Annotated in this window: 63 protein-coding genes and 1 pseudogene (2 of these 64 cut by a window edge); 37 read left to right on the top strand and 27 right to left on the bottom strand. The window is 40.8% G+C overall.

The window, feature by feature from the left end; genetic code table 11:
• Positions 1-216 carry the start of a tetratricopeptide repeat protein gene (locus ICN21_RS07580; RefSeq protein WP_216177970.1) on the bottom strand. It extends 1,386 nt beyond the left edge of the window, so the window shows 216 of its 1,602 coding nt (coding positions 1-216); it begins with the start codon at positions 214-216; its stop codon lies off the left edge, out of view.
• 354 nt (positions 217-570) lie between these two features.
• On the opposite strand from ICN21_RS07580, the gene ICN21_RS07575 reads away from it, so the two are divergent.
• From ICN21_RS07575 to ICN21_RS07555, 5 genes are read left to right on the top strand one after another with little or no spacing between them, the layout of a single operon-like run.
• Positions 571-795 carry an acyl carrier protein gene (locus ICN21_RS07575; RefSeq protein ID WP_216177969.1) on the top strand — a complete coding sequence of 75 codons (225 nt, stop codon included), beginning with the start codon at positions 571-573 and terminating at the stop codon, positions 793-795.
• A 4-nt stretch (positions 796-799) separates the two neighbouring features.
• Positions 800-1,837: a ketoacyl-ACP synthase III gene (locus ICN21_RS07570; RefSeq protein WP_216177968.1), complete on the top strand. Its 1,038-nt coding sequence runs from the start codon at positions 800-802 to the stop codon at positions 1,835-1,837.
• Positions 1,827-2,621 (top strand): SDR family NAD(P)-dependent oxidoreductase, encoded by a 795-nt coding sequence (locus tag ICN21_RS07565; protein WP_255534248.1) that lies wholly within the window; start codon positions 1,827-1,829, stop codon positions 2,619-2,621. Before ICN21_RS07570 ends, ICN21_RS07565 begins: the two co-directional genes overlap by 11 nt.
• Before the next feature lie 2 nt (positions 2,622-2,623).
• Positions 2,624-3,268 carry an acetyltransferase gene (locus ICN21_RS07560; protein WP_370624075.1) on the top strand — a complete coding sequence of 215 codons (645 nt, stop codon included), beginning with the start codon at positions 2,624-2,626 and terminating at the stop codon, positions 3,266-3,268.
• An 11-nt stretch (positions 3,269-3,279) separates the two neighbouring features.
• Positions 3,280-4,377, top strand: a complete 1,098-nt coding sequence (locus ICN21_RS07555; protein WP_216177967.1) for an aromatic ring-hydroxylating dioxygenase subunit alpha — start codon at positions 3,280-3,282, stop codon at positions 4,375-4,377.
• On the opposite strand, the gene ICN21_RS07550 is transcribed toward ICN21_RS07555, so the two are convergent.
• From ICN21_RS07550 to ICN21_RS07530, 5 genes are all read right to left on the bottom strand, one after another.
• The gene (locus ICN21_RS07550) at positions 4,366-5,067 is read right to left on the bottom strand and encodes a hypothetical protein (RefSeq protein ID WP_216177966.1); all 702 of its coding nucleotides are present in this window, start codon (positions 5,065-5,067) and stop codon (positions 4,366-4,368) included. The genes ICN21_RS07555 and ICN21_RS07550 overlap by 12 nt on opposite strands.
• 114 nt (positions 5,068-5,181) lie before the next feature.
• Positions 5,182-6,192 (bottom strand): 3-oxoacyl-[acyl-carrier-protein] synthase III C-terminal domain-containing protein, encoded by a 1,011-nt coding sequence (locus ICN21_RS07545; RefSeq protein ID WP_216177965.1) that lies wholly within the window; start codon positions 6,190-6,192, stop codon positions 5,182-5,184.
• 49 nt (positions 6,193-6,241) lie between these two features.
• Positions 6,242-6,472: a hypothetical protein gene (locus tag ICN21_RS07540; protein ID WP_216177964.1), complete on the bottom strand. Its 231-nt coding sequence runs from the start codon at positions 6,470-6,472 to the stop codon at positions 6,242-6,244.
• Complete coding sequence (locus ICN21_RS07535) at positions 6,472-7,998, bottom strand: amino acid adenylation domain-containing protein (protein ID WP_216177963.1); 1,527 nt, start codon at positions 7,996-7,998, stop codon at positions 6,472-6,474. Before ICN21_RS07535 ends, ICN21_RS07540 begins: the two co-directional genes overlap by 1 nt.
• A 167-nt stretch (positions 7,999-8,165) precedes the next feature.
• Positions 8,166-8,756, bottom strand: coding sequence for a hypothetical protein (locus ICN21_RS07530; RefSeq protein WP_216177962.1), 591 nt, complete (start codon positions 8,754-8,756; stop codon positions 8,166-8,168).
• Between the two features lie 261 nt (positions 8,757-9,017).
• Between ICN21_RS07530 and ICN21_RS07525 the strand changes: the two genes are divergently transcribed.
• The 5 genes from ICN21_RS07525 (at position 9,018) to ICN21_RS07505 (ending at position 14,881) form a co-directional block, all read left to right on the top strand.
• Positions 9,018-10,289: an FkbM family methyltransferase gene (locus tag ICN21_RS07525; RefSeq protein ID WP_216177961.1), complete on the top strand. Its 1,272-nt coding sequence runs from the start codon at positions 9,018-9,020 to the stop codon at positions 10,287-10,289.
• Between the two features lie 142 nt (positions 10,290-10,431).
• Entirely contained in the window at positions 10,432-11,607 is a 1,176-nt protein-coding gene (locus ICN21_RS07520) for an FkbM family methyltransferase (RefSeq protein ID WP_216177960.1), read from the top strand.
• A gap of 37 nt (positions 11,608-11,644) precedes the next feature.
• On the top strand, positions 11,645-12,703 hold the full coding sequence (locus ICN21_RS07515; RefSeq protein ID WP_216177959.1) for an SRPBCC family protein: 1,059 nt from the start codon (positions 11,645-11,647) through the stop codon (positions 12,701-12,703).
• A gap of 6 nt (positions 12,704-12,709) precedes the next feature.
• Positions 12,710-13,336 (top strand): hypothetical protein, encoded by a 627-nt coding sequence (locus tag ICN21_RS07510; RefSeq protein WP_216177958.1) that lies wholly within the window; start codon positions 12,710-12,712, stop codon positions 13,334-13,336.
• A 588-nt stretch (positions 13,337-13,924) separates the two neighbouring features.
• Positions 13,925-14,881, top strand: coding sequence for a hypothetical protein (locus tag ICN21_RS07505; protein ID WP_216177957.1), 957 nt, complete (start codon positions 13,925-13,927; stop codon positions 14,879-14,881).
• 57 nt (positions 14,882-14,938) lie between these two features.
• On the opposite strand, the gene fliE is transcribed toward ICN21_RS07505, so the two are convergent.
• Positions 14,939-15,316, bottom strand: a complete 378-nt coding sequence (gene fliE, locus ICN21_RS07500; RefSeq protein WP_216177956.1) for a flagellar hook-basal body complex protein FliE — start codon at positions 15,314-15,316, stop codon at positions 14,939-14,941.
• Positions 15,317-15,570: 254 nt separating this feature from the next.
• On the opposite strand from fliE, the gene fliF reads away from it, so the two are divergent.
• The 17 genes from fliF (at position 15,571) to ICN21_RS07415 (ending at position 30,064) form a co-directional block, all read left to right on the top strand.
• The gene (gene fliF / locus ICN21_RS07495) at positions 15,571-17,181 is read left to right on the top strand and encodes a flagellar basal-body MS-ring/collar protein FliF (RefSeq protein WP_216177955.1); all 1,611 of its coding nucleotides are present in this window, start codon (positions 15,571-15,573) and stop codon (positions 17,179-17,181) included.
• Positions 17,181-18,182: a flagellar motor switch protein FliG gene (gene fliG, locus ICN21_RS07490; RefSeq protein WP_216177954.1), complete on the top strand. Its 1,002-nt coding sequence runs from the start codon at positions 17,181-17,183 to the stop codon at positions 18,180-18,182. Before fliF ends, fliG begins: the two co-directional genes overlap by 1 nt.
• A complete protein-coding gene (locus ICN21_RS07485; protein WP_216177953.1) occupies positions 18,175-18,831 on the top strand; it encodes a FliH/SctL family protein in 657 nt (218 codons plus the stop codon). The genes fliG and ICN21_RS07485 overlap by 8 nt, the downstream gene beginning before the upstream one ends.
• On the top strand, positions 18,828-20,291 hold the full coding sequence (fliI, locus tag ICN21_RS07480; RefSeq protein ID WP_216177952.1) for a flagellar protein export ATPase FliI: 1,464 nt from the start codon (positions 18,828-18,830) through the stop codon (positions 20,289-20,291). The genes ICN21_RS07485 and fliI overlap by 4 nt, the downstream gene beginning before the upstream one ends.
• Positions 20,291-20,743 (top strand): flagellar export protein FliJ, encoded by a 453-nt coding sequence (gene fliJ, locus ICN21_RS07475; RefSeq protein ID WP_216177950.1) that lies wholly within the window; start codon positions 20,291-20,293, stop codon positions 20,741-20,743. Before fliI ends, fliJ begins: the two co-directional genes overlap by 1 nt.
• 14 nt (positions 20,744-20,757) lie before the next feature.
• Positions 20,758-21,897: a flagellar hook-length control protein FliK gene (locus ICN21_RS07470; RefSeq protein ID WP_216177948.1), complete on the top strand. Its 1,140-nt coding sequence runs from the start codon at positions 20,758-20,760 to the stop codon at positions 21,895-21,897.
• An 18-nt stretch (positions 21,898-21,915) separates the two neighbouring features.
• Positions 21,916-22,260, top strand: coding sequence for a BLUF domain-containing protein (locus tag ICN21_RS07465; protein ID WP_216177946.1), 345 nt, complete (start codon positions 21,916-21,918; stop codon positions 22,258-22,260).
• 78 nt (positions 22,261-22,338) lie between these two features.
• A complete protein-coding gene (locus tag ICN21_RS07460; protein ID WP_216177945.1) occupies positions 22,339-22,761 on the top strand; it encodes a hypothetical protein in 423 nt (140 codons plus the stop codon).
• A gap of 168 nt (positions 22,762-22,929) precedes the next feature.
• Complete coding sequence (gene fliL, locus ICN21_RS07455; RefSeq protein WP_216177943.1) at positions 22,930-23,424, top strand: flagellar basal body-associated protein FliL; 495 nt, start codon at positions 22,930-22,932, stop codon at positions 23,422-23,424.
• Between the two features lie 14 nt (positions 23,425-23,438).
• Positions 23,439-24,455: a flagellar motor switch protein FliM gene (fliM, locus tag ICN21_RS07450; RefSeq protein ID WP_216177941.1), complete on the top strand. Its 1,017-nt coding sequence runs from the start codon at positions 23,439-23,441 to the stop codon at positions 24,453-24,455.
• Positions 24,445-24,813 (top strand): flagellar motor switch protein FliN, encoded by a 369-nt coding sequence (fliN, locus tag ICN21_RS07445; protein ID WP_255534247.1) that lies wholly within the window; start codon positions 24,445-24,447, stop codon positions 24,811-24,813. Before fliM ends, fliN begins: the two co-directional genes overlap by 11 nt.
• Positions 24,814-24,894: 81 nt before the next feature.
• Positions 24,895-25,407, top strand: coding sequence for a flagellar biosynthetic protein FliO (fliO, locus tag ICN21_RS07440; protein WP_255534246.1), 513 nt, complete (start codon positions 24,895-24,897; stop codon positions 25,405-25,407).
• A 13-nt stretch (positions 25,408-25,420) separates the two neighbouring features.
• The gene (gene fliP, locus ICN21_RS07435) at positions 25,421-26,212 is read left to right on the top strand and encodes a flagellar type III secretion system pore protein FliP (protein WP_216177935.1); all 792 of its coding nucleotides are present in this window, start codon (positions 25,421-25,423) and stop codon (positions 26,210-26,212) included.
• A 9-nt stretch (positions 26,213-26,221) separates the two neighbouring features.
• Complete coding sequence (fliQ, locus tag ICN21_RS07430; RefSeq protein WP_216177934.1) at positions 26,222-26,491, top strand: flagellar biosynthesis protein FliQ; 270 nt, start codon at positions 26,222-26,224, stop codon at positions 26,489-26,491.
• A 58-nt stretch (positions 26,492-26,549) separates the two neighbouring features.
• Positions 26,550-27,326, top strand: coding sequence for a flagellar biosynthetic protein FliR (fliR, locus tag ICN21_RS07425; protein ID WP_216177932.1), 777 nt, complete (start codon positions 26,550-26,552; stop codon positions 27,324-27,326).
• A gap of 27 nt (positions 27,327-27,353) precedes the next feature.
• Positions 27,354-28,931, top strand: a complete 1,578-nt coding sequence (locus ICN21_RS07420) for a tetratricopeptide repeat protein (protein ID WP_216177930.1) — start codon at positions 27,354-27,356, stop codon at positions 28,929-28,931.
• Between the two features lie 332 nt (positions 28,932-29,263).
• Complete coding sequence (locus ICN21_RS07415) at positions 29,264-30,064, top strand: hypothetical protein (protein ID WP_216177927.1); 801 nt, start codon at positions 29,264-29,266, stop codon at positions 30,062-30,064.
• Between the two features lie 64 nt (positions 30,065-30,128).
• Here ICN21_RS07415 and ICN21_RS07410 read toward each other — a convergent pair whose 3' ends face one another.
• From ICN21_RS07410 to flgA, 6 genes are all read right to left on the bottom strand, one after another.
• The gene (locus ICN21_RS07410; protein ID WP_216177925.1) at positions 30,129-30,569 is read right to left on the bottom strand and encodes a hypothetical protein; all 441 of its coding nucleotides are present in this window, start codon (positions 30,567-30,569) and stop codon (positions 30,129-30,131) included.
• Positions 30,570-30,653: 84 nt separating this feature from the next.
• Positions 30,654-31,847 carry a flagellin gene (locus ICN21_RS07405; RefSeq protein ID WP_216177923.1) on the bottom strand — a complete coding sequence of 398 codons (1,194 nt, stop codon included), beginning with the start codon at positions 31,845-31,847 and terminating at the stop codon, positions 30,654-30,656.
• A gap of 184 nt (positions 31,848-32,031) precedes the next feature.
• Entirely contained in the window at positions 32,032-32,841 is an 810-nt protein-coding gene (locus ICN21_RS07400) for a flagellin (protein WP_216177922.1), read from the bottom strand.
• A 283-nt stretch (positions 32,842-33,124) separates the two neighbouring features.
• Positions 33,125-33,952, bottom strand: coding sequence for a hypothetical protein (locus ICN21_RS07395; protein ID WP_216177919.1), 828 nt, complete (start codon positions 33,950-33,952; stop codon positions 33,125-33,127).
• A 74-nt stretch (positions 33,953-34,026) separates the two neighbouring features.
• Positions 34,027-34,335, bottom strand: a complete 309-nt coding sequence (gene flgM, locus ICN21_RS07390; RefSeq protein WP_216177917.1) for a flagellar biosynthesis anti-sigma factor FlgM — start codon at positions 34,333-34,335, stop codon at positions 34,027-34,029.
• A 127-nt stretch (positions 34,336-34,462) separates the two neighbouring features.
• Positions 34,463-35,251 (bottom strand): flagellar basal body P-ring formation chaperone FlgA, encoded by a 789-nt coding sequence (flgA, locus tag ICN21_RS07385; protein ID WP_216177915.1) that lies wholly within the window; start codon positions 35,249-35,251, stop codon positions 34,463-34,465.
• 206 nt (positions 35,252-35,457) lie between these two features.
• Between flgA and flgB the strand changes: the two genes are divergently transcribed.
• The 9 genes from flgB to flgJ all read left to right on the top strand — a co-directional run bounded on the left by flgB (position 35,458) and on the right by flgJ (position 44,003).
• Positions 35,458-35,904: a flagellar basal body rod protein FlgB gene (flgB, locus tag ICN21_RS07380; protein WP_216177913.1), complete on the top strand. Its 447-nt coding sequence runs from the start codon at positions 35,458-35,460 to the stop codon at positions 35,902-35,904.
• Positions 35,905-35,947: 43 nt separating this feature from the next.
• Complete coding sequence (gene flgC / locus ICN21_RS07375) at positions 35,948-36,358, top strand: flagellar basal body rod protein FlgC (protein WP_216177911.1); 411 nt, start codon at positions 35,948-35,950, stop codon at positions 36,356-36,358.
• Positions 36,359-36,371: 13 nt separating this feature from the next.
• Entirely contained in the window at positions 36,372-37,073 is a 702-nt protein-coding gene (locus tag ICN21_RS07370; RefSeq protein ID WP_216177910.1) for a flagellar hook assembly protein FlgD, read from the top strand.
• 28 nt (positions 37,074-37,101) lie between these two features.
• On the top strand, positions 37,102-39,453 hold the full coding sequence (locus tag ICN21_RS07365; protein WP_216177909.1) for a flagellar hook-basal body complex protein: 2,352 nt from the start codon (positions 37,102-37,104) through the stop codon (positions 39,451-39,453).
• 65 nt (positions 39,454-39,518) lie between these two features.
• Positions 39,519-40,259 (top strand): flagellar basal-body rod protein FlgF, encoded by a 741-nt coding sequence (flgF, locus tag ICN21_RS07360; RefSeq protein WP_216177908.1) that lies wholly within the window; start codon positions 39,519-39,521, stop codon positions 40,257-40,259.
• Positions 40,260-40,300: 41 nt separating this feature from the next.
• On the top strand, positions 40,301-41,086 hold the full coding sequence (gene flgG / locus ICN21_RS07355; RefSeq protein ID WP_216177907.1) for a flagellar basal-body rod protein FlgG: 786 nt from the start codon (positions 40,301-40,303) through the stop codon (positions 41,084-41,086).
• A gap of 5 nt (positions 41,087-41,091) precedes the next feature.
• Positions 41,092-41,772, top strand: a complete 681-nt coding sequence (locus ICN21_RS07350; protein ID WP_255534245.1) for a flagellar basal body L-ring protein FlgH — start codon at positions 41,092-41,094, stop codon at positions 41,770-41,772.
• Between the two features lie 83 nt (positions 41,773-41,855).
• Positions 41,856-42,971: a flagellar basal body P-ring protein FlgI gene (locus ICN21_RS07345; RefSeq protein WP_370624078.1), complete on the top strand. Its 1,116-nt coding sequence runs from the start codon at positions 41,856-41,858 to the stop codon at positions 42,969-42,971.
• Between the two features lie 9 nt (positions 42,972-42,980).
• On the top strand, positions 42,981-44,003 hold the full coding sequence (gene flgJ / locus ICN21_RS07340) for a flagellar assembly peptidoglycan hydrolase FlgJ (RefSeq protein ID WP_370624073.1): 1,023 nt from the start codon (positions 42,981-42,983) through the stop codon (positions 44,001-44,003).
• 39 nt (positions 44,004-44,042) lie between these two features.
• Here flgJ and ICN21_RS07335 read toward each other — a convergent pair whose 3' ends face one another.
• Positions 44,043-44,402, bottom strand: coding sequence for a hypothetical protein (locus ICN21_RS07335; RefSeq protein WP_216177906.1), 360 nt, complete (start codon positions 44,400-44,402; stop codon positions 44,043-44,045).
• 108 nt (positions 44,403-44,510) lie between these two features.
• On the opposite strand from ICN21_RS07335, the gene ICN21_RS07330 reads away from it, so the two are divergent.
• The gene (locus tag ICN21_RS07330; RefSeq protein ID WP_216177904.1) at positions 44,511-44,837 is read left to right on the top strand and encodes a hypothetical protein; all 327 of its coding nucleotides are present in this window, start codon (positions 44,511-44,513) and stop codon (positions 44,835-44,837) included.
• Positions 44,838-44,843: 6 nt separating this feature from the next.
• Here ICN21_RS07330 and ICN21_RS07325 read toward each other — a convergent pair whose 3' ends face one another.
• The 13 genes and pseudogenes from ICN21_RS07325 to ICN21_RS07265 all read right to left on the bottom strand — a co-directional run.
• A complete protein-coding gene (locus tag ICN21_RS07325; RefSeq protein ID WP_216177903.1) occupies positions 44,844-45,134 on the bottom strand; it encodes a hypothetical protein in 291 nt (96 codons plus the stop codon).
• 99 nt (positions 45,135-45,233) lie between these two features.
• Positions 45,234-45,896: an OmpA family protein gene (locus tag ICN21_RS07320; RefSeq protein WP_216177901.1), complete on the bottom strand. Its 663-nt coding sequence runs from the start codon at positions 45,894-45,896 to the stop codon at positions 45,234-45,236.
• Positions 45,897-46,052: pseudogene (locus tag ICN21_RS11165) on the bottom strand (flagellar motor protein MotB); the annotation flags it as partial.
• A gap of 10 nt (positions 46,053-46,062) precedes the next feature.
• The gene (locus ICN21_RS07310; protein WP_216177899.1) at positions 46,063-46,803 is read right to left on the bottom strand and encodes a flagellar motor protein; all 741 of its coding nucleotides are present in this window, start codon (positions 46,801-46,803) and stop codon (positions 46,063-46,065) included.
• Positions 46,785-47,519, bottom strand: a complete 735-nt coding sequence (locus ICN21_RS07305) for an RNA polymerase sigma factor FliA (protein WP_216177897.1) — start codon at positions 47,517-47,519, stop codon at positions 46,785-46,787. The genes ICN21_RS07310 and ICN21_RS07305 overlap by 19 nt, the downstream gene beginning before the upstream one ends.
• Before the next feature lie 7 nt (positions 47,520-47,526).
• Positions 47,527-47,916: a hypothetical protein gene (locus ICN21_RS07300; protein WP_216177896.1), complete on the bottom strand. Its 390-nt coding sequence runs from the start codon at positions 47,914-47,916 to the stop codon at positions 47,527-47,529.
• Between the two features lie 124 nt (positions 47,917-48,040).
• A complete protein-coding gene (flhF, locus tag ICN21_RS07295; protein ID WP_216177894.1) occupies positions 48,041-49,330 on the bottom strand; it encodes a flagellar biosynthesis protein FlhF in 1,290 nt (429 codons plus the stop codon).
• Entirely contained in the window at positions 49,327-51,405 is a 2,079-nt protein-coding gene (gene flhA / locus ICN21_RS07290) for a flagellar biosynthesis protein FlhA (RefSeq protein WP_216177892.1), read from the bottom strand. Before flhA ends, flhF begins: the two co-directional genes overlap by 4 nt.
• Complete coding sequence (gene flhB / locus ICN21_RS07285; protein ID WP_216177890.1) at positions 51,402-52,562, bottom strand: flagellar biosynthesis protein FlhB; 1,161 nt, start codon at positions 52,560-52,562, stop codon at positions 51,402-51,404. The genes flhA and flhB overlap by 4 nt, the downstream gene beginning before the upstream one ends.
• A gap of 188 nt (positions 52,563-52,750) precedes the next feature.
• Complete coding sequence (locus tag ICN21_RS07280; RefSeq protein WP_216177888.1) at positions 52,751-54,673, bottom strand: Tar ligand binding domain-containing protein; 1,923 nt, start codon at positions 54,671-54,673, stop codon at positions 52,751-52,753.
• 90 nt (positions 54,674-54,763) lie between these two features.
• Positions 54,764-55,729 carry a flagellar motor protein MotB gene (gene motB, locus ICN21_RS07275; RefSeq protein WP_216127516.1) on the bottom strand — a complete coding sequence of 322 codons (966 nt, stop codon included), beginning with the start codon at positions 55,727-55,729 and terminating at the stop codon, positions 54,764-54,766.
• Between the two features lie 3 nt (positions 55,730-55,732).
• Entirely contained in the window at positions 55,733-56,596 is an 864-nt protein-coding gene (gene motA / locus ICN21_RS07270) for a flagellar motor stator protein MotA (RefSeq protein WP_216177886.1), read from the bottom strand.
• Positions 56,597-56,690: 94 nt separating this feature from the next.
• Positions 56,691-57,022, bottom strand: partial view of a bifunctional 2-polyprenyl-6-hydroxyphenol methylase/3-demethylubiquinol 3-O-methyltransferase UbiG gene (locus tag ICN21_RS07265; protein WP_216177884.1) — the 3' end only. It continues 481 nt past the right edge of the window; only the last 332 of its 813 coding nucleotides appear in the window; its start codon lies off the right edge, out of view — the gene reads right to left on this strand; it ends in the stop codon at positions 56,691-56,693.

Below are 57,022 nucleotides of genomic sequence, written 5' to 3'. Positions count from 1 at the left end.
TTTTGGATTCTTAGGGTCTTTTAAAAGCAGTTCTTGTAAAATCATAAAAGCTTCTAAATTTCGCCGTTTTTGTTCAAGGCAATATAGAAGCACCGTAACAGCATTGGTATCGACTTTTTGTGCTGAAGACTTAACTAGTGGGTAGACCTTCTCAATAGCCTGATCGATCTGTTTTGCCTTCACCAGCTCTAGTGCTTTTAAGAGATCTTTATTCATATTTTTTTGATTGTTAGGTAGAGTAAATCAAGTCAGCCTAGTTATCTGAGTTGTTAGCGTTCAGTTGCAACTAAGGCTAGCTTCCAACGTCAGTTATTTTGCTATATTCTTCATTTTTTTGATCACAAACTCTCCTGAAATCTTTTCCTAGCAAAATAACTACATTTGTGGAGGTAGTTAAATTTTAGGTAAATAAGGGTTGAGCCATTTCTTGGATTTGAGTGGCAATAAGGGCCTTATTTGGTCATTAAGCTTAGCTTGAGATGTTATATTCTAGGGGGGGAGTATGACATTAAGATCCCTTATTTTGGGAGTGATCAGTCTTTAATGCCTTAAAAATTGGAGTTTAGCCAAATGAGTCAAGAAGCAATTTTTTTAGAACACTTTATTAATGCCGTAGATTTTCAGGATCCTGTGCCAATTACCCTGGAGGCGGAGTTGAAAAGCCTGCCTGAATGGGATTCATTAGCCGCCCTTGGAGTTATAGTTATGTTTGATATGGAGTACTCCAAGGTAATTACTGGCGATGATTTAAGTAAATGTTTAAAAATCATAGATATCTTTAATTACACTAAGTAAACCCATGGCAATTTTTGCACTGCAAAATGTGCGCATATCTGGGATCGCATCAGTCGTCCCAAAAAGAGTGATTTCTAATATAGAAGATTGTCATCCTGCTTTGCAACCAGAGCGAGAGAGGTTGGTAAGAAATATTGGCATTCTTAATCGAAGAATCATGAGAGATTGGGAATGTTTCTCTGATTACGCGTTAGTTGCTGCTGAGGCAATGATCAAGCAGCTAGGCTGGGCAAAGGAAGATGTTGACGCATTAATTGTCGTCACCCAATCCCCTGATTATTTATTGCCTTCTACGGCCATCATTCTTCAAGACCGCTTAGGTCTCTCTAGCAAGACAATTGCTTTTGATATAAATCTCGGATGCTCAGGTTTTCCTTTTGGTATTCATGTTATTGGCAGCATGATTGCATCTGGTAGCATAAGAAAGGCCTTGCTAGTAATAGGCGACAAATCAGCCAGCATGAAGAGTCCTTTGTTTTCGGATGCTGCTTCAGTCACAGCCCTAGAGTTTGATCAAAGAGCTAAACCTATGTATTTTGATCTTAATTCAGATGGCTCGGGTTTTAAAGCTATTTATAAGCCTGTAGGCGGCCATCGCGAACCATATGCCACTCAGCATTCAATTCCTGTTGCAAATAATAATGGCCTGCTAACCTGGCCAGATGAAGTTATTTTAGATGGTCCCGAAATTATGAATTTTTCAATTTCGACCGTTCCAAAAGTTGTGATGGGTTTGTTGGAGTTTGCTAATGTTAAAAAAGAAGAGATTGATTATTTTATTTTCCATCAGGCTAATAAAATGATCAATGAAACCATACGTAAAAAATTAGATATACCAATAGAAAAAGTGCCATCTACACTTTTAAATTTTGGTAATACCAGTAGCGCCTCATTACCTCTTACTATTACAGTAGAAATGGCTAAAGAGCTCAATAATCAATCTAAGAAGGTTTTAGGGTGTGGTTTTGGCGTAGGTTTATCTTGGGGAACTTTTATTGCTGATATTGATAATGCAATATGCCCCCCTTTGATTGAGTTTTGATAAATCTAGTCAATATTATTTATTAATGAACAATCCTTTTACACTTGATGGAAAAAGAGTTCTTGTTACAGGAGCATCCTCCGGCCTTGGTTTCGCGATAGCCATAAGTGCTGCAAAAATGGGGGCTGAAATTATCGGGGTTGGCAGAAATGCTGAAAGACTTGATAAAGTACTTAAAGAACTCAATACAATTTCAAATAAAAATCATAAAACTGTTTTGGTGGACCTGTTATCACCTGATGCTATGGATTTAATTATTTTAGAGATGGCATTACCAGTTGATGGCGTTGTTCATTCTGCCGGAATTTCTAGTTTAGTCCCAATTCGGCAGGCGAATCTCAAGCACATTCGAGAGGTTAATAGTATTAATATAGAGGCGCCAATTTTGCTCATGCAAAAATTACTCTCTAAGAACTTAGTTAATTTTGGTGGCTCAGTTTTATTTATATCCTCGATTGCAGCGCATATTGGTGTTGCTGGAGTGGGAGTTTATTCTGGAAGCAAGGCATACCTTATCGCAGCAATGAGATGTTTAGCTCTTGAGGTTGTTAAGCGAAAAATCAGAGTGAATGCCCTGTCCCCAGCTATTGTAGATACTCCGCTGCTTTCTGCTACGCTTGCTGTTAAAGGCGCAGATTCAATGAGTGATCTTGAGTCTAGCTATCCTTTAGGATTTGGTACGCCTGAAGATATCTCTAATGCCTGTATTTATTTCTTATCTGATGCAAGCCGGTGGGTTACTGGAACAACCTTGGTTATGGATGGCGGTCTTTCTATTAGCTGAATGTGAAAACTTTAAAAAGAAATTGTCTGATCGTTGGTGCGCGGGGTTTCGGTAGGGAGATGCTCACATACATTGAAGACGATAATCCTATTTTTGAGATTAAAGGCTTTTTGGATGACGACCCTTCGATATTGAATAGTTACAAAGGGCGCCCTAGAGTTATCGCAAGCCCTTTTGATTATGTCCCATTGGAGGGGGAAATTTTTATTGCGGCAATCGGGAATCCGAGAGCGCGATTGGAATATACAAAGAAATTACGGGAAGAATATCACGTTGATTTCGGAACTATTGTTCATCCACGCGCTAAGGTTTCTAAGTACGCCAATCTTAGGGACGGCTCAATCATAGGCCCTAATGTTGGCATTTCAGTTGACGTATCGATCGGTGATTTTACGCATATCCAGGAATATACTGTAATCGGTCATGATGCGAAGATTGGTGAATGGTGTCAAATTAATAGTCATTGCACAATATCCGGGGGGGCAACTATTGGAAATTTTGTAACCATCCATCCGAATTGTGTAATTACTTCAAATGCAGTTATTGGTGATGGGGTGATCGTAGCCCCAGGTAGTGTTGTGATTGGTAAAATACCACCAAATATTACAGTGCTTGGAAACCCTGCAAGACGATTTAATTATAAATAATGAGTAAAGTAATGCAAGCCTTTATTAAACCAGAACAATATACTTCACAAAATTTTTTTGATGAAGAAAATGTGAAAATTTTCGAAAATCTTTGGATATTTGCTTGTATGAGGAGTGATATTGATCATGATTCTCACTACGGCATTCGAATAGGTTCATCAGATCTCGTAATTCAGCTAAATGAAGGTGGTCAACCAAGGGCGTTTTTTAATAGTTGTTCGCATCGTGGAAGTTTATTGTGCGAAGAGGGTAAGCACGGCGGGAGGGTGCGATGTCCTTATCATGGCTGGGTTTATGATAAGAGCGGGGTTCCTGTTGGAATCCCAAATAAAGAATGCTTCCCAGAGGTAGTCAATAGTCCATCTACTTTTAAGTTAAAGGAAGTAAGTTGCTCAGCAGTCGGAAAATTTATTTTTATTAGTTTGGCGCAAAGTCCATCTCCTTTGAGAGAATTTTTAGGTGAAGAGTATGAATTTCTAGAAAGTATTTCACCGGCATTAAGTAATATAACTTTAGATTTTATTGCACCTGTTCGAGCAAATTGGAAGGCTGTTATTGAGAATTCTCTTGAAGGATACCATGTGCCTATGGTGCATCAAAAAACATTCTTAGCTGCAGATGGTATGAGTAAATCAACGAGTGATATTACCAATAATTTCAATAGTAATTTTCATTCATCCATGAATAATCAGGCGAATGATGCTTGGCTGAAAAGTTTTGAGAATAAATTTTCCAAAAAAATAGGTCAGTGGCCTTACAGAATAGATTGTTATACTCACCACCACATTTTCCCCAATCTCACCATAACTTCTTTCTTGGGCTATAGTTTCCATCTGCAAAACTTTAAACCTCAAAATCATGACTTAACGACTGTGCACTCGAGAACCTTTGGTACAAATTTTCAAAACCAAAGCGATGTAGGGAGAAAGCTTTTAGAAAAAATTTATGTAGATTCAAATCAATTCACATTAAAAGTGTTTGAAGAAGATACATATATCTGCGAAAAAGTTCAAAAAGGCCTGAAGAATTCTAGGCGTAATCTAGTTCTTGGTATTGAAATTGAGGACAGAGTGCGTCATTTTCAAAAGGCTTATGCTTCATTTATTTGATTTCAGATGGTCAATAGATGATTTTAATTTTGGAAAAAATGAACCATAAGTTCCTAAATTACACGCTTTAGACAAATTGACAGAGTTTGAGCTTTTGATTAATTGGGGAAGATCTTTGTAGGTGTATGAGGTCTCCGAGATATCAACTCTTTGTAAATGGTACGAATCTGCTAGTATATCGAGCAAATTTTCTTTGAAAATTTTGCGGCATGCACGGATTGATGTATTAAGCACCGAAAAAAAATTATCCTGATTCGAGAGATCAAAAGTAATTTGTGCTAGAACTGGACCAGAATCAACTTTTTGTCTGGGTAATATTTTATGTAACGTAACACCATAATGTTTTTCGTTGCGACATAGGGCTGCAAAGATACAGACCTCACTAATGCCGCGATAGTGTTGAACAAGTCCATTGTGAATATTAAAAAAATCTATTTCAGAATCAATTAAAGAATCATCTAAAATGAACTTATTATTAATGGAAAATGCAATTTTCGATTTCAATGTTTTCAACAAAGGCACTAGGTCAATATTTGGATGCTGAGTCTCCAGAATCGAAATTTTTAAATTTCTTAATTTTGGTATCGCAGAGTCCTTCATTGGGCAGCAAACTAGTTCAATGGTTAACCCAACCTCTAGGGCATAAGAAATCGCATCTGCAAGTAAGGCGCCGCTGCCTATGAAAATCATTATGTAACCTAGATAATTTTATGAGGCTATGAATATGCCATAGTTGATGATTAAATTTTTAATAACTATTACCAAATTTTATATTTAAATTAAAAACTGAAATTTATGTAGTATCTATAGCTCATGAATGCCTGCACTAGAGTTTGTATCAATAGTCAAATCAACTATACCCCAGGCTAATCCAACTCCAAATCCGGCTAAAAGACATTTCATCTTAACTTTTTCTTGCTCTGAGGCGATCAACATTGGAATTGTTGCGGACGAAGAGTTGCCATATTCGCGAATAACTCTATCTGGCATTTGGGTGATATTTAGATCAAACTTTTGACGTAGTTTATCCAAGATGAAAATATTAGCCTGGTGAAAGTAAAAGCGAGAATAATTTTTAGGAGTTCTTTCCAATTTTTTCAAGTTATCTAAAATAAATTCTGGAACTACTGATTGAGTGAATGCAAATACATCTCCACCATGCATGTGTAATTGTTCCAGGGTACGTTTATTACCATCTACTTGAACCTGTAATTTTCTACTCTCATCTGAAGACGGATTACGTAACCCCCCAGCGGGAATAATTAATTTCTCATGGTCTGATCCGCGAATCATTAGATTTACTAAAATTTTTTCAGTGCAAGCTGTTTTTTTTAATATCGATATTGTTACAGCATCCCCTATTAGTGGGTAAGAGTTTCTGTCATATTTTGAAACTTTAGGACTCAATATATCTCCAGCAATAATCATCGCACATTGCGCCGATGAGCTTTGCAAAAACATGCAGGCTTCATTAATGGCTTTAATATAGCCCGCGCAACCATCATTAATATCAATACAGTAAGTTGATTCGTTAAGCTTTAATCGCCCATGAATCACGCAGCTTGTAGGTGGAATCTGATAATCAGGTGTTTGCGTAACTAAAAATACGCCTTCTATTTTTTCTGCTGAAACCAGACCTTGTTTTTCAAGGTGTTGAAATAGGAAAACGGTATAATCAGATATGGTGCGATTTTGATTTTCGATTCGACGTTGATCAAACCCCATTACCTTTTTAAGTTTTAAATTATTTGAATGGCTATGGTTATAGCTGTAGTTGTCAATTTCGTCATCAAAGTAGCCAATATTTTTTGGCACTACACCCGCAACCAATGTTATCTCGATGCCGCTATAGTTAAACTGCACCCTAAGAATCCTTAAAAAAAACAGAAATCATAGTTGGCAAATTGATAAAATTTTCTGCGCGTATTTTTTCACCAGGGATTTTTAAAGAAAACTTATTTTCTAGCTGAGAAACCAACATCACAATGTCCAGTGAGTCTAAAAGACCCTCTTTTATCCAGTTGCTCGATTGAGCATAGTTAAATTCTGGATGAAGATCCATTAGTATTTTGAGTATTTCATCAGAATTAATCATTAAATTTTATTTTTGATAATGTGATTAAGGGTATTGCGGTCCACCTTTCCATTTGCATTGAGAGGTAAATTGGAAATAACTTGAATAGATTTTGGGATCATATAGGTAGGAAGTCTAGAGCTTAAATACTTACGAATTGACAGCATTTCTATTTTTTCATTGGTTTTTAGCACTATTGCACATGCAATTATTTTATCCTGGGGCAGGTAGACTACTCCGGCGGATGCAATTTGAGGGTGTTGAGTGACAACGGCTTCAATTTCGCCCAATTCAATACGATACCCCATATGCTTGATTTGACTATCTTTCCTACCTATGAAGGTTATCAAACCATCTGCATCCCTTTTTACTAGATCACCTGTTCGGTATATCAAGTCACGATACATATTGTGACTTGGGTTTTGCGTAAAAAGCTGATTGGTTTTATCAGGGTCATTCCAGTATCCAAGGGCTAGAGAAGATCCAGAAACGCATAATTCTCCGATTTGATCTGGTTCGCATATCTCATCATCCTCGGAAAGCACGTAAATCTTGGTATTTTTACATGCGTAGCCAATAGGTAATGAAGTGCCTCTATATGGGCCATTCATTATGTAAGCAGTGCAGTCAACGGTGATTTCTGTTGGGCCATATAAATTAGCGAATAAGCAGTTGGGATAGCACTTAATCCATTTGTTTATTTGTTTAACAGGGGCAGTCTCTCCTGCAAATAGGATATTACGAAGGGAGTCTACTTTTATTGAATCAAGCAGATCTGAGTTTGCTAAATGAGTAAGTACAGAAGGAACCCAAAAAATAGTAGTGACATTTCGAGCTTTCATTTCCTCTAAAACCTCAACTGGAAAAGAGTAAATGTGATCAGATGGAATAAATAAGGATGATCCGGTTGCCCATGTGAGATAAAGATCAAGTGTAGAGTTGTCGAAATACAATGGGGCTTGGCTCATTGTGATATCCGATGATGAAACAGGAAAAGTTTCCAGTGCCCATTCGATATAGTCAATAACGCTACGATTGCTTATTGTTACCCCCTTAGGCGCCCCTGTAGACCCAGAGGTAAACATGATGTAAAGGGGGTCTATGTCAACAGTAGAAGGCCTGAAATTCAGGGGTGGTATGAATGAATTTTCAGGCTTTAGGTCAATATTAACAACGTGAAAGTTACTTTTTAAAAAATAAAATTTATCAGAAATATCGTTTGAAGTAATGATTGTATGGTTACCAATTATATTTAGTATGGTTTCAATGCGAGCTGGCGGCGAATTGATATCAACTGGAACATAAATATGCCCAACTAATTGCGTTGCAATGATGCTTGCAATTGCATCAAAGCATTTCGGAAGAGCAATAACAATGGGATGAAGGGGTTGCAGATGAAGACTTAGAAGCAAGGCAGCAATTTCTTGAGCACGTTTATGTAACTCTATATAAGTATATGATCGATCGTGTTCATGAATTACATACTCCTGTGGAAATTTGGCTACTGATTTTAAGAAAAAATCTATGGCATGAATTTGATAGGCCATGTTTCAGTCGAGATCAGTGAGTAGTTTAAATTTGAAAAGATGAAATATTTATTGCTTTGCTAATTCAAAATCAAGCAAGCAAAAATAATTAAATAAAATGTTTTTAGATAGCATAAAAAATATGAGCCCCTGTGCACCCATTTGTTATAGGCTACCTTCAGTAACAATCAGTAAATAATTTTACTGATTTGATTAAGGGCGGATTCAATTTCAAAATGATCACCGTTATAATTTTTTGAATTTTTCAAAGGTTTGTAAACAAAGAACAAATCACAATCCGGAATAAAAGTGGTTCGCTGTATGAAGTCTTGATCTTTACGAAAATTTTTGATAATAGTATCATTGGCATTATGAAGTATTTTTTTACATCCGTCCGAAGATAATCCAATTATTTTTGACAATATAACATCAACGAATTTATTTTCATTTATTAGGGTTGCCGAATACATGGGGCAAATTTCAAACGAATAAGAGTAGCAATTTTTTGGCAGTTTTGCTGCTATTAAAGTACCCAGGGAGTGCGAAATAACTATATCTAATACACCAATAGACTCACCATGAATTATTTTAGTAATTTCATGCACGTATTCATCAATATCAATCAAGCCGGAATAATCAACTTCTATTAAAATCAATTTGAATTCGCTAAAAAAATTAAGATATGGAATCCAGTAGCCAGAAGTTGTAAATAAGCCATGAATTAGTAAGGCAGTTTTTTTTCTGGTCTTGTAGAGAGTTTTATATTTGACCGCATTCATTTTTTTCTTTCAATAGCTTAGAATCTAGATAAAAAAATTCAATTCTAATAACTGTGCCTTCAAGAGTTTTGATGCTTTAATGATATGATTCATTGTCTCAGATGAGGCTTTTTCACCAACGCTAGTTATAAGATTAGATTGCTTCCGAAACGCGAGAGGCGAATTATCATCTTAGACGGTTGATGACTCTGAGCTTTATTTCGTATTTTTAAGAGTTTTTTAAGTTTTTTATTCAACATAAATTTAACGAGGGTCTTTTAGATGCTTGAGCTTAACTTTTTTAAATCACCTGAGATGTTAAAAAAAGAGATTACCAGCATAGCTTATAAAATTAGTTCAGACAGTAGCGCTATATTTCCGAATTGGTTTAATGACACCGATGGCGTTGTCTTTGAGAAACATCAATTGATTGTATGTGGCTCAGTTTCGCGGGAGGAAATCAGGGCGCTGGCAAGAACGGGAAATATCGTTGCAATAGTAGATGATGAGTTATCTAAGAAACTGGAGTGGATCTTTGGGATCAAGCTAATTACTACGAGTGAGTGGATTGATCTGGTATCTAAAAGACGTGAAATTATTAGTCTGATCCTTGTCTCTACCTTAAATTCTACGAGACACTTTATCAGACAATGTGTTCAGCATGATTTTAAATTTTTAACGCCAATTCAAATACTATTGGCTTTTCAAAAGTATGAAATTAAAACTTCTTCCTATGGGGTTCTATCACATTTCGGCGTCAATTTTTTTGAGTATGCCCTTAAAAATGTAGATGCACTAATTTCGCAGTGTGATATTTTCGTAGATGAGTATTCAAAAATTAGTTACTTAAATATGATTTTGTATAAGTTAACCCTTAACCCAATTTATCTTGAAACTATAGCTGTTGGGAGGGGAGCTTTACGGCTGGACTATAACAATTATTGCTTTGATAAATCCTATCTTAATTTTTCGGATGATGAAGTATATGTTGATTGTGGAGCGTTTACAGGAGATACGTTACAAGCTTTTTTAGTTGCTGTGAAGGGTGAATTTAGGCATATTTACACTTTTGAGCCTGATCTTAAAAATAATCTTGAAATAGAAAAGCGCATCGCTACATTGCAACAGTATTATTTAAAGCCTCTGAAAGGGGCTATATCAATAATTAAAAAAGGCGTTTGGTCTGACGAGCGAACTTTAGAATTTTTAACGTCGGCAGATCACGATTTAGGGGCCCATATCAGTCAGTCAGGTTTTCACGTAAACCAAGAATTCTCAAAAAGTGAGGTTCCGGTTACATCGATTGATTTAGCGACAAATCAGGATGCAACATTTATTAAATATGAGGTTGAGGGAAGCGAGCTCGAAGCCTTGATGGGATCAATCAAGACTTTAGAACGAAAAAAGCCGAAGCTGATGATAGCCGTGTACCATAAACCCGAGGATATTCTGACCCTACCTAAGTATATTAATGGCTTGGATTTGGGGTACAAAATTGGGTTTAGGCAACATGATATATTTAAACCTGATGCAACAAATATTTATTGCTATTAATTAAATTATTACAATTTTTAAGTCATCGATAAATACTGTTTGGAGCAGTAAACAGTCTTAATAATAATGAAGTGTTAGCAAAATTTGAGGTGCTAATCCTGATGAAGCTAGAATGTTTTCTTGATATATAAAGGGTAGAGAAATGAGTTTTTTGCAAAAAGAAATTAGTGCACTAGTAACAACTTGTAATGAAGGTTTTCGACCCTTAGAAAGCTATGAGAGTATTTTTTTTCTTGGAGATCATTCTGCTAGTTTTTCACTTAGAGCGAGAGCTGTATCAGATAAGCTCAGTAACTTTAAAGGTGTTATTGTGGCCAGTCTTAACACTAAAAAAAGAATAAGAATCTCTGATGCTCTGAAAAATGATTCACTATGGAGCTTTACACTATTGCACGATTTTATTAATATTGAAAATAAAAAAAATGTATTGGTAGTAGACTTTAATGATTCATTAGCAGGGCTTCAATTCACCAAATCCCTATCTTCTTTAGGGTTTGATACTGTGGATTATTTGAGATGTATGAATGATCTTTCCTTGGGGCATACCTATTTGGCTGTTGATAAGGAGAGGGAGGAGGTTATTAACAACTTAGGCTCATACTTACATCTTGTCGAGGAACTAATTGATCCGCTGTCCAAGGCAACAATTATTGCAAGATTAAAGACATATATTTCCTTAAATAGAAGCTATTTGCTCGAGGTTAGCCAGCATTTTGGAATGTTTAGTGGCTATGATAGAGCGCACTCCTATATGTTAATTAACGATAAGGAGCATTATATTGATGTAGGCGCAGCACATGGAGATACGGTGGCAGAGTTCTATAACGCATCAAATGGCTTGTATCAATCAATACATGCATTTGAGCCTGATCCTGTTAATTTTATTGCTCTCAAAAACCTATGTCAGGTATTGCCAAATGCATCTTGTTATTTGGCCGGCCTATCAAATGTACCCGGTAAAATAGATTGTTTTTTAAACCCAGAAAACCGGTTTGGCACTAGGTTCGACTCTTTCGGCGAGCAATTGGAGTCTATTAAAATTGATACCATGAGAATGGATGATGTAGTTGAAAATGCTACTATAGTAAAAATTGACGTCGAGGGATATGAAACAAATGTAATTGAAGGCGCTAAATCAATAATCAGTAAACAACATCCCGCCCTTAATGTGGCGGGGTATCACTTTCCTAAAGATTTGTTTGAAATTATTAATTCAGTCAAAAATTTACACCAATATAAAAGTGTAGCTATTAGACATTTTGGCAGCACGTTATTTGATACAAATATCCTATTTTCTGACACACAGACTTTTAACTAGATAAAAGCTAAAAATCCGCCTTTAATGAGTAAGTAATATGGATGAATATGCTGAATCTAAGAATAATAATTTATTTCAACAATATTGGGCTTTCTTTTGTTTGACGACAAGGTTCATTAAGAAAAATGATTTTTTAGTAAAAGATATAGCTAATACTTCCGTGCTTTTGAGGTTTGATGGACACTCAATTAGAGCTTTTGAAAATAGATGTCTCCACAGAAATGCTCAAATTTATTCAGAAAAAAGTGGTAATGGCTATTTAATATGCCCTTTTCATGGCTGGGGTTATCGATCAGATGGAGCTCTTGCCACAATTCCTTATAACGATCAGATGTATGGTTTTGATGAGTCAAAGTGTTCTAACATACGCCTGAAAGAATTTAAGATAGAAATAGTTGGTAAGTTTATCTTCTTAAATTTATCAGATGCCCCTCTTAAAATTGAGGATCAATTTTCATTAGAGTTGTTAGAGGATTTGAAGTCGATTAGCAATAACATTGACTCTAGTTATTCAATGACCACCATACATGCTAAATGCAATTGGAAGCTTATCATGGAGATTGTCATGGATGAATTGCATATTCCTTTTGTTCATCCGAGCACAATAAGCACCAAAAAACCATTTGATCCGCCGACCTTCATCGAGGGTGAGGATTTAAAATTTTCACACATCAAAGATTTATCTTATAAGTCTGCGTCATTATTGCCGCATGTCGAAGAGACTTGGCATCATATGGTTGAGGAGTATCCCGCAAAGGGATCCTATCTTGATTACTATTTTTTCCCTAATTTGCATTTTATGGTTCCTACTGGAGGACATAGCTTTGCATATTGCGCTCTATTCCCCCAGGAATATGATTTAACCTCTATTGACTATTTTTATACGACTGCTAAGCGAAAAATTAATAATAGAATATTTTCTATAGTCCACTCAGAAGCGATAGGTTTTGGCCTAAGAACGTTTAAGGAAGATATTGTGATGATGGAAAATGTTCAAAAATCTGCATCTAGTGCAATCCTATCCGGTAATTATGGAAAATATGAAAAACGAATATCGGCTTGGCGCAACTACTTCAGGGACAATAATTTTGAATAGCCTGTAATGAAAAAATTATTTATTTTTAGTGATGAATCTGTTTTCTCCTCGACTGCAAGGAATGTAGCTTTATCCTTGGGTTATGAGGTAGATTCTTATAGCTTTGAAAATCAAAAATTAGACGCTACTATCTCAAATGAAATTTTGTTAAGGCTAAAAGGCCAAGATTTATTTATTGCTTCGGATGAAATGTATTTCAGCATGTTGAGAGTAAATTTAATGAGAGTATTTTCCTTAAGCGATGCATTTAATCTTGTCAATTTAATCGATATGAGCGCATCAATTTCCGAGAAAGTCTCTTTGGGTAAAAATATTTTTGTTGGAAAAAATGCAGTTTTATCTGAAAATGTAATTATTGAGGATGGTGTAATTATTTCTGAGAGTGCTGTAATTCTTCCTAATGTTTTTCTATCTAAAGGCGCCTTCATTGGCCCTAAATCAGTGATTGGGCCTAATGCTCGGCTTGGTTCAAGTAGTGTGATTGGTTCCGAAGTTGAAATAAAATCTATTATGGTTGGGTCAAAATGTAAGATTTTGAATAGAGGCTCTTACAATGAGAATATCCCAGCCCATACAAGCTATATTGAAAATCATGCTCAACCTGTAATTTACGTAGAAAATATATTAATATAATTGGGAATTTAAACTTTATTTTTAGATTTTTTTTGTAAAGCCATTGCTAAACTTTTTATTAGTCGAGGATGATTTATATGTCATCTTTAAGCTGAATGATTTAACACCTGTTTCAGTCGGTTTATTCATGTAAAATTTCCGTTTCACCAAAGTATTTTTTTTGAATAGTCTAGACATATGCCTTTGAATAATCTCCTTCGGCCCCCATCGTCGGACATAGCAAAAAGATTTGGTTAAGTGCGGCAAATTGCTAACTGACTTGCAGCCCCCTCAACTCTATTGTTTTTTATTGAGGCATCAATACTGCGACCGGTTTAGATATAAGCCGAAGATTTAGTTACTTGCTACGGCTTTCATTAAAATTATTTTTTCTGCTCTTAATATCTCTAATTAAATGATGTCATTTTCATTGCCTACGATGAGCTTGATCAGCTATCTGCTGACTCTTAATTATGTCCTCAAATATCTAAATATTATTTTATATAACACTATGACTAGCTTTAATAATAATTGATGGAAACATAAAATATGTTGATATGGAAGGCTATATTTGATTTATGAGGTATCTTCAAACGAAGATTTGTTGCTATGAGTAAAACCTCAATTATAGCCAAGCAACTTCAAGAAAAAGGTTTTGTTGTTTTAAGTAATTTTCTTGATGAAGACGATATTTCATCCGATATGTCAGTCTGGTTAGAGGGTGCCCCCAAATTTAAAGATGGTGTGGTTGGGAGTATCCCCACCAATTTTATGGGCAAGATTCAATCAAAGATTGCTAACTTAATACCAGGCCTAGCTCAGAATATTGGCATAGAGATTGATGCAGACATTTATATCTATAGTGCGATTCGGCTCAATCGGTCTCAAGGCGAACCTGCCCTCAGATTACCTTTTCATTACCATCTCGATCCCAAAATTGCGCCTGGCGGAGTACTCAATTGGCATCTAGATCACTTTAGTTATTACTTAGGTGGCGACCATACCAATTATTTAATTTGTTATTTGCCAGTTCAAAAACCTGATATTCATTCTTGTAACTTAGCGATCATTCCCTATGACATTCTCAAGAAGTTAGATTCCTGCACATTTATGCGAGTGCAGCATCGTGGGGCCTTGCGTTTCAGATGTGTTGAGTCAGATACTATGGCTTGGTTTCAGATGCGCTTTCCTAATGAGCTAGTTGAGGTAGGGCAGTGGTATGCAATTGATGATTTTTATCCTTCGCCCGGCTGGAAGCTTGATATTGACATAGAGCAGCATAAAGTTGTGCCGCAATTATCCGTTGGTGATTTGCTAATTATGAGGGCGGATGTTATTCATAGAACGGAGGATGCCAAAACTGATCGCATTTCTATTCGCTGTGACGCCATTCCTAGGAATGCAAGGTGGTTGTATTCATGGTTCAGCTTATTCAAAATGGGATTGATGCTTCCATTTGAATACCCCAAGGTTAGGTATAACAAAAAAATTTGGCTGAAAGCGGTGCTTGCGAATCGACTCAGGGCTTCTAAACTAGGCCACTATTTTTTATCGAGGCCTCAATAGAGGGTGTGGTTTAGAGATTTGGTAGTAGTCTAATTTGATTACCCCATGTGCTCTAACTTAAACCTGCATATTCATAATGTCGTGATATGCAGATACCAGCTTATTTCTGACTTGGACGGTAGCCTGAAAGGATAAACTGGCTTTTTGGGTAGCAATCATGACATCGGATAAGTGCACGCTGTCGTCCCCTAGGGAAAAATTCTTGCCTAATTCAACAGCTTTAGTATGGGTGTCGTTGACCTGATCTAAGGAGGATTTAAGGGCAGCGGCAAAGTCGATGGAGGGACCAGATTTGGTTCCACTACCGTCAGTAATGCCTTTGATGCTATCCAAGCTATTTAAAGGGCTTGCAAGGCTTGGGGCGGCAGCTGAGGCAGCCCTAAGTTGGGCCAACATTGCCTGAATACGCCCTGAATCAATAGCGCCGACACTCATGATGGAACTCCTTACCTTTACATTTGTAATGAAGCTAATGTATCAGTAATGCATGCCAGCAGTTTTGCTAATAAGAAGGAAAAAAAGGCCTTATTCCTTGAATTGAAATAACTCTGCCCTGATCATAATTACGTCTAACTACTACTTTTCTTTAGGGCTTTTGTGCAGATTATGCTAAAAAAAATGATTTTACCAGCATCGACGGCGGTACTCAATCCCTTTTTCTATTCCACTAATTTGCCAAGGAGCAAGTGATGGAAGCTATATTAGAACGACTCAATTTGCAGGGCAAAAGTAAGCAATTGTTCTTGTCTGCAGGAATTGCTATGGCCATAGCAGTTATGGTCGTATTTTGGATTTGGAGTCAAAGTCCTAAATATAAAGTTGTCTTTTCAAACTTTAATGATAAAGATGGTGGAGCAATTGTGGCTGTTTTAGAGCAACAAAATATTCCATTTAAGCTGGCAGATGGCGGTGGTTCTATTTTAGTTCCTTCAGACCTCGTCTATCAAACTCGCCTCAAACTGGCTGCCATGGGCTTGCCAAAAGCTGGCAATGTTGGCTTTGAGTTACTCGAGAATCAAAAATTTGGTGTTTCTCAATTCGTTGAGCAGGTCAACTTCCAGCGTGGCTTAGAAGGCGAGCTTGAGCGCAGTATTCAGTCGATCTCCGGAGTTGAAAGTGCTCGGGTACATCTAGCGATTCCAAAATCATCGGTATTTGTACGTGATGCCCAAAAACCAACAGCTTCTGTTTTGATTAAGCTCCTACAGGGTAGAACTCTAGGTCAACATCAAGTGAGCGCTATTGTGCATTTAATTGCTAGTAGCGTCCCTAATCTGGGCATCTCGAATGTTGACGTAGTCGACCAAAATGGTAATTTACTCTCTGATGCTAGCAAGGGCGGAGCTAAAACTTTGGATGCCAATCAACTCAAGTATGTTGAGGAGATTCAAAAAAATGTTACGAAACGAGTGCAGTCTATTATTTCTCCTATGTTAGGTGATAAAAATGTGCGCGCTGAAACTAACGTAGAAATTGATTTTTCAAATACTGAAGAGGCAAATGAAATCTATAAGCCTAATCAAAAGCCTGAGGTAGCAGTCGTTCGGAGCTTGCAAAGCAATGAATCTATCGTCCCTGCGGGTTCAACAACTGGTGGCGTACCGGGGGCTCTCAGTAATCAGCCGCCTGCCAATGGCACTGCTCCTCTTAATACTACTGGCAATAACCCGCCTGGTGGAGCAGCTGCCGGTGCTTCGGCCACTCCACCTGCACAAGTTGCAATGAATAGCCAAAGAAATACGACAACTAACTATGAAGTAGATAAAACTATTTCCTTTACCCAAAAATCGATGGGTGGTATCAAGCGTTTATCTGTTGCCGTGGTCGTGAACAATAAGCCGGATGTAGATGCTGAGGGTAAGGCGATTATGCGCCCTCTGAATGATGCCGAGAAACAGCAAATTATCGATTTGGCTAAACAGGCAATGGGTTTTAATGAGTCTAGGGGAGATAGCTTGACAGTGGTGAACACTCCATTTTCAGCACTAAAAGAAGATGATCTGCCTGAATTGCCTATCTGGAAAGATCCAGCTAATATTGAATTAGCTAAAAATATTGGCCAAATTTTATTTGGAGTGATTGTGCTCTTCCTGATCTATCGTAAGGCTGTGAAACCAATGTTAGCGAACCTATTGGCTCCTGATCCGGTACCAGAAAATACTGAAGAACTCGATGAAAATGGTAGACCTTTGCCAAAATTATCACCTTATCAAAGGGATCTGAAAAATGTTCAGGCGCTGGCCAAGGAAAATCCTAAGGTGATCGCAGATGTTGTGGGTACTTGGGTTGGAAATAGTTAATGGCTCAAGAAAATAGCATCCTTAAAGCTGCCATCCTGATGCTAGCTCTTGGTGAAGAGGGAGCTTCAATGGTAATGAAGCATGTTTCACCTCGAGACGTGCAAAAGCTTAGTACGGTAATGACTACCCTGCGAAAAGTAGATCAGTCTGCCGTTGCTGAAACATTGCGGGATTTCTTTAGCTTCGCTGGTGAAGGGGCGTCACTTAATATTGATACAGACTCCTTTACGCGCAATGTGTTGACACAGGCTCTAGGTCAAGAAACTGCTGCAGGATTATTTGAGCGCATCCTAGAAAATCAAGACTCTGAAGGTATTGAAAACTTAAAGTGGATGGACGCTTCAGCAGTTGCGGATTTAATTCGTTATGAGCATCCTCAAATTATTGCGACTATCTTAGTCCATCTAGAGCCTGAACAATCTTCACAGATACTCTCTTTATTTAATGAAGATCTTCGTAAAGATACGATGTTACGAATCGCTACGCTTGAGGAAATTAAGCCACAGGCACTAAAAGAGCTCAATGTGGTTCTTGCGAGATTATTGAGCGGGGCACAAACCTCTGCGAAAAAGCAGATTGGTGGTATCAGGGCTGCTGCAGAAATCATGAACTATATCGGTCAAGCTCCACAACAAGTATTGATGGATCGTATTAAAGAATATGACATTGATATCGCAGAGAAAATTAATGATGAAATGTTTACCTTTGATGACATCATTGGAATTGATGATCGTGGAATTCAGACGATCTTGCGCGATGTTCAATCTGATGCTTTGATTGTTGCTCTCAAGGGCGCTAACGCTGAACTGCGTGAAAAGATTCTCAAAAATATGTCTACCCGTGCCGCAGATATGATGCGCGAGGATTTAGAAAATAGAGGCCCTGTAAAACTCTCTGAGGTCGAAGCGCAGCAAAAAGAAATTCTGGTGGTTGTAAGAGGACTGATAGAGGATGGTTCTGTAATGTTGCCTGGTAAGGGTGGAGGCGAAGATTATGTCTAATCCTGAGCCTTCTCGTGCTTGGCCAAAAACACTTGGCGAATCCTTTTTTACTGATTTACACCCTCCCAAGAAGCCAGTTCAGCGTGAGCCTAGTAGTGCTCAATCCATTAGCTTTTCCCCGGAGAAGATCAAAGGCATTTTAGATAAGGCCTATTTAGATGGCTTTGATCGCGGTATGAAGAGCGGTCATGAAGCAGGCATGAAGTTGGCTAATGAAAAGTTAGCAGTAGAGCAGGTAGCCTTAACTCACTTAATGAATGGATTTAGTGCCAGCGCTAAGGATAAAAGTAAGACATTGTGTCATGATGTCCTGGCGCTTGCTTTAGACATTGCAAAGGCCATGCTAAAAGAGCAACTCAAGGTCAATCAAGCTACTGTATTGCCTATATTGCAGCATGCCACCAATAGTCTGATTGATGCCCAAGACCCAATATCTTTAAGCTTGCATCCAGATGATGCTCAAATTGTTCGGCAATATTTACAGTCTGAGTTACACGATTGGAGCATTCAAGAGGATATTCAAATCGAGCGCGGCGGCTGCGTAATTGAAACATCTGGCAATACTATAGATGCAACTAATGCCAATCGTTGGCGCCTGCTATGTGACGCGCTCGGTCAAAACAATACATGGTTGGAGGAGGGGGTATGAGTGCCACTTCACAAGCTGACCTAGTTGATATCAATTCACCTTTAATCAATTTAGATGGCTATCTTGATAACTACTTGCGCAATTGCTCAGGAGTATTGTCGACGCTAGATAATCTTGAAGTAGCTGGGCGTGTAAATAAAGTCACTGGCTTAGTGGTTGAAGCAGGTGGAATTTATTTACCGATTGGCAGTATTTGTCTAATACCCATGGCTGATGGTCAGCAGGTTGAAGCGGAAGTAGTCGGTTTTGATCATGGGCGTTTATTTTTAATGCCCCAAAGTGATATTGATGGTATTGCCCCCGAGGCAAAAGTGATTCTTAAATCAATGCCAGTTCGACATTCTGAGTTTCACCAGCCCTTTGAGCTTAAATCTTCCTCCTTGACTAAAAATACCGGTAGAGTTACCCAGCTTCCAGTTGGTGAACATCTTCTAGGTCGTGTCCTAGATGCTAGTGGACTGCCTTTAGATGATCTGGGTCCCCTTCAGGCCGAGCACTTTTCTCCTTTGCAGTCTGCACCCATTAATCCATTAAAGCGCGCTCCAATTGATACGATTTTGGATGTTGGTGTAAAGGCTATTAATGGATTATTGACCGTAGGACGTGGTCAGCGCATGGGCTTGTTTGCTGGTTCTGGTGTTGGTAAAAGCGTTCTTTTGGGAATGATGGCACGTTATACAGATGCAGATGTGATTGTTGTTGGACTAATCGGTGAGCGTGGTCGAGAAGTGAAAGAGTTTATTGAAAACATCCTTGGCCCAGTTGGTTTAGCCCGCTCAGTTATTGTCGCTGCTCCGGCTGATGCTTCGCCTTTGATGCGTTTACAAGGTGCTAACTATTCGGCAACCATTGCAGAACACTTTCGCAATCAAGGGAAGCATGTTTTGCTGATCATGGATTCTTTAACACGATTTGCGATGGCGCAACGAGAAATTGCCCTTGCCTTAGGTGAGCCTCCCGCTACAAAAGGTTATCCACCTTCTGTATTTGCAAAGTTACCTAAATTGGTTGAGCGCGCTGGCAATAGTGACCTTGGTGGTGGCTCCATCACTGCTTTTTATACTGTATTAACTGAGGGCGACGATCAGCAAGATCCAATAGCGGATGCCGCTAGAGCTATTTTGGATGGTCATATTGTGCTTGACCGTACGCTTGCAGAGGCAGGTCACTATCCCGCAATTGATATTGAGCAGTCTATTAGTCGTGTCATGAATAGCATCGTTAGTCCAGAGCATCAACAAGCTGCACGAAAGTTAAAGCAGTTGAGCTCTAGATATACTCGTAATCAAGATCTCATTAATGTGGGCGCCTATGTGACGGGTTCTGATACTGTATTAGATGAGGCAATTAATAAGCGACATTTGATTGAAGCATTCTTGCAACAAGACTTTGCCGAGCAAGTGAATGCCCAATCAAGTATTGGCCAATTAAGTCAGCTAATTTCTGGTAATAAAGCATAATGGCTAATTCTCTTAATGTCATGAATACGCTTTTAGGGATTGCTAAGCGCAACCTTGATAGAGCTGCCGAGTCCTTGGCAAAGGTAAATCAGGATATTGCAGATGCTCGAGAGCAGCAAAAACGATTACAGGCATTTCGGGAAGAATATATTGCACAACGTAAATCAATTGCTTCAGAAGGAATTACAGCAACAGATTTAAAAAATTACGAGTTGTTCTTAAAGAGTATCGACAAGGCAATTGTGAGTCAAGATGGTGCGATTCATCAATATATTGAAATTGCTAAGCAACATAGCAAACACTGGCAAGCTTGCCAGACCAAAAAAAGATCCTACGAAGTCATTATCGAAAGAAATTTGCAGCAGATTCAAAAAATGACTAATAGGCGTGAGCAAAAGTTAATGGATGAATTTAGTAGCAATCAACGCCGGTTCTTAATGGTAAATTCCTGATAGGAATAATCAAGATGAATATTGATGTGAAAGCCCAAGCCCAATCCTTGCTCAATATGAATTCTAGTCAGGAGCCAGTGACTTCTTCGAGTCAATCTTCTGGGGCCGCCAGCGCGCCCATATTTGGTCAAATGCTTTCTAATCAGGTCAAGGTCTTTCAGGTACAGGATGCTAAAAATACTGTAGATACTGCCCAACTTCTTTCACCTAAATTTGAGCATGCTAGTAAGACAGAAGCAAAGGCCAATAGTCATGCTGCAAATCATTCAGGTCAAACTCATCACTCGAGTGAGTGGGTTAGTCTCAGTGGATCAAACCTTGCTAGCAGAGCCCAAGTATCAGTTAACATCCAAAATCCACACGCTGGCTCGAATACTGAGCTTGCTTTTACTAAGCTGGCTGAAATGCAAGCTCAAGCAAAGAATATGCGCTTATTTTCTAATGACGCTTTATTGAATAGTTCAACATCAGATGCTAAAGCTGAGTTTTCAATTTCCCATACTCGCTTGCCAAATGCTATGAGGGTATTTGGAAAAATGGGACTTTTGGGTGATTCAGACAAGGAAGCAAACCATGCTAAGACGCCTGCTAATCATGATTCAGAGGCAATTACTTCAGTAGGAGTAGGTGGGGTAGAGCATCGGAGTCAAGGGCAAAGAGGTCAGGATGGCGGGAGTCACCCGGATGCTGACTCGGACTCTACTCAACTGCGCACGAATTCCTTCCAGGGGCAAATTCATGCCTCTTTTGGCTCACTTCAATGGAATGAGGAAATCAGCCAAAAGTTAGTATTTATGATTGGTGCTAATATGCACTGTGCAGTTTTAAACCTCAATCCTGAGAATCTTGGCCCCTTAAAAATTATTATTGCTGTGCAAGACCATTTAGTAAATTCAACCTTTATTTCTAATAATGAAGAGGTTCGTCAAGCATTGCAGGATGGAGTGGAAACTCTTCGTGCTTCCATGAAGAAGTCTGGGCTTAATCTGGGCCAGGCAGATATTCAATCTGGTAAGAGTTTTAAGCAAAGTCAAGAGGAGGTCTTGGCAACCTTGCTGCCAGAACATCAAGTTGAGCTTGCTCAGGCTATAAGTAATCAATGTCAGGAAGCTCGAATTTTTCTTGCTGACGGAACAGTAAATGTTTTTGTTTAAGTCCATTCCTATTTAGACATGTATCAACTCATCTACGTCAGCTCTTCTACAGAGACCTTTACCCGGGAAAAGTTCTTGGATTTAGCCTTTGTCATGAGTAGCCAGAATACCAAAATTGGTATTACTGGAATGTTGGTATTTAAGGATGGAAATTTTATGGAAGTCTTGGAGGGGGAGGAGGCTGCCGTGAAAGAGCTCTTTAGCAAAATCAATGTTGATCCTCGGCATACCTTGGTTAGTGTTATTCAGGAGGGCGATATTAGTGCCCGCGAGTACTCTAGTTGGGCTATGACTTTTTATAACTCTGCAACCGAACAATATGAACATGTTGGCTCTCCAATCCAGTGGCAGGACAATTCATGAGCCTATTTATGAGAATTGAGGGCAAAACCCCCTCTTATTTTTCTAATTGAAATCCTTTTTGGCTTATAAAATCAATCCATGAGTATTAGTAGCTTATCCCAATCTCTCTCCTCAGTACAACTCGCAAGCGACTCCAGTGGTCGTTTGAGCAAAGTTACGGACGAAAAAAAATCCTCCGTTGAGGCTTCTCAGTCAAGCTTTTTGGGTGATTTGAGTAGTTTTTTGGGTAAAGCTATTTCTGGTGGCTTAACTGTAGCCTCTGCAGCGAGCTCTTTGGCTATTCCTGGAGCATCCTTGGGGATATCAAAATTGGGCGAAGCTGCTGCAGGCTCACTTTTGCATGGCTTTATGAGCTCTACATTATCGAATACTGCTCCTGAGATGGGTTCAGCCTTGGCGGCAGTAAGTGGCGATTCTGGTCAGCGAATGATGGCCCATCAGGTTTACCAGCATAATCAACTCATTTCTTCCCCGGGCGCTAGCTTTCTTGCTAAAGCCTAATATCTCAAGCATTTTAGTAAAGACCTCCGTTGCTATCTAAACCCTTGTTTTAGGCTGCGGCAGTATTAATCTAAACCCTTGTTTAGGGGGTTTTTCCCCCTCTTTTCTGAGTTTCCGTAGTCATCATTAGGCTCCATAATTGTCCATAATTTCAATATGGAGCCCTAAATGGCGATTGCACCTTCAGAAGACAAGCCGGTCAAACCTAAATCCAACAAGATGCTCTTCATCATTTTGGGAGCACTTTTAGTGTTGGGATTGGCTGGCGGAGCAGCTTACTATTTTTTGGTAGTTAAGGCTGGCGATAAATCGAGTGAAGTCTCAAAGCCAAAGGTGCCTGAAGTTCAGATATTTGTGCCATTAGAAATCTTTACTGTCAATTTACGCCCTGAAGCTACTGAGCCTCAGCAGTATCTGCAGACAATGATTAATTTACAAGTATCTTCCGAAGAAGCTGCAGTTGCCTTAAAGGGTCGCATGCCAGAACTACGTAATCGTATCTTGTTCATCCTGACCAATAAAAAAGCTTCCGAAATTACCTCTATAGAAGGTAAAAATGCACTCATTACAGAAATTACCGAGCAAGTACAAAAACCCTTTAGCGGTAGTGAAACTGAACAAAAAATCACTGGCGTATATTTCACTTCTTTCATTATTCAGTAATTTCAGAGTAAATCATGGCAGATGACAATCTCACCGATACTGAGCTGGACGAACTGTTAAAGGACGTCGAAGTCACAGAAGAGCAGCAAGAGTCCATCAAAGATCAGCAGTATCGTGATGAACAGGTCCAATCTTTTAAATTAGGAGCTCAAGAGCGCATCGTTCGCGGACGCATGCCTGCGATTGAAACCATCCATGAAAGGTTTATTCGCTTATTTCGAATTACTACCTCGAGTCTTTTAGGGACCTTAACTGAAATTAAGGTAAGCCCAACCACTACTTGTAAATATAGTGAAATCCTAGCTAAACATAGCCAGCCTACTAATATCAATATGGTGAAGTTCAAGCCCCTTCGAGGCACAGGCTTGATTGTGATGGATCCTGATTTTGTTCTTTATGTAGTCGATAACCTATTTGGTGGTGGTAGCCGTTTTCCAGTAACAATTGAAGGTCGTGAATTTACTGGCACAGAACTAAGAATTGTTGAACGTATATTAAAGCTGTTCTTTGATTCTTACCAAGAGGCTTGGGCACCCATACATCCGATTGAATGTGATCATGTTGGCTCAGAAATGAATTTGACGTTTGTCAACATCGCGATGTCAAGTGAGTTAATGTCAATGACAACATTTACGATCGGTATCGGTGAAAAATCCTACGACCTTGATCTGTGCTTGCCATACATGATGCTCGAGCCCATCATGGATCTTCTGACCTCTCAAATGCAAGGCGCTATTCAAGAGCTTGATGATGCTTGGGCCCATTCACTAACAAGTCAAGTAGAGCTTGTGGATATAGAGCTAGTAGCGAGTTTAGGCAAAAAAAATCTACTCATGGAAGAGATTATTGCCCTAAAGGTAGGGGATACGATTCCCTTAATTTTTTCTTCAGAAATTCCAGTGACAGTCAATAATGTTCCTGTACTGTCATGTCGTTACGGAATATTTAACAACCAATATGCTCTGCGCGTAGAAAAGCTCTTAAGGCCGGATGCATCTGAATACACCAAAGGAGCCCATGATGGCAGATGAAATTGAATCTAGCAACCCAGAGCAAGAGGTGATACAAGTCGCTGGATCAGAAGTATTTCGCGAGCTCGATGATGGCTCTAAGTCCCCTGAGCGAGAAAAGGATTTAGATTTTATTCGCGATATTCCGGTCCAGTTGTCTGTAGAGCTAGGTCGCACCAAGATTTCAATTAAAAACCTTTTGCAATTAGCGCAAGGATCAATTGTTGAGCTTGATGCAGCTGCTGGAGACTTAATGGATATTTTAGTAAACGGCACCATGATTGCAAAGGGTGAGGTTGTGGTGGTGAATGAAAAATTTGGCGTTCGACTCACTGAAATTATTACCCCTGTAGAGCGTATTCGCAAACTCAACAAATAAGCCTAATATATTTTCTACTTTCCCATGCTCAATTTACGCCACTACCTTTTAGTCATTAGTCTTTTCTTTTCGGAGATGGCTATGGCTCAGATTACCCGTGTGCCAGAAGCTGAGGGCGGGCCTTTTAGGGTAATTCTTGGTTTGGTTTTGGTGTTGGCTCTAATTGCCCTTTTGGCGTGGGTAATGAAAAAAATGAATCATGCCAAAATTGGCAATCAATCAGTTGCTAAAATCGTTGGCGGCGTGAGCGTTGGTTCACGTGAGCGTGTAGTTGTTGTTGAAATTGGTGGACATTGGGTAGTCGTTGGAGTGGCATCTGGTCAGGTGACTAGTCTTGCGAATTTCAATATTGCAGATTTAGATTTTGGCGAGAATGCCCAAAATGAGCCTCAGTTTTACGAAGAAGCTCCTGGATCGTCAGTAAATCGTCCTACTAGAGAAAAGCGTTCTGCTGAACCTCGCTTTGAATTTAGATCTGAGTTTGATCAGGATCAGATACGTGAAGAGCAAGTATTTACCAGCGCTCTTAGCTCTGTTAAGAAAAGTGCGTTCAATAAAGAGAATATTAAGCGCATCTTGCGTAAGTTACTTTAAGGCACAGATCGCTATGATTACTTTAAAAATCTCTCAATCTATTTCACCTAATACTAGAACTCTGATTTTTAGTATTTTTCTTGGCTTGGGTTTGGCATGTCTTTGCATCCCGAGTTTTGCTGCTAATAATGCCTCATTAAATGTGCTTTCTAGTTCAGCAGGTCCTGGCGGTAGCCAAAACTATAGTTTGAGTTTGCAAACTTTAATTTTGCTCACATCACTATCTTTTTTGCCAACTGTTTTGTTAATGATGACAAGTTTTACTCGTATCATTATTGTGTTGTCACTTTTGCGTCAGGCAATAGGTGCGCAATCCTCTCCACCAAATCAAATTTTATTAGGTTTGGCTTTATTTCTTACATTCTTTGTGATGGGCCCTGTGTTTGATCGAGTTTACAAAGAGGCTTATCAGCCTCTTAATGAGAATAAGATTACGATGCAGCAAGCTTTGGATAAAGGTTCCATACCAATCAAAGAATTTATGCTGAAGCAAACTCGTGAAACAGATTTGGCCTTATTTTTAAATATGTCTGGGAGCAAGGTTACAACGCCTGAAGATATTCCACTCAGCGTTTTGGTGCCTAGCTTCATGACCAGTGAGCTTAAAACTGGGTTTCAGATTGGCTTTAGTATTTTCATCCCTTTTTTGATTATCGATATGGTTGTTGCTAGCGTGTTGATGGCGATGGGTATGATGATGGTCTCGCCGGCAATTATTTCTTTGCCATTCAAGCTCATGTTGTTTGTACTGGTTGACGGTTGGCAACTTTTATTGGGCTCTTTAGCGGCCAGTTTTGCTTCTTAAGGATCTATTATGTCTCCAGAATCAGTCATGAATATGGGCCGCCTGGCGATGGAAACTACCATCTTGGTTGCAGCACCTTTGTTATTGGTAGCCCTCATCGTAGGTTTAGTAGTTTCAATATTTCAGGCCGCTACTCAAATTAATGAAGCAACACTCTCTTTCATTCCAAAATTATTAAGTATTTTTGTGACGCTTATTATTGTGGGTCCTTGGATGCTATCTGTTTTAGTTACTTATATGCGAGGCATGTTTACTAATTTTTCTCTACTTATCGGTTAAAGCTCGATAGCAAATTCGAGTCATTACAGCCAGTTAAAAATTGAAGCCTTCTTAAAAGATGCTGATACTTAACAGCGATTTAATCCAAACTTGGGTAGTGAGTATCCTCATTCCTTTAGTGCGAATTTTAGGTTTTGTAGCTATCGCTCCTTTTTTTGGTAATAAAGCTATTACTATTCCCATCAAAGTATCGATGGGTATTTTATTGGCTGCGGTTATATCGCCAGCAGCTCCTGCAATGCCCTTGATTGACGTGCTCTCCTTAAATGGGGTCTTGATCTTGACCGAACAAATGCTAATTGGATTTGCAATTGGCTTTATGGTGCAGATTATTTTTAGTGCTATTGAATTGGCAGGGCAGGTCAGCGGTATGACTATGGGCTTTGGCTTTGCTACAAGCTATGACCCCCAATCTGCTGGAACAACAGTTGTGATTAGTGAATTAATGGGTATTTTGGCTTTGCTCGTGTTCCTGAGTATGAACGGCCATTTAATTATGATTTCTGCTCTTTTAGAAAGTTTTTATGCCTTCCCAGTTACGCTAGAACCTAGAATGATTGATGGCATGACTATTGCGTTATGGGGGGCAAAACTCTTCAGCATTGCTTTGCAATTGTCTTTACCTATCGTGGCTACTTTGTTAATCACTAATTTAGCTTTGGGAATTCTGACTAAAGCTTCGCCACAGCTCAATATATTTGGTATTGGTTTCCCAATTACGCTTGGCGTTGGATTCCTCGTTGTGATGCTGATGTTGCCTACTATGGCAGCCCCTTATCAATTTATCTTAGAGCAGGGTATGGCAGCAAGTAAATCTATGCTCAAGTTTAGATAAACCTTTTGCGAGCAGAGGCCTTAATTCATGAATGAAACAGTCGCTAGCGCGTTTGAGCATATTGAGCAAGGCAATCTAGAGCAAGCAAAATTGATTTACGAGGCCATCCTTCAAGACCAGCCCCAGCAATTTGATGCTTTATATATGTTAGGTGCAATATTAAGTAACGAGGAGCCTACTAGATCTATCCAATTACTTTCAAAGGCGATTGAAATTAATCCCCATGTTCCTGAATGTTTTGTGAGTGCTGCTAGTGCTCTGATTCAATTGGGGAATTACCAGAAAGCGATTGATTATTGCAAGCAAGCTCTATCTTTAAGGGCTAACTCTTGGGAGGCCAACGCTAATTTGAGCGCAGCTTTCTACCACTTAAAACGTTGGAATGAAGCATTGTTATACGCCAATATATCCATCAGCCTTCAACCACAGATGGCAACATTATTTGCAAACCGTGCCAATATATTGCAGGAACTCTTTCTTAATGACCAGGCCTTGGAAGATTTTGGGGTGGCGATTGAGTTAGCTGCCAGTAATGCCCAGTTTTATCTAGATCGAAGCAAAACCTATCATGCGCTTCATTTGACTCATTTGGCGATTGAAGATCTGCAAAAAGCAATCATGATTAATCCACAATTTGTGGAAGCGCAAATTGATCTTGCTAGGCTCCATTTGCTCAGCGGTAGCTACCAATTGGGCTGGTATCAATATGATTGGCGCTGGCAAGATAAAGACTTTAATTCACGGCCCCTTGTTAGTAAAAAGCCTTTTTGGACTTCCGGCGGCAACTTTTCGCGAGTGTTGATTTGGGCGGAGCAGGGGATAGGCGAGCAAATTCTTTTTGGTGGACTACTTCCTGAAATGAAAAAAACAGTATCCGACCTGACTGTGCAAGTAGATCCGAGTTTGATTTCTCTATTTAAGCGCTCTATGCCAGAAATAAATTTTTTTTCAACTGAGCAGTTTGTTGATGAGGATCGATACGATGCTCATCTTCCGATCGGTAACTTGGCAGGTCTCTTTAGAAATCATCTCGATGATTTTTGTAATGTAAAGACTCAGTTTCTTGAAGCTAATAAACAGCAAATAGATAACATCAAAGACTCTTTATGTAGCAAAGATCAGCTTTTGATCGGCATCTCTTGCAAGCAAGAAAATAGTCAGTCAGATGCTAAGACGGCTATAAATCTAAATCAGATTATCAGCGCCCTCAATATGCCGGGTGTTAAATTTGTTAATCTTGAGGACGGTGATGATGAAGTACAAATTCAGGAACTTCAAAAACAATCTCTGATTGAGGTAATAACGCGCTCTCAACTTGAAAATCAAAAGAACCTTGATGATTTAGCGGCCCTGATTAGCGCCTGTGATCTAGTCATTTCTTTGGATAATCCCATCGTTCATTTAGCTGGTGCTCTCAATAAGCCTTGCTGGGTCTTATTAACCAAGACCCCAAACTGGCGTTGGCTTTTAAATGTAAATTTAACCCCATGGTATCCCAGTCTGAGACTTTGTAGACAAACTATTGATGGACAATGGGATGATGTTTTTCAAAAAATTCGGGCAGACTTAATGCCTTTATTCAATTCTCCTGCGCATTATCACTAAAGAGCTTTGCTAAAGAGTTGGGCGTTGATATTTCCTTGCTTGTTCCATCATTCTAATAAGGCGCCTTCAAATCTAGCGAAAAAGGCATTCCATAAAGCAGTCAAATTCAGCTAGTCAAAGGGGTGGATAAAAGAGTGGATAAAATGAGGTAACTATATCCAGTTGAGCCCAAAATGATGGCTTAGCTAGCTCTTATGTGCCTAGTCTGTAAAAAATTTCTGAGAATTATTAAAGGTTTACTTAAGTTTGCCGTAAATTAGGATGTAGAGGTTTAGTTTTACACTAAATTTATGGTTAAATGACCTTAGGTCATTTCCATAGGTGAATCTCTCATGTCTACCTTAATTCCAAGACTTTCGCCCATTCTCTCGAATGCTATCAATTCTGCTCAAGAAAAAATTGTAAAAACTCAAACTGAGTTAGCTACAGGCATTAATCCGAATTTGAGTGCGGCAAATGCTAGCGTCATTTTGTCCCTCTCTTCTGATATGTCAACCTGGGATACTAGAACAACTGGCCTTAAAACTGCCAATGATTTAGTAGGTGTTACCCAAACGGGTCTCGCTTCGATATCAAGTATTTTGTATCAAATGCTAAATTTGGTGAACTCTGCAGTTGCAGACTCTACAAATGCCTCTACTTATGGAAGCACCTATCAGTCTCTTGGACTGCAAATTAAATCTATCGCTAGTAGTTCGCTGATAAATGGGCAAACCTTGCTTGGCCTGAGTCCAGGAATCACTATTTATCCAGCGCTCAGTGCAAGCATTAGCTCAAGCATAGCTGGCTATGACTTTACTACCTTAGGCACTTCGCTGGCGGCCGAGCATGACTTGTCTGCTAGTGCATCTGTATCGACAGGTACAAAGATAACAAATCTCAATACTTACATTGACCAGGTCAGCGCCATGCAATCGTCAATGAGCGCTTATAGTGGGGCAATTAAAGCCAATATCACTGCGGCGATGGGGTTTTCTAGTGGCCTCTCTGCTTATATTGATGATCTACAAAACGTTGATGCCACTGCATTACAAGCCCAACTTCAAGTCCATAACAATCAACTGAGTATTGATTACTACCTAGTAGGGCAATTGAACGCTGCTGCAGCTGAAGAACTAAGAATTTTTAGATAGTAGTACTTCGATTCGGAAATATGGGCCTTACAGATGCTGCTTGCAGTCTATGGGCAGCAAAGTTCTAAGCAGTATTTTGCTGTTTTGCCGTGTTATCAGAGTCCGCTACTGCAGGTGCTTTGTTGTAGGGCTCTAGAATGATCTCTATAGAGGTAATGACGAGAGGTAGGTAATCCATTTTTTGGGTTTGGATGGTGCTATTGAGAATTTGAATATTAGTACTGTAGATATTTTTGAGCATCGTGCGATGCTGAGAGTTCAACTTCTCATTCAGATTTTCTTGAACCCACTGTAAACCCTCTGAAACTTCAAGGAGTTTTTTATGAGTTTCAACTGGATTAAATTCCCCAGACATAATGCGCTTAAGAATCATGATGACGGATTCAAACCAGCGTTTTTCAAAGCTAGCGCCAGTGAGGTTGTTGTCAACCGACACATAAGCATTAATAGCGTTTTGTTTTTGAAAAATTTTGGACTCTACTTTCTGTTCTCTGCTATGGTTCAACACCTTAATTTACGCTAATTTATCATATCAGCGTAAATTAAGATCTTGTTTATTTCCCTAGCAGTCTAGTTATTATTTTTTACTTTATCGGAAAATCGACAGAATGGCTGCTGATGCCTGATTCATTTGACTAACTAAATAATAGTCAACGCTTTGCTGCGTATTGAGATTTTGCAAGAAGGCTTGCAGCTCTGTAGCATCTACGTTAGCAATGCTATCAATCGTTTTTTGAACACCAGTACCCAAAGCAGTTGCAGTCTCTAGCTGCGCTTTAAGTCCGGTGGTTGCAGCACTTAAAGAAGATTGTGCGGCAGATACACTTGCCACCTGATTGGATAGTGAGGTAGTAGCGATTTGACAGTTTGCAATTGCAGTGTAGCGAGTATCAACCAAGAGCGAAGGGGGCGATTGTGGGCCATACGATGCAGAGGTTAAGGTTAGTGTACCTGATGAGGCTGTAGCAGTAGCATAAACAGCTTGCAATGCAGCAGCTTTATCTGCTAATAAGGTTCCGTCTGTCGTTGTAAAGCGTGCGGCCGGGGTTCCGTTACCATTGGTAATAAAAGCTGCAAATGCAGTAGCGACTGTAGCAGCATCTGCTGTTGATCCAGATGGGCAGGTATAGACTAAACCTGAAATAGTAATGCTATCCCCTGCGATTAATTCTGAGGCAGGGGAAGTATTGCTCAAGGCAATGGTATCAACTTGATAAGCTGTTGATGTTCCAGTAGTGGTCGTTGTATTTGTCCCTGTCATGCCACCATTAATTCTGAGATTATTAATGATAGTCGCCATGGCAGTGACGTTTGCTGCTTGAACAGTAGTTTGCGATGCAGTAGTACCATCAATACCTGTAGTGACAGTGAGGCCATTGCTAGTATTAATGAGATTATTGCCGTTAACTCCAGCTGATGCAGCAATATCGCCGATTTGTTTAGCTAGACTTTCAAATGTTGTATTTAAGCTATCGCGATCAGTAGAGGCAAAGCCAACACTAGATGACTGGACTGCGAGTCCTTTCATTTGGACCATAATATCTGCAATCGATTGGAGGGCAACCTGTCCAACATCAATGACGCTTTGCGCATCAACAATGTTTTTCTCGACCGATTTATAGCCTAGGACTTGCGCAGTGAGCCTTGTCACAACCCCATTTTCAGCAGGATTTAAGGTTCTCTTACCCGCTGCTAATTGGACTTGTGTCTCAACAATTTTCTGTTGAACGTCGTTGACGCCAGCTGCTAGCGTGGTAGCTAATCCAGTTATCGTATTGTTCATTTTGCTTCCTCTTAATCCTTTAATGTCCTGGCATTAGCTTGCGAAAGGGTGCAATACCAGGCCTAAACAGATAAAAAATACTTCTATGAAGAGGATAATAGTTAAACTTTAACAATTCAATTGCATAAAAAAGCCGGGAATTACCCGGCTTTTTTATGCTTAGAAAGCTAAAACGCGTTTTAAATCAACGGAATATCGACAAAATCGCTGCAGAAGCTGTATTTAGCTGGCTAACCAAGTAGTAATCAATACTTTGTTGGTTATTAAGTGATTGTAGCTTAGTTTGCAGCGCAGTGGAGTCAATAGACGTCATGGAGGCAACAGCACCATTTAAGCCTGATTCTAATCCAGTAGCATTTGCCAACTGCGCACTTACGCCAACAGTGTAGGCGCTGAGGTTGGCCTGAGCAGTAGATATGGCTTGAATAAGGGTATCTAGGTTAGTAATCATCGTACCAGCATTGCTTGAAGTGCCAATACCAGTGGCCAAAGATGCTGTAGTGATGCTGGCGGTGATGCCTTGAGCAGTAAGGGTCATAGGGCTTAAACCATCTTGATTTACTGTTACAGACAATGCGCTAGAGCCAGAAACTAAGTTATTAGCACTACCGTTTAAACTAGCGTTGGTAATGAGGGCGCTAACCTGAGTTGAGAGTTGTTGGAAGCTTGTGTTTAGCGAAACTCTATCAGTACCATCAACTAATCCAGCACTTTGGGATTGTGTTGCTAAAGCCTTCATTTGGATCAGAATGTCAGAAACCGATCCTAGAGCAGTCTGGCCAACATTGATGATGTTTTGGGCAACAGTAAGGTTTGCTTTGATTTTTGTATAGCCAGCCGCTTGAGAGGACAAGCGAGTCACAACACCTTGTTCGCCAGGGTTTAAATCTGCTGTACCCCTTGATAAGGTATTCTGAGTAGCAATGATGTCATTTTGAACATCTTTAACTGAATTTGCGAGAGTAATTTGTAGTGGACTGAAAGTAAATGGCATGATTCTTTTCCTTTAGTTAAATTTACACAGTCATCATGACTGTGATAAACGGCTTGCTTATGCACCATGCATAAGAACAAACCAACTTACGAAAAAGCATCAGTGCGCAGTACTTAGACTACATCAACAGAGCTTGGCGCTAACTATTACATTAGCTCATTTGAAAACTTCCGCAGAAGCTTTCGTTCTATATATTCTTTAACGGTGGAATTTTAAAATACTTGAGTAAGCGAGTATTTTTATTTTTAATAAAAGCAAGTGATACTCACTATGAGTGAGTTGATTAACTTAGCCCAGATGTAAGGTTAGTTATTTTTAAAGCTTTGTAAGCATCAGGATCTAATTGGCTAATGAGTTGATAGTCAATGTTTTGCTTACTTTTTAATTGGGCCAGCTGATCCTTGACTTTGATAGGGTCTATATTCTGTATGGCTTTGATGGAGTCAGTAGCCTGCCCACTTAAGTCTGTGAGCGCATTTGCTTTTTTAGAAAGTTCACTAGAGGCATACTTTAAACTGGACTCACCATTGGTAATTTGCATCATGGCACTGCGCAGAGAATTATTTGCCTCTTGAGCATTTTGTGGGGTATCTAATTTGATGCCGCTTAGCAGGCCAGTAGTCATCATGCCATAGATATTAACGCTATTGATGAAGTAGCGAGACGCAGCTGTTTTGTCATTACCTACCATGACATTCATACCAGCTGTGCCGCTTAACAGATTGGTTCCATTGAGTTTGGCGCTAGTTGCCAACTTGCCAATTTCTGTAACCAGTTTCTGAAAGCGAAAGTTAAAATTATTACTGTCACTCGCATTAAGACTTGGGCTAGTTGCCATTGATGCCATTTGTTCCATCTGTCTCATCAATTTGACAATAGAGGTAATGGCTGTTTGTGCAACACCGATCGTATTTTGTGCGGCCGTGATACTAGCCTGAGGCTTTGTATAAGATGTAGCAGTTTTTGAAAGGGTGGCTACAGTATCTTGCTGATCAGTCGTTAGAACTTTTTTGCCAGAGACAAGCTGAGATTCAAGTGTCTTGATCTTAACTTGAGAATCTTTGACAGCGCTTGCAATGGAGTTGACAAAGTTAGTTTTAGCAATGCTCATGATAGATATTGAGTATTAGCATTACCAGTGCATTTTTTATTTCAGCGTAAGAAAATTGAGTACGCTTTTTTTATCTATTTAGATTTGAGTAAGGAGACCGCATCCTTAACCATCGCATCAGCAACTTTTTCAGAGTCAACTGAAAACCGACCACTCTCAATTTCACTGCGGATAATGTCTACTTTTTTAGCATCAAATACTGGACTGTTTGCGACGATTGCTTGTAAGGATTGAAGTTGACTGGAGAGTTTTGTAACGTCAGCGGCAGGAGGTGGCACTGCGCCAGAACTAGGCCTCACAGTTGAAGTTGAGGTACTCTCTCCTGTAGTAGGTTTCTCTACTACGGTATTAAGTGCGGTCTTCAAGGGGTCGTTAATTTTCATGGGTTCACTTTAGAGTAGTTTTTGGTGCATAGTATTTGGCAAATAAAACATTACCCGAACATCTTCTTTTACGGCTTTTTATTGCTTTACTTTAATCATTTTTTACTTCTATCAAAACTAGTGGGCGTTAATTCTTGCCGCCGACCTCAACCTGGCCATCTCTTTTAGCTATTCCAGTCACCACGCTACCGTTATTAACTCTGACCTTGATAATTTCGCCTTCCGCAGCAGCATTGAGGGCTTGACCCTCAGTGGTAATTGAAAATCCGGTGCCTTTGCTACTAACCCTAACGCTCTGGCCCTGCTGAATCACAGTAGGCATTTTGAGCATCTCTTTTTTGATGACAGTACCTGCGGCTAAAGACATTTTGGCGCTAGTACCAATAATAGGGTTAATTTCAGTAAATATGCCAGTTGGCAGAGTGGTTATATCGCCTTTTTGCAGTTGTAAGTCATTAGGGTTGATGGTTTGGCCTTGGCCAAGCGGATTGGCAGCCGTTACGTAATTAGCGATGATGCTGACATTCGCTTGGAGGTAAACCGTCCAGGGTTTTGGCTGGCCACAGCGCACGCCCACGGTAGTTCTGCCCCAGGCAGCGCTGCTTGGGGGGAAAAAAGCCTCAGGATTGGGACAAAAATCTAAGCGTGTCCCCTGTTCCATGGGGGTAATGATTATTTCTACCTTGCCAGGCGAGCCAGCACTTTGAGCAGTTAAAAACTCCTTAACCTTTTGGTTTATAAGGCGAAGATCTTGGATTTGAGGTTGACCTTGCGCCCACCCCAATTGTGGTGTCACCAATAGGGTGCTAGCAACTAAAACCGCATAAAAAAGCTTGAAACCCCAATGAGAGGGCAAAAAACAAGGATTTACATGCCATATTGGCTTTGAAAATAATGCTTTAAGAAAACTGTTCATGCTCAATCCTAGGGTGGATAAGTGTCTAAGGCATGATTTTAGGTTTGCTGCGCTTAGTCAATAGCTTAATTAGCCAAGCAATTCCCCCTTTTATTGGAAGATCAAGATAGACAGGGGCAAATTACATTAGAGAAAATGCAATTTATAGGAATACAGAACCTATTACGGCAGCAAAAAAGATTTCTTTAGGGGAATTGGAGAAAAAAATGAATAAATTAGATGCATTGTTTGATTTTAACGCAACTGCCTTGCGGGTAAGGGCTCAGCGCCAAGAGATTTTAGCTGCCAATATCGCTAATGCGGATACCCCAAATTTCAAAGCCCGGGATATTGACTTTGCCTCTTCTTTGAAAAAGGCTCTAGAAGCTAATGTGAGCAATACCGCGAATACTGCTGCGGGTGGCTTAAATGGCGCTCTGCCTTTGGCGACTAGCCATCAAAACCATATTCCAGGAAATGGGACAAAGGGCGGCATTAGTGAAGCAGATTTGCTTTATCGCCCCTTGATACAGAGCAGTGTTGACGGCAACTCGGTCGATGGAGAGGTTGAGCGAACCGCATTCGTTGATAACGCTATTCATTACGAAGCCAACATCACAATGCTCAACGCTAGCATTAAAGACATGAATGAAGCACTTAAACCTAGCGTTTAATTATTTTCATAATTCAATTTAGTAAATAGAACGGTACCTCAATATGTCTTCCTTGCTTAACGTTTTTAATATCTCTAGTTCAGCTATGAGCTCCCAATCACAGCGTTTAAATACGGTTGCGAGTAACTTGGCAAACGTGGATAGCGCAACGAGTGCTAATGGTCAACCTTATAAGGCTAAACAAGTCATTTTTGAAGCGGCCCAGGTTGGGACATCAGGTCATCAAGGTGTGAAGGTGAAGCAAGTGATTGAAGATCAGGCTCCTCCACGTATGGTGCATGAACCTGCCAATCCCTTGGCAGATAAGGATGGCTATGTTGCCATGCCTAACGTAAACGCAACTCAGGAAATGGTGAATATGATTTCTACTTCACGGTCCTATCAAAATAACGTTGAAACGATGAATGCTGCTAAAGCAATGCTGCAAAGAACTTTAACTATTGGCCAAAACTAATTAGGACTTGATGATGACTACGATTCAAAATAATTCCACAGCTGTAAATTCTGGAGCGACAGGAACTGCTGGCGCTATCAATAGCGCTACTGCAGCATTAAATGCCTCCGCAGGTTCAGCGAAGCAGATTCAGGATCAATTTATGAAGATGTTGGTTGCACAGATGAAGTATCAGGATCCTACTGATCCCATGAAAAGTTCTGAGATGACTAGTCAGATGGCGCAAATTTCAACAGTCGATGGCATTAATAAACTCAACACTTCCATGAGCTCATTGCTCACACAAATGCAATCCAGTCAGGCTTATGAGGCTACCAATCTAGTTGGTAGAAGCGTCTTGATTCCTGGTAACACAATGAACTTGATCAATGGTCAAGCAGCATTTGGAGCGCAGTTAGATGCATCCGCTACTTCCTTGAAAGTGAATATTTTGAATGGCGCTGGCCAGACAGTGGATGTATTGACCTTGGGCCCACAAAAAGCAGGCACAGTACCCTTGGTTTGGGATGGAAAAGATATTAATGGCAATCAGTTACCAGACGGGCCTTATAAATTCCAATTGGCCGCTAATGTCGCAGGAAAAAATATCAATCCACCTGGCTTAACTGTGGCTGGGGTTACCGGCATTCTTAATCCAACAGGTACTTCGCCTACACAAATTATGTTGGATAACAACACCACAACGAGTCTTGCTGATATCGCACAAATTCGCTAACTAGATTATTAATAATTAAGGAATTTATATGTCATTTACAGAAGGACTAAGTGGTTTACATGCTGCCTCTGAGAATTTAAGCGTACTCGGCAAAAATATTGCTAATGCTGCAACTGTAGGTTACAAGTCCTCTAGCATTGACTTTACAAACGTACTGGCAAGCCATTTGAATTCTGCTAACTCAGCATCAGGTCTGCAAACTGGCGGAGCAGTATTGGCTTCTAATATTACTCAGTCATTTTCACAGGGTGCGATTATGTCTAATAGCACCCCACTAAATGCCGCCATCAATGGACAGGGTATGTTTGTGATGTACGATCCAACCCTAGACCAAACTTCTTATACCCGTAATGGTCAATTTATAGAAAATACCGACGGCCTTTTGGTAAATGCCTCAGGTTTTCAGGTGCTAGACGTCAATAGCACTCCCATCAATTTATCGACCTACCAAATACATCCTCAATCAGTGCAAACAAGACAGGTCGATGTAGCCGCATTTACCACGCCACTGTCTCCTTATGGCACGATTACCTTTGGGGGATTGGTGTATACAAACACTGATGGTAAAGCTGTCGGAACTGCGATGGCTCCAACTGTTATTCCTTCAACTATCGGAACTCCCTCAGCCCGCGAGACAGATGATGTCACTTTTGCTCATGGAATGTCAGCTGGAGATGCAATCACTGTTGCCGGCTTAACCTTTAAGGCAAATAAAGATTTGACCAGCACACAAATTGCTAGTGCTTTTGCTAATTTATCTGCTGGAGCAACTACTGGTCCTAGAACTGCTGATGGAACTTATACCGGTCAATTATCAAGTAATTTTAGTAGTAGTGGAGTTTACTCAGCTGCACAAATTAATGGAGGCTCGGGCGATATTGTATTTTTTACGGCAACTAGTTTTGGCGCCCAACCTACCATTACTGCAGGCGCTCTCCAAGGTGGCGTTGCAGCCATTTTTTCAGGCCTTTTAGCTGGAGATACTGCCGAAACAATCGCAGCTCGCTCTGCAGTCTCAGTTGCAAATGGCGGGCCTGCTAATTACGCACTTAGTAGTGGAATGTTCACTGGCAAATTAGGAAATTTCGATACGATTTCTGTTGCTGGTTCTACAGCTACAAGTTCAAGTTTATTAACTACTGGTACGCTTGGTACAAGTGGCCCTACCACGCAAATTGAAACACTTATCTTTTCAGCATTAAGCGCTGGCGATACTTATGCGGCGGGGGGTCTAACCTTTACTGCAACGGGCAATGTGACTGCTTCGCAACTTGCTACCGCTTTTTACAACAAAATTAATAGTGCAAGTTCTACCTCTAGCTATGGTACTTGGAGTGGGACTAAAACAGCAGGTACTGGTGGATCTGGTCTTGGTACCGCAGTGATGAATGGTACGGATGCTGTGAACTGGAGTTATGCCGGAGATGGGGTTGTCTCTACAAGGTTGATATCTGGTGTAAAAACAGTTTCTGGTGCATCTAGCTCGAGTACTACAGATTCAACTATATCAATCGCTGGTACAAATGGTGTAACCACTGCTGCTGCACAAATTGAAACATTAACTTTCTCAGCGTTAAGTGCAGGTGACACTTATTCTGCTGGAGGCCTCACTTTTGCCGCAACGAGCAATGTGACCGCTGCGCAACTTGCTGCAGATTTTTATAACAAAATAAATACTGCAAGTTCTACATCTATCTATGGAACTTGGAGCGGGACTAAAACAGCTGGCACTGGTGGATCTGGTCTCGGTACTGCAGTGATGAATGGTACGACTTCCGTTGACTGGAGTTATGCTGGACCAGGAGTTGTAAGTACACGATTGATCTCTGGATTGAAAACTACTTCTGGCGCCCCTAGCACTTATCTGGGTGCCAAACTTACAACAGAGCAGTTAGCAAATATCTCGGCAGTATTGGTTAATCATAAAAGTTTTGGGCCTGAAAATGCAATTGACGTATTCAGTTCGGGTTTTACGAGTGGCTCTAATAGTTTTGTACAAACAACTACTCTTGGAACTGATTTTGCTTACCTCAATACAAAAGCAATTGATGCAACGGGCACCATTATTGGCACCTATTCGGATGGTAGTACCTATGAATTGGGTCAAATTGGTGTGGCACTCATTCCGAGTAATGTAGGGTTAAAGGCCTTAGGAAACGACTCATGGGTTGAGACAGCAAAGTCTGGCGTCCCAGTAATTGCTGCTGCAAATACTTTAGGTAGGGGTACGATTGTGGGGTCTTCGGTAGAGGCCTCAAACGTTAACCAAACCACTGATATGGTCGGTTTATTAGCAGCCCAGCAAGCTTATCAGGCTAGCGCTCAAGTAGTTAAGATCGAAAGCCAAAATTATCAGACCCTCATCGGAATGAATGGTTAATGAACTTAGTTACACAAGTAAAGTTTATTTAATAGATTAAGACCAGCGAGAAAAAAGGACTAAATATGGATCGTGTAATTTACACCGCAATGACTGGTGCTAAACATATTTTGGATCAGCAATCTACCAACTCTAATAATTTAGCTAACGTTTCTACAACTGGTTTTAAAGCGCAGATCGACTCCTTTCTATCGGTACCGGTCTTGGGGGGTGAGATTGATACTCGCGCATTTGTTATTAATGCCAGCAATGGTACTGATTTCACGCCAGGCACAATCCAGCAAACGGGTCGCACGCTAGATGTCGCCATTGAAGGTAAAGGCTGGTTTAGTGTCCAACGTCCCGATGGCTCGGAAGGTCTAACTCGTAACGGATCTTTTAAAGTTAGCGAAAATGGCATCTTGCAAACTGCAGGCGGCCGAAATGTGTTGGGTGGTGGTGGCCCCATTACGATTCCACCGAACGTCAATATTTCGATTGGTGCGGATGGAACAATTTCTAGTATTGATCCTGCGATTAGCGGTGGCCCCTCAACACCGATAGACGTCTTGAAGTTATCTAATCCCGATGAGAAAAAATTAGTACGTGGTAGCGATGGCCTCTTTAATAATCAAGATCTATCTCCAATTGCTGCAGATCCCACTGTAAGAGTGGTGAATGGTGCTTTAGAGAGTAGCAACGTGAATGTTGTGCAAGGTATGGTCAATATGATTTCTCTGGCACGCCAATTTGATATCCAGATGCAGCTGATGAAGAATGCTGAGGATAGCGACCAAAAAGCAGCTCAACTCTTCAGTTTGAATTAACACCTAATGTGTCAAGATATACCTAAATTAAAGGAAATAAGATGATACGCTCACTTTGGATTTCAAAAACTGGCCTCGAAGCCCAGCAAACTCAGATGGATGTGATATCCAACAATTTGGCTAACGTCAGTACAAATGGTTTTAAAAAGTCACGAGCGGTATTTGAAGATTTGCTTTACCAAACGATCCGTCAACCAGGCGCTCAGTCCTCTCAGCAAACTCAGCTACCTTCTGGTATGCAAATTGGTACTGGTGTAAAGCCTGTTGCTACTGAACGTATCTTTACTCAGGGTAACTTACAGCAAACCAGTAACAATACTGACATTGCCATTAATGGTAGCGGTTTCTTTCAGGTCTTAATGCCCGATGGCACTACAAACTATACCCGTGATGGTAGCTTTCAGGTTAGTAGCACTGGACAGTTAGTGACTGCTAGTGGTTATGTGATTCAGCCAGCGATTACGATTCCAGCAACTGCACAGACAGTAACAGTGGCAGCAGACGGCGTGGTGTCAGTGACTTTACCAAATACAGTTGCCGTTACTCAGGTAGGTCAGTTGCAACTAGCAACCTTTATTAATCCAGCCGGCTTAAGTGCTAAGGGTGAGAATCTATATACTGAAACTGCCGCCTCTGGTGCGCCTAATACTGTGAATCCTGGCTCAAATGGAGCAGGTGTCTTAGCACAAGGTTTTGTAGAAACTTCTAATGTGAATGTGGTCGAAGAGATGGTCAATATGATTCAGACCCAGCGCGCTTATGAGATCAATAGTAAAGCGATTTCGACCTCCGATCAGATGCTGCAAAGATTAGCTCAATTGGGATAGTCTTTATGCAAACTTCACTTTGTATTTCTAAAAAGAATGTTATTGCAGTAATGAGCTTTGCTATTGTAGGCATTAGCCTTAGTGCGTGCAGTGTTACCCCTAGCACAATCACACAAAACCCTGGTCCAGGTAGTACTCGTGCGGTCATGCCTCAGCCTTCCAATGGCTCTATTTTTGCTAGCACTAGCTACAAACCGATGTTTGAAGGCAATCGCGCACGTAGTGTTGGCGATACGATCACGATCAATATTACTGAGACTACTACTGCAACAAAAGATGCAGGATCCTCAGGCTCTAAAAAGGGTCTTGCGAATGCTACAGCAACCGATCAGTTTGGTAATACTATTAGCCCAACCTTTAGCTGGGCCAATAATATATCCAATGAGAATAAAGCTACGTCCAACTCTGGAAATACTTTCAATGGATTTATTACAGCAACAGTCTTAGAAGTGTTTCCGAATGGAAATTTATTGGTGGCGGGTGAGAAGCAAATTGGTTATGACCAGGGCTCTGAATTTGTGCGCTTTTCAGGAGTGGTTAATCCAAATATGATTACAACGAATAATACAGTCGCCTCTAATACCGTTGCAGATGCTCGTTTTGAGTATCGCACTACCAATGCAATTGATAGCTCTTACATTGCTAGTATGGTTACCCGTTTCTTCTTAAGTATTGCCCCATTCTAAAAAGAACTATGCCATTTTTTCTTAAATCCCAACGTTTCTGCTTATTTCGGGCTGAAAAAAAACCTCAATGGCTAAAAAGCCTGATGGTGCTAATGCTATTGTGTGTAGGTATATTTAGTAGCCTGAGCATGACTTCTGTTGCGCATGCTGAGCGGATTAAAGATTTGGCAAATATTCAGGGAGTCCGAAGCAACCAATTAATTGGATATGGTTTGGTTGTAGGCTTAGATGGCACTGGAGACCAAACGACTCAGACGCCATTTACTCTACAAAGTACGTTGAGTATGTTGCAATCTTTAGGGGTAACACTCCCACCTGGTACGTTTTCTCAGATTCAATTAAAGAATGTTGCGGCAGTAATTGTGACGGCAAATTTGCCGCCATTTGCCCAAATCGGCCAAAATTTAGATGTTACTGTTTCTGCTATGGGTAATGCTAAAACTTTACGAGGTGGGACATTACTACTTTCCCCTTTGAAAGGAGCGGATGGTCAAATCTATGCAATGGCTCAAGGTAACGTTGTTATTGGTGGCGCAAGTGCCTCTGCTAATGGTAGTTCGGCAACAATTAATCAACTCAATGCCGGTCGAATTTCAGCGGGAGCTACTGTTGAACGATTGATTCCGAATAATTTAGCAGGTATGGATATCTTTAATCTAGAACTTAAGAGCTCCGATTTTTCTACAGCTAGCATCGTTGTTGATGCAATTAATAAACGCTTTGGCAAACCAATCGCGACTGCCCAAGATTCGCGTGTGATTCAGATTGCACCGGATAATATTAGTAGTGCTAACCGCGTCCAATTTATGGCTGCATTAGAAACCATCAACGTTACGCCGGCTAAAGGCGAGGCGAAAGTGATTCTGAATGCAAGAACAGGCTCGATTGTCCTCAATCAAAGTGTTGAGTTAGAAAATTGTGCAGTAGCGCATGGTAATTTAACCGTGGTTATCAGTACGACCCCTGTTATCAGTCAGCCAAGTGCTTTCTCCAATACCGGAAACACAGTTGAGGCGAAGGTATCACAGGTTAGCTTAAATCAAGATCCTGGTAACGTTATTCAATTGGCTGGCGGCGCTTCTTTGTCTGAGGTAGTGCGTGGATTGAACGCCGTTGGTGCAACCCCTCAAGATTTGGTGGCTATCTTGCAAGCAATCAAAGCATCTGGTGCATTGCGTGCTGAACTTGAGATTATTTAAGCATTAGTCGTGGCACTGTCAAACAACACTATTGCAGGCGCTGATCTCAGTAATCAGCTGGCCATGGATGCTAATGGCCTCACATCACTTAAGAAGTCTGCAAAAGAGAATTCACCAGAAGCAATTAAAGGCGTTGCTAAGCAGTTTGAGGCAATCTTCATTAATATGATGCTTAAAAGTATGCGTGATGCTAGCCCACAGGATGGTGTCTTTAATACCGAGCAAAATAAACTTTATACCTCCATGTTTGATCAACAATTAAGTCAAAAACTTGCAAACGGCAAGGGTATTGGTTTGGCTGACGTTCTTGTAAGGCAGCTTAGCAAAGTAGTTGGTGCACCCGAGGGGCAAGCAGGTGACGCCCCGATTAGCTCTAAAGCACTTGGGCTTAATCGTTCAGGCGTTAGTCTATCTGCTTACACTTCACTAGCAGACCTAGGTGAGGTTCGCTCAAAAAGCGCCATTAATAAAGTTGACGGTACAAAATCCTGGACAGATAGAATTTCAAAATTATTTAGTGAAATTGAAATGCCTGGAGAGGCTGTATCCTCATCCATATCAAATGTTGTTAAAGATACTGTTAATGGTTTCACAGATAAGCTTGCATCATATGCCCGACAGGCAAGTAGCACTAGTGGCTTACCAGCTCAATTTATGCTGGGTCAAGCTGCATTAGAAACGGGCTGGGGTAAAAAAGAAATTAAAGGTGTTGATGGTACCCCTAGTAATAATTTATTTGGTATTAAAGCAACAGGCAACTGGAATGGTAGGGTGGTATCAACTATGACTACTGAATACATTAATGGTGAGAAGCAGCTAAAAGTAGAAAAATTTAGAGCTTATGATTCTTATGCAGATTCATTTAAAGACTTTGCCAATTTAATTACTAGCAATCCACGCTTCCAGCATGTTTTGAATAATCTTAGCAATGTGAATAGTTATGCTGATGCCATGGCTAGGACAGGTTATGCAACTGATCCCGATTATGCTAAAAAATTGGCTAGTGTGATTAAGAAAATCGGCCAACCATAATCAGGCTGGGCTACTGGAATATTCCAGTAGGATTAATTTTTACTTCAGCCATTCTTTCAGTTGTAGCAATTGTTCATCAATAAACGCCTCCATAAAGAAACAGTCTGAAGCGCTCAGTTTTGGATTGATATGTTTTTGTACAAGATGGGTGATGAGTTTGATTGCTCTATTTCGTAACTCTTGTGGTAAAGAAACGACTATTTGGGCGTTGTAACTGGCTAAAATACTGTTAGAGTCAAGCCCTTTTAATTCTGGAATAAATTGCTTCTGGGACTCAATCATCTTGGTTAATGCGACCTTGTACTCCTTGCCTGATCGCAGTGATTCGTTAAATGAAGAGCACAGTAAGCGAACTGCCTTTTTATCGGCTTCTCTTATTTTAGATTTAGCTCTATACATTGAGTTGTATATTATCATTTGTGATAATATTTGGCAGTTAAATCATGAGTTTAGCGAAACTAAACCTCATCTTCCGCACTAATAGTAAAGAAATAGGCAAAACCTGAAATGGCATATTTGACAGAATCTCAGATAATTGAAAAGTTATGCAAGACTTTTAATACTCGCTTTTCAGGAAGCCGTAATGTAGTGCAATCTCTTGTCGACACTATAGCAATGAGTGATATGTTGCATCCTGGTTTGCGCGGTTTAGGCGGCAAGGATGTTTTGTCCTTATTTAAGGATCGGATGAATGTTTGGGATCCTGGCTCATTACGAGAGCTGACTATAGATGTACTGGTTTATCTTATTAAAGAGAAAGTCACTACAGATTCATCCAAGAAAGCAGTGATTCAAGAGATTAACGAGCACTTGCTACCAATTAATTTTTGGTAATCAAGGTTATTTTTTAGGGTTCACCGCGCTCATCTTTTCTCGCATGCCTTTGAGCTCAAACTCAATACTGTCTAGACGAGTATTATGACTGTGTACTTTTTCCCGAGTTGGCGCGAAAGAATCTAGCGCTGCCTCTGTCTCAGCTTTTGTTTGATCAATCAGACCATAGATGCTTTTTATCTGGGTCGCTTGTTTATCAATTGATTCAATTAATTTCATGATGAAGATGACCATGCCGAGCACTATCAGCGCGAAAACACCAAATAAAAAAGGCGCTATAAAGTCGATAAGGTTCATAGGATTATCTTGCTCTAAATGGTGTGAGTTGAGAATTTGAGGACATTGTAAGGGGTTATTTGAATTAACCGATTAATAACTTCATGGGGTTTCTATATTTTAATCTGTTTTGGCAGGCAATAAGTCCGATCCAGGCTGCTGACTGGGATCTCTTAAAAGTAAAATGGAAACGCGGCGGTTTTTAGCTCTGCCCAAAGCTGAATCATTACTGCTAATAGGTCTTGAGGCGCCAAAGCCAGTGGCACTTAAACGATTCTCATTGATACCTTTTTGATTCAAGACATTCAGTACTGTGGTCGCCCGAATCGCTGATAGCTCCCAATTTGAGTTAAATACCTTGGTGTTAATGGGCTGGTTATCTGTGTGACCTTCTATATCAATCGTTTGATCGCTTTTAGCCAAAATAGGGGCAATTTCTGCAAGAGTTTGGAGCGCTGCTGCGCTAGTAACCGCAGCTGATCCAGGGCTGAAGAGGTAGCTATCAATAATATCGATCCTGATGCCTTTAGGCGATTGAACAACGCTAATTTTTCCATCCTGTATTAGCGGATTTAACGCTTTTGTGAGGTCTTTTTCAAGGCGATTCATTTTCTCGCGCTTAATTATTGCCATTTCTCGCTTGAGCTTGACTAGTCCTAAGGGGTCAATGAGGATTGGGCTTTGTTCAGTTGTTTGTGTTCCAGTAATCTCAGCATCCCCCTTGACTCTCATTTCTAATTTACTATCACCTTCCGTCAGTTGGACTGGGGCAAATGCTGACATTAAGGAATTAGATAGTGCGTCATATTTCTTTTGATTAATGGTCGAGCTGGCATACATCACTACAAAAAATGCAAATAGGAGGGTGATGAAATCTGCGTAGGAGACAAGCCAGCGATCATGATGTTCACGATCGTCTAGGTGAGGACGTCTTTTCAGTGGAGGATTTTTAAAGGAGGTATCCAGAGAGTCGATCCTCTATCACTTTGGTGTGTTCGCCGTAAGCAATTGATGCCAGTGACTCTACAAGCATTTCATATTTAGAAACTTCTAATTGCAGTAGAGTCTTTAACTTATTGGCAATGGGTATAAATAAGAGGTTTGCCAAGCCAACACCATAAATAGTGGAAACAAAGGCTACTGCAATACCACTCCCCAATAGAGTAGGGTCAGATAGATTTTCCATTACATGAATCAAGCCCATCACTGCGGCTAAGATCCCAATCGTAGGCGCATAGCCACCAGCAGAATCCCAAATTTTAATGGCATTACGTTCATGTAACTCATATTGATAGATATCATTTGCTCCAACCTCTTTAATGGTTTGCGGTGGCGCACCATCAATCACTAGGCGTAAAATCTTCTTAACAAAGGGATCGGGCGCTTCATTCATAAAGCTTTCTAGCTTTAAGACACCTTCTTTTCTGACTACCAAACTCCATTGCGAGATATCGAGTGCCAAAGCAGTTCGTTGATCTTCTGGCTCAGCAAATACATATTTGAGTTTTCTAAACCCATTGCGAAAGTTAATGGGGCGACTTTGTAGCAAAACTGCACCAAAAGTACCAAAGGTAACAATGATGAATGCCGAAGGTTGGAGTAGGGAGGAAATCCTACCGCCATCAATTGATTCACCAATTAAAATGCCAATGAGTGCAAGTGCAATACCGCCTAGGCTGGCCCAGTCCATAATTTCTCTTTTAAGGTTGTGCGAATCCTAGCAACGGCTTGGCTATGCATTTGAGATACGCGAGATTCAGTAACACTCATTACTGCGCCAATTTCTTTGAGGTTGAGTTCCTGTTCGTAATACAAACCCATTAGAATTTTCTCTCTCTCGGGTAGCGCTTCAATAGACTGTTTTAGAGCCTCTTTAAAATCTTTTGAAAGCAGGCCATTGATGACATCGCCACTATTACTCTGAATAAAACGGTCAAGGAAGTGATCCTCTTCCTCATTTTTATGAACATCTTCAAAATAAATCAGCTGATGCCCACTACAATCGGTCAAAAGTTGAAAGTAATCAGCGATGTCAAGCTTAAGTTTTTTGGCGACTTCATTCTCACTTGGAGCTCTACCCAAGCTTTGTTGTAAGCTGTTAATCGCTTTTTCAACGTCCCGCATTTGTTTACGAATGTTGCGTGGTAGCCAATCAGCATTGCGGAGCTCATCCATAATAGCTCCATGAATGCGCGAGCTAGCATAGGTTTTAAATTGAGCGCCCTGACCATCTTGGTACTTGCCAGCAGCATCTAGTAAGCCCATCATGCCAGCTTGGATTAAATCATCAACCTCAACGTTGGCAGGCAATTTAGCCTTAATTTGATGAGCCATTTTTTTGACCAAATCGGCGTATTGATGGACGAGACTTTCTTTTTGGTCTGTTTTTCCGTCAGCCTTATACATAGTTTTTTTAGTTTGTTGCTGCGCCAAATGGGGTGGTAAAAATAGTCTTTTTCATTTGGGCAGGCACCATGCTCTTCAACATAGGGCTTACCCAGTTATTGTCAAGTGTACTAAAACCGATGAGTTCTAGTTGAATATGTGTAAACCTCTTGCTAGCTTGTTTCAGATTGCGGTAAATAGTTTGTGCGGCAGCCTCATTTTGGGCGCTAACAATCATGCCAAATACCCGGTTTTCAGTGCTATTGCTGAATAACTTAATAATCCCAAAGGTTTGCTTAATGGATTCTGGGGTGTGCGTTAATTTCATAATGAAATGATGGTAATTGAGCAAGGCTAGCGGTAGTTCTTGGTGACCTCCAATGCTGGTGTCAATGAAATGAATTTGCTGTTTATGCATATCCTGAATAAGGCTATGCAGTAACTGACCTTTGCCCTGCTTAAGGTTAAAACTTAGGTTACATATTGCGTTGGGCTTGACAGGCATCAAGATTCGTCTCAATCCCTCCGCTTGATCGCAAGGATTAGGCATATTGAGTGATTCCCTGATCTATCATTGCCGCTGACTTGCTAAAGAAGGCTGGTAAATCTTCTGCAGAGATTGTTGACGTAGCGTCCTTCATTTTTCCTTGATTAAAGGCCTCTTCAATCAGTGTCACTTTATCGACCATGGCTATGTCTTCAGGCACCCTCTGACCGTTGGTGAGGTAAAAGACTTTGAGCTTATTCTGAAGCGCGACATTGATAACGCCCCCCAAACCAATTGCCTCATCAACCTTAGTGATGATGCAGCCATCTAGACCTCGACCAGCAAAAGCTATGCTGACATTATTGAGGGTGTCTAGAGTGCCACTAGCATTAAGACAGAGGATTTTTTTAATATCATGATTGGCCTCATGGAGCATATCAAGTTGTGCGCCCACCATCTGATCCTTTTGACTTAATCCTGCCATATCAATAAGAACCAGCTTCTTGTCCTTAAGTTGCTCAAGTATTTGCTGTAATTCTTGAGCATCTTTGGCAGCAAATACCTCAACCCCTAAAATCTTACCGTAAATACGTAGTTGCTCATGACCGCCAATTCGATATGTATCGGTGCTAACTAAAGCAATGCCTTGATTGCCATGCTTGAGAACATAACGAGAAGCAATTTTTGCAATCGTAGTTGTTTTTCCTACGCCTGTAGGTCCCAGCAAGGCATAAATGCCTGAGCGACTCATGATCTCTGATTCATTTTCAAGTACTTGTAGATTTTTTGCGAGTAAATTAATTGCCCACGGAGTAGCCTCTTTAGCAGAAAAGTCTGATGGTAATTTTGTAATAACTCGTTTTGCTAGGTCGAGATTGAAGCCAGCCGATAAAAATTGACTCATGAGATCTCTTTTATTGGGACTATATTCCAAGCTCGCACGGGAGAGGCTGTCAATTTGTACTTGAAATAGAGTACGCATTTCACGAATTTCCTTTAGAACACCCTGAATTTGAATATTCTGAATAGCATCAACCTTAGTTGTATTCACTTCTTGGGGCTCGAGCAAAGGGACCATAGTTTTTTGAGTAGGCTTGCTATTGAGCAAAGCAAGCATTTCTTGCGCTTTTTTTGCTTGTACTTGCTTTGTAAAGTGCGCATCGTCTGGCTTTTGAGTTTTTTGACTATGTAAGTCTGGATTAACTATTGTTTCACCACGCGCTAGAATTTCGGTCCAGCCGTTAATAGATCGATTTGAAATAATGGTTGCATCTTCACCAAGCTCTTCTTTGACTTGCATCAAAGCCTGACGAGTCGTTTTGGCTAGAAATTTTTTCATGGTCATACTGAACCTCCAATTAAGTTGGCAACACGGATAGTTTTGGAATCGGGTAATTCTTCATGGGATAAAACACGTAAATTAGGTGTCACCCTTTTCAGAAATTTTGCTAAGGTAGCGCGTAATGGTGAGGCAACTAAAAGCACGGGAGAATGCCCCATCTTTTCTTGTGCGCGAGCTGCTTCGCCTGCTTGTGTAGCTAGGGTTTGAGCAATTCCGGGCTCAATTGAGCTGCCATCACCACTGCCATTGACTGCCTGCATTAAAAGACGTTCTAGATTATTTTCAAGGGAGATCACGGACATTTCATTGCTATTTGGGAAGAGTTGATGGGTAATGGCTCGACCTAACTTAATTCTTACCTTAGCAGTTAACTCAGTGGGGTCCTGGGTATGGGGCGCATATTCAATGAGAGTTTCCATGATGGTGCGCATATCGCGAATTGTGACTCCTTCGCTCAATAGGTTCTGTAATACTTTTTGCACTATTGAGCTAGTGAGTAATTTTGGAATCAAATCTTCAACCAGTTTAGGAGATTCTTTACTGAGTAAATTAAGCAACTGTTGGACTTCTTGATGGCCAAGTAGTTCTGATGCGTGCATACCAATGACATGATTGAGATGGGTCGCAATAACGGTACTTGCATCCACCACGGTATAGCCCATGCCCTGTGCTTCGTCCCGTAGACTGTTATCAATCCAGGTTGCCGGTAAATCAAATGCGGGGTCTGATGTGACAGGGCCGGGTAGCTGGCCGGTTACATTTCCAGGATTAATTGCTAAGAATTGACCATAATGGGATTCGCCTTTCGCGATCTCTACACCTTTTAATTTAATACTGTAGGCAGAGGGTTTTAGCTCTAAGTTATCGCAAATATGGACTGGAGGTGTTAGGAAGCCGACATCTTGAGCGAACTTTTTACGTAAGGCTTTAATGCGTTTAATCAGATCTCCACCATGCTGTGCATCGACTAAAGGAACTAGCCGAAAACCTACCTCAAGACCAAGTGCATCTACTGGCATGACGTCATCCCATGTGGCGTCGATGGATTCTGTTGCAGCAGTTTCATTGGCTTTTGCAGCAGTTTCGGTTACTTGTTTTAGGCGATTTTTCACTGTGTATGCGATGCCTGCTAGAGTGGCTGCTAAGAGTAAAAAAGCAAGATTGGGCATGCCTGGAATTAATCCCATGCCACCAATAATGAGTGCAGTGATGTTCAGAACTTTAGGGTTGGTAAAGAGCTGCTTGGTTAACTGTGTACTAATGTCCTGGTCATTAGCTACGCGAGAAACCACAATACCGGCTGCAATGGAAATAATCAGCGATGGAATTTGCGCGACCAAGCCATCACCGATAGCAAGTAAAGTGTAATTCTTCACTGCATCACTAAAATTCAGATCATGCTGAATCATGCCTACAATGAGGCCGCCGAGAATATTAATGATAATTACGAGAATGCCGGCAATTGCATCACCTCGTACATATTTAGATGCACCATCCATGGCGCCATAAAATTCAGCTTCCTGGCTGATTTCCGTGCGGCGACTACGGGCTTCATCTTGCCCAATCATGCCTGCATTCAGATCGGCATCAATTGCCATTTGCTTGCCAGGCATCGCATCTAGGGTAAAACGTGCGCCAACTTCTGCAATTCTTCCAGCACCTTTAGTGACTACCGTGAAGTTAATAATGGTCAAAATAATGAAGACCACAATACCTACTGCATAGTTACCGCCAATTAAGAAGTGTCCGAAAGCTTCAATTACTTTGCCAGCTGCTGCTGGACCGGTATGACCTTCGGTTAACACTAAGCGGGTAGATGCCACGTTTAAGCTTAGGCGCAACATGGTTGTTACCAAGAGCACTGTTGGAAATGCTAAAAAATCTAAGGGCTTGGAGGTCTGTAGTCCAATCATCAGCACCAAAATAGATAGTGCAATATTAAAGGTGAATAAGAGATCTAAGCCAATTGCTGGAATTGGCAAAACCATCATTCCAAGCATGAGCACAATGATGAGTGGACCCGCAATAGTCTTACTATTGAAATTTTTAAGGGAGTTCAAAAATTGAGTGAAGTTCATGATGCAAGCTCGATTTGCTTAGTGCTAGATAATGGGTCTAATTCATCAGGCACAACAATATTGTGCGGTTGAGTTGGGTAAGCACCGCTTCGACCATTGAAGCTCTTAACCTGGAATACAAAGGCGAGAATCTCCGCAACTGCTAGGTAAAGAGCTTCGGGAATTTCTGAATCTAGTTCAGTATGAGCATAGATTGCACGTGCTAGTTTTGGCGACTCTAAGATCAAAATGTCATGCTCTTTCGCCAGCTCTCGAATACGTAAAGCAACGGCATCCGATCCTTTTGCTAGAAGCACAGGGGCCTTCATATCTCCTTCTTTATATTGAATGGCAACCGAATAGTGAGTTGGGTTGGTAATCACCACATCCGCTTTTTGTACCTGTGACATCATTCTGCGTCGTGACATTGCACGCTGTTGCTGGCGAATTTTGGCTTTGATTTCGGGACTGCCGTTATCTTCTTTGCCTTCTTGCTTTAGCTCCTCACGACTCATCTTATGCTTCTCAGCATATTGATAGAGTTGATAAGGTACATCAACCAAGGCAATGGCAACTAATGCGCCCACTATAAAAATAAAAGATTTCACTAGGAATAAACCTGTCTCTGCTACACCTACCTCTAGGGGAACTAATGACAGGGTGACTAGCTGTGCAAAATCAGCTGCAATCATAAAATAGGCTACAAATCCAATTAAAGTAGCTTTTGCCATCGCCTTGGCCAGCTCTACTAATGAATTTGTGGAGAACAAATTACCAAACCCTTTGATGGGATCGAGCCTCGTAATTTTGGGTATTAAAAGTTCTGTACTGAAGTTCCAGCCACCAACCAGAACTGGTGCGGCTAGGGCAACTATTATTAGGGCTAAGCCTAAAGGAGAAAAGGCGATTAGCAAATCAATGACTTGACCAGAAAGACTTGCCAGAGTGCTATCCGTATTAAAGGCTAATTTGCTATCAAAAGTGAGGCCTGCACTAAGCATGCTTGCAAGGGCGCTGTTAAGATGCGACCCCAAGATCCAAATCGATAATCCAGCAGTAAATAACAGGGCGCAGGTCTGCAATTCTCTGGAGCGAGGAACGTCACCCTCTCGATACGCTTGATCTAATCGTTTCGACGAGGCCTGTTCGGTTTTTTCTAAATCGCTTTCTTCTGCCACCGCTACACCTTAAAAGGGATTAATTGCTGATAAATGATTTTCAGCGAGCGGGGGGTAAATGAATTGCTGGAAAAGGGGGGTGAACCCCCCTTAATTCAAGCTTCTAAAACTGGGATTATTAGCAATAGATAGCTAAAAACACCGGTTTTAGTCAGATTTTTGGGTAAAAAACTTACCCAAATTTGGGCTTAAAACAGCTTCCAGTCAGGATCTTTTTCAGCAGGGTTTGCTGAGGGATTTTCAGCTTCTGGACTCTTTGTTGTGTCAGCTGAAACGGCATTCAAAGGGACATTTTGAGACTCTGAAACCGTTAATTGACCGAAAGTCTGGGCTAGGGTGTTGGCATGTTGCAATAAAGCTTCACCACTATGGACCGTATCTTTCATAGTTTCAACATTTTTCTGGGCAATTTTTTCGACCTGAGATACGGCGCCGTTCACTTCATAGAGGTTCAAGCTCTGATCTAAAGAGGCGGTCGTGATGTTGGCGCTCATATCGGCGACATATTGTGTGGAGCTAGCAATACGCTCGACCACCTTATTAATACTATCCATTTTTTCAGCAGGAATTCCTGACTGAGCTACTTCAGCAGTGAGGGTATTCGCCATCTCAGACGTGGAAACTGCCATGAGACGGGCTTGTTTGGCATTTTCAGCATTTTGTTTAGTGCTATCGCCCAAGCTTTGCATCTTGAGATTAGAGCTTTGCAAGACCTGAGCTTGCTCTTCAGATCCCTTGATGAGGCTTGCATGGTAAAGCGTTAACTCTTTAGCCAACTTTTGAATCTCAACCCCTTGACCTTTAGCAAAGCTACTGAGCTCTTCCATCTTATCTAGGAGTTGATTCATGGTTTTATTGAGTAAATTAACTTCTTCCAGTTCGCTATCAACCGCAAGACGTTTACTCAAATCATGATTTTGTAGCGCTACGGGAATAGCTTGAGCTTGTGTTAAGGCTTTTTGGAGAGCTTGTTGCACACTACGTTGCGCAGACTCAGAGACTTGACCCTTTTGCATTGCCAGGTCAATAGTCGTATTGAGTTCTTGCGCGAATTCATAAAAAGCACCACGATGCTGATCAGCATCTCGGCGGCCTAATAACTTTCCATCTTGCATGGCGGCATTCAAAATGCTGGTATCGAGCATGAACTGCTTCCATTCACCCTGAATCGCTTTAATAGCTGCCATCGCACTGCTATGGTCACCTGCGCTCAATGTAATGCGGTAATCCAATTGACCACTAGCGATATAGCCTGCAGCCTTAGTTAATTCTTCAGGGCTAGCACCTAAGCTGTGTTTCAGAGTTCTTGAGATTAGGAGTGCCAAGCCAAGCATGATCAGCATGCCAACAGTAATGATCATGAGCTTATCAGTAGGCATGCCATTAACAGAGGATGGCGCATTTGACTTAACTGAAGAGACTTCACCACTTGGCGTGTTTGATGTTTCAACTACTGGAACTGAAGGTGCTGCAGGTGCAACTTCTGTCACACTTTTCTTTTGTAAGGCAATGAGTTTTGTACTCGCTTGGGCTTTGATGAGCGCATCTACATCAGCTATTACTTGTGTTTGCATGCCTTGGGTGCGGGCGAGCAGGGCGCTGGCTTGCGATAAGTAGTTCACTTGCAAAAGGTCCACAGTCGGCTTGATCGATTGGTTAACCAGTTTGTCAAAATCGCTTGTAAATTGTGTTGCTAATGTTTTTTCTTCAGCGCTTAAAGGACTCGCTAAATAAGATTGCCAAATAGCATTCATATCGGCGAGATCTTGAGTAACACGGTCCGCTAAATTGCGCACTTCTTCTGAGACAGGATCAGGTGCTTTTTTTTCTGCATAAGCAGTATTTAAAAAGATGCGATTTTGTGCAATTAACTCTTTGAGCTTATTTAAATCGACAGGTGCCGGAGCCTCATCTTTTGGTGAGTCAGGAGTTGTGTTTTTAGCGGAAGTAGAGCTTGCAGACTTACCAGAGATTTTGAACTCCGGTGCCCAGCTTTGGGTATTGAGTAAAAGCAGACCCGCCATCAAGAGCGCGTTCAATAACATGCCAATTAAGCCAACTTTGACTGGCAAGTAAGGGAGCTTAGGGAGACCGGTCTTTAGTGTCATCATGATCTACATTATTACAAATAGGCGAAAGGGTAAATGCTTTTAATAGTGTATGGAGTAGAGGCGATAGGTATCACTGATTAGGGCTCAGCATTACGGCTTAGCGGCGGGCTTAACATCAGGCTTAGTGTCTGTTGCCTTAACTGCGGCTGCCTTTGCATCAGGAGCCCCTGCTTGAATGCCTTTTTGAACTGATTCGGCATTACCTGCCTCAATAGACATATTTTTCTCAATGCGTTCTTGAGCTTTTTTGTTCATCACAATAATCGAGATGCGGCGATTGATTGGGTTTAATGGGTCTGCCTTATCGTATAAAACGGCAGAAGATAGACCGATAACCTGCAATAGTTTGGTTTCATCCATGCCGCCATTCACTAACTCTCGTCTCGCAGCATTGGCTCGGTCTGCAGATAATTCCCAGTTGCTATAAGACTTTTCTTTATTAGGGAAAGGGTGTGCATCGGTATGGCCAGATAGGGTGAGTTTATTTTCAACACCATTCAATGACTTGCCAATGGCCTTCATAATATCGCGTGCATAAGACTGGAGCTCATCATCGGATAATGCAAACATCGGTCTCTTGAGGTTATCTACAATCTGAATTCGCAAACCATCGTCAGTAATGTCAATTAATACTTGTTGTTTATAGCTTTTAAGTTGAGGATTATCTTGAATGACAGATTCAACTTTGGTCTTCAGTTGCTTAAGACCTTCTTCATCCAGCATTTTTTGCGGAGATTTATCGCTGTTGTCATCCGCTTTAGAAACTTCACCATCTTTACGTGTGAGATCTTTACCGCCGCCAACAAAAATGCCGCTTGCTCCTGTAGTGCTAGGGCCGGTGGAGACAATTTTTTCAATTGGCATCTTAAAGTATTCAGAGATACCTTTTAAATCTTCTTTAGAGACTGAAGCTAGTAGCCACATCAATAGGAAGAAGGCCATCATGGCCGTTACGAAGTCTGCGTACGCAATCTTCCATGCACCTCCGTGATGTCCGCCAGCAACTTTTTTAACGCGTTTAACAACAATGAGCGGCTTTTCTTCTTTAGTAGCCATGGATTAACGCGTTTTGGCGCCCTTAATATATTCTTCGAGTTCAAGAAACTCAGGACGCTCAGTTGAATTTAATACCTTACGTCCAAACTCCACGGCAATCGTCGGCGCGTAACCATTTAAGCTCGCTAGCAAAATGATCTTAGCGGTTTGGAGCATCTTGGTAGATTCATTGAGTTTCTGTTCCAGGATAGTGGCCAGTGGTCCAACAAAGCCATAGCAGAGCAAAATGCCTAAGAAGGTTCCCACGAGAGCGTGTGCAATCATGACGCCTAGTTCATTGTTAGATACTTGACCAACAGATGACATGGTGTGAACCACACCCATCACCGCAGCAACAATACCAAACGCTGGCATACCGTCGGCCATCTTTGCGATCGCATGGCACACTGCATGACCTTCATTGTGGTGAGTCTCAATATCCACATCCATCAGGTTTTCAATTTGGAAGGGCTCCATATTGCCGGAGAGCATCATCCGTAAGTAATCGCATAAAAAGTCCATCAAATGATGGTCTTTCATAATTTTTGGGTACTTGGTGAAGATGGCGCTGTTTTCTGGATTTTCTACATCTTTTTCGATGGCCATCATGCCGTCTTTACGAATCTTGGTCAAAAACTCAAACATCATGGCTAGCAAATCTAAATAGAGCGCTTTACTGTAACCAGACGGAGCAAGCACAGTCGGTAGGGCTGCAACCGTTGCTTTAATGGTTTTCATGTCATTACCGACTAAAAAGGCACCAAATGCAGCACCTCCAATCATCAATAACTCGATCGGTTGAAGCAGGGCCGCAAGGTGACCGCCGGCCATCATGAATCCGCCGAAGACTGAGAAAATAACGACTACGTAACCAATGATGACAAACACAAGAAGCCCCTTTTTGCCTGAATAACAGAAGAATACCTGTAATTACGACATTTAATTGCCTGAATAAAGCAAGATTATGGTGCCTGTCTTCCCGTTAAGCGGGGCGATATTGGCCGATTTTGTAGACATAGCACTCCAGTTGATCTGAGCTAAAGATCAATTTTTGGGATTCATGAATGTTGGGCACGGGGAATTCATGACTTAGTAAGAGGCTTTCACCACCCATCTCTAGAAGGGCTTTTTGCCATAGATCGGGCATAGCGGCTGGTGAAAGGTAGGCAAAAATCAGGTCATAGTTGGCAAAATCAACCTTTTGATAGTTACCAAGACGAAAACGAGTGGGTGATCTGAGGAATTTGGACTGAATAACACTCATCATCCAGGGTAAAGGGGCTATTTCAATGCCTTCAACGCAAGATTCTGGTC

Source organism: Polynucleobacter sp. AP-Feld-500C-C5, from assembly GCF_018882265.1.
Taxonomy (GTDB): Bacteria; Pseudomonadota; Gammaproteobacteria; order Burkholderiales; family Burkholderiaceae; genus Polynucleobacter.
This window is presented reverse-complemented; position numbering and strand designations above follow the sequence as displayed.

Coding starts and splice junctions, on each gene's coding strand:
- ICN21_RS07280 (WP_216177888.1), bottom strand. CDS start 54,673: ATGATGACACTAAAGACCGGTCTCCCTAAGCTCCCTTACTTGCCAGTC.
- ICN21_RS07405 (WP_216177923.1), bottom strand. CDS start 31,847: ATGAACAATACGATAACTGGATTAGCTACCACGCTAGCAGCTGGCGTC.
- fliR (WP_216177932.1), top strand. CDS start 26,550: ATGCTGATACTTAACAGCGATTTAATCCAAACTTGGGTAGTGAGTATC.
- ICN21_RS07535 (WP_216177963.1), bottom strand. CDS start 7,998: ATGGCCTATCAAATTCATGCCATAGATTTTTTCTTAAAATCAGTAGCC.
- ICN21_RS07525 (WP_216177961.1), top strand. CDS start 9,018: ATGCTTGAGCTTAACTTTTTTAAATCACCTGAGATGTTAAAAAAAGAG.
- fliM (WP_216177941.1), top strand. CDS start 23,439: ATGGCAGATGACAATCTCACCGATACTGAGCTGGACGAACTGTTAAAG.
- ICN21_RS07325 (WP_216177903.1), bottom strand. CDS start 45,134: ATGAACCTTATCGACTTTATAGCGCCTTTTTTATTTGGTGTTTTCGCG.
- flgC (WP_216177911.1), top strand. CDS start 35,948: ATGTCTTCCTTGCTTAACGTTTTTAATATCTCTAGTTCAGCTATGAGC.
- flgG (WP_216177907.1), top strand. CDS start 40,301: ATGATACGCTCACTTTGGATTTCAAAAACTGGCCTCGAAGCCCAGCAA.
- ICN21_RS07345 (WP_370624078.1), top strand. CDS start 41,856: ATGGTGCTAATGCTATTGTGTGTAGGTATATTTAGTAGCCTGAGCATG.
- ICN21_RS07350 (WP_255534245.1), top strand. CDS start 41,092: ATGCAAACTTCACTTTGTATTTCTAAAAAGAATGTTATTGCAGTAATG.
- ICN21_RS07335 (WP_216177906.1), bottom strand. CDS start 44,402: ATGTATAGAGCTAAATCTAAAATAAGAGAAGCCGATAAAAAGGCAGTT.
- flhA (WP_216177892.1), bottom strand. CDS start 51,405: ATGAACTTCACTCAATTTTTGAACTCCCTTAAAAATTTCAATAGTAAG.
- fliI (WP_216177952.1), top strand. CDS start 18,828: ATGAGTGCCACTTCACAAGCTGACCTAGTTGATATCAATTCACCTTTA.
- ICN21_RS07470 (WP_216177948.1), top strand. CDS start 20,758: ATGAATATTGATGTGAAAGCCCAAGCCCAATCCTTGCTCAATATGAAT.
- ICN21_RS07330 (WP_216177904.1), top strand. CDS start 44,511: ATGGCATATTTGACAGAATCTCAGATAATTGAAAAGTTATGCAAGACT.
- ICN21_RS07505 (WP_216177957.1), top strand. CDS start 13,925: ATGAGTAAAACCTCAATTATAGCCAAGCAACTTCAAGAAAAAGGTTTT.
- ICN21_RS07395 (WP_216177919.1), bottom strand. CDS start 33,952: ATGAGCATTGCTAAAACTAACTTTGTCAACTCCATTGCAAGCGCTGTC.
- fliJ (WP_216177950.1), top strand. CDS start 20,291: ATGGCTAATTCTCTTAATGTCATGAATACGCTTTTAGGGATTGCTAAG.
- ICN21_RS07320 (WP_216177901.1), bottom strand. CDS start 45,896: ATGTCAGCATTTGCCCCAGTCCAACTGACGGAAGGTGATAGTAAATTA.
- fliQ (WP_216177934.1), top strand. CDS start 26,222: ATGTCTCCAGAATCAGTCATGAATATGGGCCGCCTGGCGATGGAAACT.
- fliO (WP_255534246.1), top strand. CDS start 24,895: ATGGCTCAGATTACCCGTGTGCCAGAAGCTGAGGGCGGGCCTTTTAGG.
- fliE (WP_216177956.1), bottom strand. CDS start 15,316: ATGAGTGTCGGCGCTATTGATTCAGGGCGTATTCAGGCAATGTTGGCC.
- fliF (WP_216177955.1), top strand. CDS start 15,571: ATGGAAGCTATATTAGAACGACTCAATTTGCAGGGCAAAAGTAAGCAA.
- ICN21_RS07365 (WP_216177909.1), top strand. CDS start 37,102: ATGTCATTTACAGAAGGACTAAGTGGTTTACATGCTGCCTCTGAGAAT.
- ICN21_RS07575 (WP_216177969.1), top strand. CDS start 571: ATGAGTCAAGAAGCAATTTTTTTAGAACACTTTATTAATGCCGTAGAT.
- ICN21_RS07305 (WP_216177897.1), bottom strand. CDS start 47,519: ATGTATAAGGCTGACGGAAAAACAGACCAAAAAGAAAGTCTCGTCCAT.
- flgM (WP_216177917.1), bottom strand. CDS start 34,335: ATGAAAATTAACGACCCCTTGAAGACCGCACTTAATACCGTAGTAGAG.
- ICN21_RS07515 (WP_216177959.1), top strand. CDS start 11,645: ATGGATGAATATGCTGAATCTAAGAATAATAATTTATTTCAACAATAT.
- ICN21_RS07520 (WP_216177960.1), top strand. CDS start 10,432: ATGAGTTTTTTGCAAAAAGAAATTAGTGCACTAGTAACAACTTGTAAT.
- flgA (WP_216177915.1), bottom strand. CDS start 35,251: ATGAACAGTTTTCTTAAAGCATTATTTTCAAAGCCAATATGGCATGTA.
- ICN21_RS07420 (WP_216177930.1), top strand. CDS start 27,354: ATGAATGAAACAGTCGCTAGCGCGTTTGAGCATATTGAGCAAGGCAAT.
- fliL (WP_216177943.1), top strand. CDS start 22,930: ATGGCGATTGCACCTTCAGAAGACAAGCCGGTCAAACCTAAATCCAAC.
- ICN21_RS07310 (WP_216177899.1), bottom strand. CDS start 46,803: ATGGACTGGGCCAGCCTAGGCGGTATTGCACTTGCACTCATTGGCATT.
- ICN21_RS07530 (WP_216177962.1), bottom strand. CDS start 8,756: ATGAATGCGGTCAAATATAAAACTCTCTACAAGACCAGAAAAAAAACT.
- motB (WP_216127516.1), bottom strand. CDS start 55,729: ATGGCTACTAAAGAAGAAAAGCCGCTCATTGTTGTTAAACGCGTTAAA.
- flgB (WP_216177913.1), top strand. CDS start 35,458: ATGAATAAATTAGATGCATTGTTTGATTTTAACGCAACTGCCTTGCGG.
- fliG (WP_216177954.1), top strand. CDS start 17,181: ATGGCTCAAGAAAATAGCATCCTTAAAGCTGCCATCCTGATGCTAGCT.
- ICN21_RS07465 (WP_216177946.1), top strand. CDS start 21,916: ATGTATCAACTCATCTACGTCAGCTCTTCTACAGAGACCTTTACCCGG.
- ICN21_RS07485 (WP_216177953.1), top strand. CDS start 18,175: ATGTCTAATCCTGAGCCTTCTCGTGCTTGGCCAAAAACACTTGGCGAA.
- ICN21_RS07300 (WP_216177896.1), bottom strand. CDS start 47,916: ATGCATAAACAGCAAATTCATTTCATTGACACCAGCATTGGAGGTCAC.
- ICN21_RS07510 (WP_216177958.1), top strand. CDS start 12,710: ATGAAAAAATTATTTATTTTTAGTGATGAATCTGTTTTCTCCTCGACT.
- flgF (WP_216177908.1), top strand. CDS start 39,519: ATGGATCGTGTAATTTACACCGCAATGACTGGTGCTAAACATATTTTG.
- ICN21_RS07550 (WP_216177966.1), bottom strand. CDS start 5,067: ATGATTTTCATAGGCAGCGGCGCCTTACTTGCAGATGCGATTTCTTAT.
- ICN21_RS07415 (WP_216177927.1), top strand. CDS start 29,264: ATGTCTACCTTAATTCCAAGACTTTCGCCCATTCTCTCGAATGCTATC.
- ICN21_RS07540 (WP_216177964.1), bottom strand. CDS start 6,472: ATGATTAATTCTGATGAAATACTCAAAATACTAATGGATCTTCATCCA.
- ICN21_RS07370 (WP_216177910.1), top strand. CDS start 36,372: ATGACTACGATTCAAAATAATTCCACAGCTGTAAATTCTGGAGCGACA.
- flhF (WP_216177894.1), bottom strand. CDS start 49,330: ATGACCATGAAAAAATTTCTAGCCAAAACGACTCGTCAGGCTTTGATG.
- ICN21_RS07400 (WP_216177922.1), bottom strand. CDS start 32,841: ATGCCATTTACTTTCAGTCCACTACAAATTACTCTCGCAAATTCAGTT.
- ICN21_RS07570 (WP_216177968.1), top strand. CDS start 800: ATGGCAATTTTTGCACTGCAAAATGTGCGCATATCTGGGATCGCATCA.
- ICN21_RS07460 (WP_216177945.1), top strand. CDS start 22,339: ATGAGTATTAGTAGCTTATCCCAATCTCTCTCCTCAGTACAACTCGCA.
- ICN21_RS07555 (WP_216177967.1), top strand. CDS start 3,280: ATGCAAGCCTTTATTAAACCAGAACAATATACTTCACAAAATTTTTTT.
- fliN (WP_255534247.1), top strand. CDS start 24,445: ATGGCAGATGAAATTGAATCTAGCAACCCAGAGCAAGAGGTGATACAA.
- fliP (WP_216177935.1), top strand. CDS start 25,421: ATGATTACTTTAAAAATCTCTCAATCTATTTCACCTAATACTAGAACT.